This window comes from Butyrivibrio sp. DSM 10294, assembly GCF_028539135.1.
GTDB lineage: Bacteria > Bacillota > Clostridia > Lachnospirales > Lachnospiraceae > Butyrivibrio.
In genome coordinates this window covers 1-57,671 of sequence record NZ_JANSWL010000067.1, presented here as the reverse complement: position 1 = coordinate 57,671, position 57,671 = coordinate 1, and the positions used below count along the sequence as shown (strand labels likewise).

Annotated in this window: 55 protein-coding genes, 2 pseudogenes and 1 riboswitch (1 of these 58 running past the window's edge); of the genes and pseudogenes, 8 read left to right on the top strand and 49 right to left on the bottom strand. The window is 43.5% G+C overall.

What is annotated here, in order from left to right; genetic code table 11:
• A protein-coding gene (locus tag NXH67_RS07015) for a hypothetical protein (protein ID WP_272796879.1) crosses the window boundary here: on the top strand, window positions 1-3,242 show its 3' portion. Its footprint begins 271 nt before the window's first position; only the last 3,242 of its 3,513 coding nucleotides appear in the window; its start codon lies beyond the left edge, outside the window; it ends in the stop codon at window positions 3,240-3,242.
• A gap of 76 nt (window positions 3,243-3,318) precedes the next feature.
• On the opposite strand, the gene NXH67_RS07010 is transcribed toward NXH67_RS07015, so the two are convergent.
• The 9 genes from NXH67_RS07010 to NXH67_RS06970 form a co-directional block, all read right to left on the bottom strand.
• Window positions 3,319-4,665: an MATE family efflux transporter gene (locus tag NXH67_RS07010; protein WP_022777479.1), complete on the bottom strand. Its 1,347-nt coding sequence runs from the start codon at window positions 4,663-4,665 to the stop codon at window positions 3,319-3,321.
• Window positions 4,666-4,765: 100 nt separating this feature from the next.
• Window positions 4,766-7,261 (bottom strand): EAL domain-containing protein, encoded by a 2,496-nt coding sequence (locus tag NXH67_RS07005; protein ID WP_272796878.1) that lies wholly within the window; start codon window positions 7,259-7,261, stop codon window positions 4,766-4,768.
• A 39-nt stretch (window positions 7,262-7,300) separates the two neighbouring features.
• The gene (locus NXH67_RS07000) at window positions 7,301-8,962 is read right to left on the bottom strand and encodes an ABC transporter substrate-binding protein (RefSeq protein ID WP_272796877.1); all 1,662 of its coding nucleotides are present in this window, start codon (window positions 8,960-8,962) and stop codon (window positions 7,301-7,303) included.
• A gap of 266 nt (window positions 8,963-9,228) precedes the next feature.
• A complete protein-coding gene (locus tag NXH67_RS06995; protein WP_272796876.1) occupies window positions 9,229-10,425 on the bottom strand; it encodes a transglutaminase domain-containing protein in 1,197 nt (398 codons plus the stop codon).
• A 180-nt stretch (window positions 10,426-10,605) separates the two neighbouring features.
• Entirely contained in the window at window positions 10,606-11,229 is a 624-nt protein-coding gene (locus NXH67_RS06990) for an alpha/beta hydrolase-fold protein (RefSeq protein ID WP_330676636.1), read from the bottom strand.
• A 34-nt stretch (window positions 11,230-11,263) separates the two neighbouring features.
• Window positions 11,264-12,733 carry a sensor domain-containing diguanylate cyclase gene (locus NXH67_RS06985; protein WP_272796875.1) on the bottom strand — a complete coding sequence of 490 codons (1,470 nt, stop codon included), beginning with the start codon at window positions 12,731-12,733 and terminating at the stop codon, window positions 11,264-11,266.
• Between the two features lie 297 nt (window positions 12,734-13,030).
• Complete coding sequence (locus NXH67_RS06980; protein WP_272796874.1) at window positions 13,031-13,201, bottom strand: chorismate--pyruvate lyase; 171 nt, start codon at window positions 13,199-13,201, stop codon at window positions 13,031-13,033.
• Window positions 13,202-13,299: 98 nt separating this feature from the next.
• Window positions 13,300-13,704, bottom strand: coding sequence for an IS200/IS605 family transposase (tnpA, locus tag NXH67_RS18380; RefSeq protein ID WP_022777472.1), 405 nt, complete (start codon window positions 13,702-13,704; stop codon window positions 13,300-13,302).
• A gap of 8 nt (window positions 13,705-13,712) precedes the next feature.
• Complete coding sequence (locus NXH67_RS06970; protein WP_022777471.1) at window positions 13,713-13,853, bottom strand: hypothetical protein; 141 nt, start codon at window positions 13,851-13,853, stop codon at window positions 13,713-13,715.
• An 80-nt stretch (window positions 13,854-13,933) separates the two neighbouring features.
• Between NXH67_RS06970 and NXH67_RS06965 the strand changes: the two genes are divergently transcribed.
• Window positions 13,934-15,073, top strand: coding sequence for an RNA-guided endonuclease TnpB family protein (locus tag NXH67_RS06965; protein ID WP_022777470.1), 1,140 nt, complete (start codon window positions 13,934-13,936; stop codon window positions 15,071-15,073).
• Between the two features lie 154 nt (window positions 15,074-15,227).
• Here NXH67_RS06965 and NXH67_RS06960 read toward each other — a convergent pair whose 3' ends face one another.
• The 10 genes from NXH67_RS06960 to NXH67_RS06915 all read right to left on the bottom strand — a co-directional run bounded on the left by NXH67_RS06960 (window position 15,228) and on the right by NXH67_RS06915 (window position 22,964).
• Window positions 15,228-15,569, bottom strand: a complete 342-nt coding sequence (locus NXH67_RS06960; protein WP_272796889.1) for a macro domain-containing protein — start codon at window positions 15,567-15,569, stop codon at window positions 15,228-15,230.
• Between the two features lie 7 nt (window positions 15,570-15,576).
• Window positions 15,577-17,694 (bottom strand): tetratricopeptide repeat protein, encoded by a 2,118-nt coding sequence (locus NXH67_RS06955; protein WP_272796873.1) that lies wholly within the window; start codon window positions 17,692-17,694, stop codon window positions 15,577-15,579.
• 320 nt (window positions 17,695-18,014) lie between these two features.
• A complete protein-coding gene (locus tag NXH67_RS06950) occupies window positions 18,015-18,359 on the bottom strand; it encodes a phenylpyruvate tautomerase MIF-related protein (protein ID WP_272796872.1) in 345 nt (114 codons plus the stop codon).
• A 27-nt stretch (window positions 18,360-18,386) separates the two neighbouring features.
• A complete protein-coding gene (locus NXH67_RS06945; protein ID WP_272796871.1) occupies window positions 18,387-18,788 on the bottom strand; it encodes a (deoxy)nucleoside triphosphate pyrophosphohydrolase in 402 nt (133 codons plus the stop codon).
• A gap of 88 nt (window positions 18,789-18,876) precedes the next feature.
• The gene (locus NXH67_RS06940) at window positions 18,877-19,461 is read right to left on the bottom strand and encodes an SOS response-associated peptidase (protein WP_026668571.1); all 585 of its coding nucleotides are present in this window, start codon (window positions 19,459-19,461) and stop codon (window positions 18,877-18,879) included.
• Window positions 19,462-19,584: 123 nt separating this feature from the next.
• The gene (locus tag NXH67_RS06935; RefSeq protein WP_272796870.1) at window positions 19,585-20,268 is read right to left on the bottom strand and encodes a vWA domain-containing protein; all 684 of its coding nucleotides are present in this window, start codon (window positions 20,266-20,268) and stop codon (window positions 19,585-19,587) included.
• Window positions 20,269-20,383: 115 nt separating this feature from the next.
• Window positions 20,384-21,544 (bottom strand): macro domain-containing protein, encoded by a 1,161-nt coding sequence (locus NXH67_RS06930; RefSeq protein WP_022777464.1) that lies wholly within the window; start codon window positions 21,542-21,544, stop codon window positions 20,384-20,386.
• A gap of 50 nt (window positions 21,545-21,594) precedes the next feature.
• Window positions 21,595-21,903: an HNH endonuclease gene (locus NXH67_RS06925; RefSeq protein ID WP_022777463.1), complete on the bottom strand. Its 309-nt coding sequence runs from the start codon at window positions 21,901-21,903 to the stop codon at window positions 21,595-21,597.
• A gap of 27 nt (window positions 21,904-21,930) precedes the next feature.
• Window positions 21,931-22,494, bottom strand: a complete 564-nt coding sequence (locus NXH67_RS06920; protein ID WP_272796869.1) for a rhomboid family intramembrane serine protease — start codon at window positions 22,492-22,494, stop codon at window positions 21,931-21,933.
• Window positions 22,491-22,964, bottom strand: a complete 474-nt coding sequence (locus tag NXH67_RS06915) for a MazG nucleotide pyrophosphohydrolase domain-containing protein (RefSeq protein ID WP_272796868.1) — start codon at window positions 22,962-22,964, stop codon at window positions 22,491-22,493. Before NXH67_RS06915 ends, NXH67_RS06920 begins: the two co-directional genes overlap by 4 nt.
• A gap of 219 nt (window positions 22,965-23,183) precedes the next feature.
• On the opposite strand from NXH67_RS06915, the gene NXH67_RS06910 reads away from it, so the two are divergent.
• The gene (locus tag NXH67_RS06910; protein WP_272796867.1) at window positions 23,184-23,444 is read left to right on the top strand and encodes a type II toxin-antitoxin system prevent-host-death family antitoxin; all 261 of its coding nucleotides are present in this window, start codon (window positions 23,184-23,186) and stop codon (window positions 23,442-23,444) included.
• Window positions 23,441-23,788 (top strand): type II toxin-antitoxin system RelE/ParE family toxin, encoded by a 348-nt coding sequence (locus NXH67_RS06905; RefSeq protein ID WP_272796866.1) that lies wholly within the window; start codon window positions 23,441-23,443, stop codon window positions 23,786-23,788. The genes NXH67_RS06910 and NXH67_RS06905 overlap by 4 nt, the downstream gene beginning before the upstream one ends.
• Before the next feature lie 101 nt (window positions 23,789-23,889).
• Here the strand turns inward: NXH67_RS06905 and NXH67_RS06900 are convergent, their stop codons facing one another.
• The 5 genes and pseudogenes from NXH67_RS06900 to NXH67_RS06880 form a co-directional block, all read right to left on the bottom strand.
• Window positions 23,890-24,402, bottom strand: coding sequence for a pyridoxamine 5'-phosphate oxidase family protein (locus NXH67_RS06900; RefSeq protein WP_272796865.1), 513 nt, complete (start codon window positions 24,400-24,402; stop codon window positions 23,890-23,892).
• A 26-nt stretch (window positions 24,403-24,428) separates the two neighbouring features.
• Entirely contained in the window at window positions 24,429-26,591 is a 2,163-nt protein-coding gene (locus NXH67_RS06895) for a DUF2971 domain-containing protein (protein ID WP_272796864.1), read from the bottom strand.
• Between the two features lie 115 nt (window positions 26,592-26,706).
• Window positions 26,707-27,051: pseudogene (locus tag NXH67_RS06890) on the bottom strand (ATP-binding protein); the annotation flags it as partial.
• Window positions 27,052-27,103: 52 nt separating this feature from the next.
• Window positions 27,104-27,889, bottom strand: coding sequence for an ADP-ribosylglycohydrolase family protein (locus NXH67_RS06885; RefSeq protein WP_272796863.1), 786 nt, complete (start codon window positions 27,887-27,889; stop codon window positions 27,104-27,106).
• A gap of 169 nt (window positions 27,890-28,058) precedes the next feature.
• Window positions 28,059-29,273: a hypothetical protein gene (locus NXH67_RS06880; RefSeq protein WP_272796862.1), complete on the bottom strand. Its 1,215-nt coding sequence runs from the start codon at window positions 29,271-29,273 to the stop codon at window positions 28,059-28,061.
• A 371-nt stretch (window positions 29,274-29,644) separates the two neighbouring features.
• Between NXH67_RS06880 and NXH67_RS06875 the strand changes: the two genes are divergently transcribed.
• On the top strand, window positions 29,645-31,567 hold the full coding sequence (locus NXH67_RS06875; protein WP_272796861.1) for an SIR2 family protein: 1,923 nt from the start codon (window positions 29,645-29,647) through the stop codon (window positions 31,565-31,567).
• Between the two features lie 136 nt (window positions 31,568-31,703).
• Here NXH67_RS06875 and NXH67_RS06870 read toward each other — a convergent pair whose 3' ends face one another.
• The 5 genes from NXH67_RS06870 to NXH67_RS06850 all read right to left on the bottom strand — a co-directional run bounded on the left by NXH67_RS06870 (window position 31,704) and on the right by NXH67_RS06850 (window position 37,264).
• The gene (locus NXH67_RS06870; RefSeq protein WP_022779810.1) at window positions 31,704-32,045 is read right to left on the bottom strand and encodes an arsenate reductase family protein; all 342 of its coding nucleotides are present in this window, start codon (window positions 32,043-32,045) and stop codon (window positions 31,704-31,706) included.
• A 96-nt stretch (window positions 32,046-32,141) separates the two neighbouring features.
• Window positions 32,142-32,972, bottom strand: coding sequence for a deoxyribonuclease IV (locus NXH67_RS06865; RefSeq protein WP_272796860.1), 831 nt, complete (start codon window positions 32,970-32,972; stop codon window positions 32,142-32,144).
• Window positions 32,969-33,814, bottom strand: a complete 846-nt coding sequence (locus NXH67_RS06860; RefSeq protein WP_272796859.1) for a GNAT family N-acetyltransferase — start codon at window positions 33,812-33,814, stop codon at window positions 32,969-32,971. Before NXH67_RS06860 ends, NXH67_RS06865 begins: the two co-directional genes overlap by 4 nt.
• Window positions 33,811-36,735 (bottom strand): hypothetical protein, encoded by a 2,925-nt coding sequence (locus NXH67_RS06855; protein WP_272796858.1) that lies wholly within the window; start codon window positions 36,733-36,735, stop codon window positions 33,811-33,813. Before NXH67_RS06855 ends, NXH67_RS06860 begins: the two co-directional genes overlap by 4 nt.
• Window positions 36,736-36,745: 10 nt before the next feature.
• Window positions 36,746-37,264, bottom strand: coding sequence for a hypothetical protein (locus NXH67_RS06850; RefSeq protein ID WP_022779814.1), 519 nt, complete (start codon window positions 37,262-37,264; stop codon window positions 36,746-36,748).
• Window positions 37,265-37,384: 120 nt separating this feature from the next.
• On the opposite strand from NXH67_RS06850, the gene NXH67_RS06845 reads away from it, so the two are divergent.
• Window positions 37,385-37,585: a GGDEF domain-containing protein gene (locus NXH67_RS06845; protein WP_022779815.1), complete on the top strand. Its 201-nt coding sequence runs from the start codon at window positions 37,385-37,387 to the stop codon at window positions 37,583-37,585.
• A 12-nt stretch (window positions 37,586-37,597) separates the two neighbouring features.
• Here the strand turns inward: NXH67_RS06845 and NXH67_RS06840 are convergent, their stop codons facing one another.
• The 12 genes from NXH67_RS06840 to NXH67_RS06785 all read right to left on the bottom strand — a co-directional run bounded on the left by NXH67_RS06840 (window position 37,598) and on the right by NXH67_RS06785 (window position 47,954).
• A complete protein-coding gene (locus NXH67_RS06840) occupies window positions 37,598-39,022 on the bottom strand; it encodes an AAA family ATPase (protein WP_272796857.1) in 1,425 nt (474 codons plus the stop codon).
• A 98-nt stretch (window positions 39,023-39,120) separates the two neighbouring features.
• A complete protein-coding gene (locus NXH67_RS06835) occupies window positions 39,121-39,252 on the bottom strand; it encodes a hypothetical protein (RefSeq protein WP_272796856.1) in 132 nt (43 codons plus the stop codon).
• 21 nt (window positions 39,253-39,273) lie between these two features.
• Window positions 39,274-39,849 carry a xanthine phosphoribosyltransferase gene (locus tag NXH67_RS06830; RefSeq protein ID WP_022779818.1) on the bottom strand — a complete coding sequence of 192 codons (576 nt, stop codon included), beginning with the start codon at window positions 39,847-39,849 and terminating at the stop codon, window positions 39,274-39,276.
• A 31-nt stretch (window positions 39,850-39,880) separates the two neighbouring features.
• Window positions 39,881-40,873, bottom strand: coding sequence for an ABC transporter permease (locus tag NXH67_RS06825; RefSeq protein WP_272796855.1), 993 nt, complete (start codon window positions 40,871-40,873; stop codon window positions 39,881-39,883).
• Window positions 40,873-41,973, bottom strand: coding sequence for an ABC transporter permease (locus tag NXH67_RS06820; RefSeq protein WP_022779820.1), 1,101 nt, complete (start codon window positions 41,971-41,973; stop codon window positions 40,873-40,875). The genes NXH67_RS06825 and NXH67_RS06820 overlap by 1 nt, the downstream gene beginning before the upstream one ends.
• A gap of 2 nt (window positions 41,974-41,975) precedes the next feature.
• Window positions 41,976-43,508 (bottom strand): ABC transporter ATP-binding protein, encoded by a 1,533-nt coding sequence (locus tag NXH67_RS06815; protein ID WP_272796854.1) that lies wholly within the window; start codon window positions 43,506-43,508, stop codon window positions 41,976-41,978.
• 99 nt (window positions 43,509-43,607) lie between these two features.
• On the bottom strand, window positions 43,608-44,852 hold the full coding sequence (locus NXH67_RS06810) for a BMP family ABC transporter substrate-binding protein (protein ID WP_272796853.1): 1,245 nt from the start codon (window positions 44,850-44,852) through the stop codon (window positions 43,608-43,610).
• Window positions 44,853-44,996: 144 nt separating this feature from the next.
• Window positions 44,997-45,098: riboswitch (purine riboswitch) on the bottom strand.
• A gap of 31 nt (window positions 45,099-45,129) precedes the next feature.
• On the bottom strand, window positions 45,130-45,333 hold the full coding sequence (locus tag NXH67_RS06805) for a hypothetical protein (RefSeq protein WP_022779823.1): 204 nt from the start codon (window positions 45,331-45,333) through the stop codon (window positions 45,130-45,132).
• Between the two features lie 14 nt (window positions 45,334-45,347).
• Window positions 45,348-45,575 carry a hypothetical protein gene (locus NXH67_RS06800; protein WP_022779824.1) on the bottom strand — a complete coding sequence of 76 codons (228 nt, stop codon included), beginning with the start codon at window positions 45,573-45,575 and terminating at the stop codon, window positions 45,348-45,350.
• A 175-nt stretch (window positions 45,576-45,750) separates the two neighbouring features.
• A complete protein-coding gene (locus tag NXH67_RS06795) occupies window positions 45,751-46,182 on the bottom strand; it encodes a helix-turn-helix domain-containing protein (protein WP_272796852.1) in 432 nt (143 codons plus the stop codon).
• Window positions 46,179-47,255: an acyltransferase family protein gene (locus tag NXH67_RS06790; protein WP_272796851.1), complete on the bottom strand. Its 1,077-nt coding sequence runs from the start codon at window positions 47,253-47,255 to the stop codon at window positions 46,179-46,181. Before NXH67_RS06790 ends, NXH67_RS06795 begins: the two co-directional genes overlap by 4 nt.
• Window positions 47,256-47,495: 240 nt before the next feature.
• A complete protein-coding gene (locus NXH67_RS06785) occupies window positions 47,496-47,954 on the bottom strand; it encodes a PaaI family thioesterase (RefSeq protein WP_022779827.1) in 459 nt (152 codons plus the stop codon).
• 261 nt (window positions 47,955-48,215) lie between these two features.
• Here NXH67_RS06785 and NXH67_RS06780 point away from each other — a divergent pair, with 261 nt between their 5' ends.
• Entirely contained in the window at window positions 48,216-48,920 is a 705-nt protein-coding gene (locus NXH67_RS06780; protein WP_022779828.1) for an EAL domain-containing protein, read from the top strand.
• 186 nt (window positions 48,921-49,106) lie between these two features.
• Here the strand turns inward: NXH67_RS06780 and NXH67_RS06775 are convergent, their stop codons facing one another.
• The 3 genes from NXH67_RS06775 to NXH67_RS06765 all read right to left on the bottom strand — a co-directional run bounded on the left by NXH67_RS06775 (window position 49,107) and on the right by NXH67_RS06765 (window position 52,308).
• Window positions 49,107-50,390: a GGDEF domain-containing protein gene (locus NXH67_RS06775; protein ID WP_272796850.1), complete on the bottom strand. Its 1,284-nt coding sequence runs from the start codon at window positions 50,388-50,390 to the stop codon at window positions 49,107-49,109.
• Between the two features lie 997 nt (window positions 50,391-51,387).
• Window positions 51,388-51,861, bottom strand: a complete 474-nt coding sequence (locus tag NXH67_RS06770; RefSeq protein WP_272796849.1) for a flavin reductase — start codon at window positions 51,859-51,861, stop codon at window positions 51,388-51,390.
• A gap of 6 nt (window positions 51,862-51,867) precedes the next feature.
• The gene (locus NXH67_RS06765) at window positions 51,868-52,308 is read right to left on the bottom strand and encodes a DUF1284 domain-containing protein (protein WP_022779831.1); all 441 of its coding nucleotides are present in this window, start codon (window positions 52,306-52,308) and stop codon (window positions 51,868-51,870) included.
• Between the two features lie 297 nt (window positions 52,309-52,605).
• On the opposite strand from NXH67_RS06765, the gene NXH67_RS06760 reads away from it, so the two are divergent.
• Window positions 52,606-54,408 carry a methyl-accepting chemotaxis protein gene (locus NXH67_RS06760; protein WP_272796848.1) on the top strand — a complete coding sequence of 601 codons (1,803 nt, stop codon included), beginning with the start codon at window positions 52,606-52,608 and terminating at the stop codon, window positions 54,406-54,408.
• A gap of 178 nt (window positions 54,409-54,586) precedes the next feature.
• On the opposite strand, the gene NXH67_RS06755 is transcribed toward NXH67_RS06760, so the two are convergent.
• The 5 genes and pseudogenes from NXH67_RS06755 to NXH67_RS06735 all read right to left on the bottom strand — a co-directional run.
• Window positions 54,587-54,892: a type II toxin-antitoxin system PemK/MazF family toxin gene (locus NXH67_RS06755; protein ID WP_272796888.1), complete on the bottom strand. Its 306-nt coding sequence runs from the start codon at window positions 54,890-54,892 to the stop codon at window positions 54,587-54,589.
• Window positions 54,889-55,134, bottom strand: coding sequence for an AbrB/MazE/SpoVT family DNA-binding domain-containing protein (locus NXH67_RS06750; protein ID WP_090008788.1), 246 nt, complete (start codon window positions 55,132-55,134; stop codon window positions 54,889-54,891). Before NXH67_RS06750 ends, NXH67_RS06755 begins: the two co-directional genes overlap by 4 nt.
• A gap of 123 nt (window positions 55,135-55,257) precedes the next feature.
• Window positions 55,258-55,941 (bottom strand): hypothetical protein, encoded by a 684-nt coding sequence (locus tag NXH67_RS06745; RefSeq protein ID WP_272796847.1) that lies wholly within the window; start codon window positions 55,939-55,941, stop codon window positions 55,258-55,260.
• A gap of 141 nt (window positions 55,942-56,082) precedes the next feature.
• Window positions 56,083-57,087, bottom strand: coding sequence for a lysozyme inhibitor LprI family protein (locus NXH67_RS06740; protein ID WP_272796846.1), 1,005 nt, complete (start codon window positions 57,085-57,087; stop codon window positions 56,083-56,085).
• A gap of 94 nt (window positions 57,088-57,181) precedes the next feature.
• Window positions 57,182-57,472, bottom strand: a pseudogene (locus NXH67_RS06735) (MT-A70 family methyltransferase); the annotation flags it as partial.
• Between the last annotated feature and the right edge of the window lie 199 nt (window positions 57,473-57,671).

The following is a 57,671-nucleotide window of genomic DNA, read 5'->3' as shown; positions in this document are numbered from 1 at the left end:
AGGATACCTTAGAAGAGAGCGCCTTGGAAGAGAGCACCTTAGAAGAAGAACCTGTATCTGAAGAGATTCAGGAGGATGCCGAAGAGGTTCTTCTTGAAGATGCGACAGATGAGGCAGTACCCGGCGTAGAGGACAGCAATATCCAGACAGCCTTAAGCCTCCTCAAAGCCAGTGGTTCCTTACCTAATCTTAAGGCAGGGGATGCCAATATCCCTACTGATAAGTTCGCTGTAACCCGTTACACCAACTATGTCAGAGTAGAAAACAAATTTACCGGCAATGATGCTCCCAAGCTGTACGCAACTCTTATATATGCCACTCCTGACCAATATAAGGAAACAGCTTTGCTTGGATTTGAGATCGCTCCCGGCAAATCCATTAAGTTATCCTCAGTATATACTCCGCAGACAGACAAAGATGCTGTGAATGAAGAATCTAACTATACATTATGGATTAGCTATGCCGATACCGATGATGAGGGTACTCCCTACTCCTTCAAGATACTTGGATACATACCAAGATATGATAATGCCGGAAATGAAGTACTCGTCGATGGAAACCCTGTATATGACAGAGCTGTCATGGATGAAGTATCACTTCCTGCAACTAACGTTGTTAATCCCGCATCCGATACAACATGGGCTGATGGCTACGAAGGCATCAAGATGAAGGCTCTTATCCAGAAGAATCTTACATCGGTTAAGATCAGCTGGGCTCCTGACACCAAGAACAAGCCTGAGCAGAAGAGCTACAAGAAATATGCACTGTATCACCTTGAAGAAGATACTACCCAGGAGACAGGTTATAAGGAAGACCTTATCAAAGAGCTTAAGTCCAAATCCATTACAATTAAGAGCGTTGACACTGAGGCAGATTCACTTCTCTATCTTCTTAAATGTATGGACGCAGATGGCAACGTACTTGCTCAGTATGTAACCGCAGCAGCACCTTACATGCTCCAGATGCAGAGTGGCAACGAAACAGGCGAGTTTAGCTACACCATGACCCAGAGACCTGACATCGCTCAGACTTATTATGTGGAGCTTGCTGCCAAGAAAAAAGAAGCCGACGTCAAGACTCCGACAGGATTCCAGGAAGCCTGGAGAACCACCTATAATTCAGATCCCGGTTTCAACCAGGGCAATAGCATCGGCCAGTTCTTCGTTAACAAAAAGACCACTCCGGATGCAATCATGTTAAACTACAAGGCCGATGCCCCTGAAGTTACTATAGGCACCACCTACTATGGCCGCGTAAGGACTGTAACCTATGTCAACACTCTGAAGATTGTATCAGCTCCATCCAACGTTCTGTCCTGCAAGGCCGGCCCCGATAGGTGTCATGTACTTACAAGCGCAGGCGTTTATTATGACACCAGAGATGCCAAGAAAGGCAACAAGTACAATCTTGCAAGAGCTAATGAGCATATCAATTCCTATATTGACGGATACGACGTACCCCTTGCTTCGCAGATGTATGTACATGGTACAAACTATTCTGTTTGTGCCAAGAGCGGACTTATTTATTTCTTAGTCAAAAAAGATCACATCGCTGATATCAAGTCCTTTGACCTGTTAAAGTGCGATCATGAGAACGGTGTATATAAGAAAGTAAAGAATTATACCTTCAAGAATGCTGCACTTATGGAATGTACCATTGAGGAAAATTACCTCTCAGATTATAAGATCTTCGCAATGTACTACAATAAGTTCACTCCTGAGAAGGAAGCTTACTATTCCGTTCGTGCCATCTCTACCACTAAGAACACCCCCGGCGGATGGGGCATAGGAGAACTCATCGTTCCCGAGATGGATGAAGTTCAGGGCCTTATTACCTCAGATGGCGGTTCCGACAGAATTGTTCTCATGTGGCTTGCAGATGACTGTGTAAAACAGTACTGGCTCTACAGAAGCGACAAGCCCTTCAAAGGCGAAACAAGAGAATCTGTTACCCAGAACAACGAAGTACTTGTAGCAAAGATAGGAATAAGTAAAGCAAAGAAACTTGATACATTCCCGACAGAAGAAGAAGATAATCCAAAGTCTATTAAATACATTACCTATACGGATAAGAAAAATATCAAGATCAATACACCTTATTACTACTATGTACGTCCTGTTTACAATACCACAGCTGCAACCAAAGACAGCTCAGCGTACATCACCAAGATCTCTGATGAGATAATGGGTAAGGCATCTGCCCTCTACGCACAGGTTAAGAACTTCAAGGTAACCAATGCAGCCACCAAGAAAGTTAAACTTAGCTTCACTCAGCTTAAGAACATTGACCAGTACAGAGTATTCAGACTTGAAGTTGACAGTGATATCAAGAAGCTCACTGAAGATATGAAGCCTAAGATTGATGACCTGTATGCAGAAGCTGAAGCCGCAGGCAAGACAGAGCTGGCAGATATTGAAGACTACATCTCACAGCTCTCTGCAGACAGATGGAAAGAGTTTATCCAGAAGTTCGGAGTTGGATCCTATCACTGGACTTACATCGATACAATAGGCACCAGCGGAACCAGCACCAAGGCACTTACCTGGACTGACACAAGCGTAAAAGTAGGCAAGTACTACTTCTACCTCGTTCAGCCTGCTACAGCACCGAAGACCAGTCAGGACAAAACAGCTTCCTCAAGTATCTACTTCACTTATTCTTCAAGAATAATGAACAGACCTCTGGCTGTTGACAATGCAAGAATTGCATACGAAAGCTCAGGAATCAAATTAACGTATGCTTATAACTCAAGGGAGACCAATAAGAGTTACCTGAAAGTTGAACTTAGTATGGACGGTGGAAAGAACTACTTTGTAGTACCGAATGGTTCTTATATTCACAAGAATCCTAAGAGAGGCACTGAGCTTAAGTACATGCTGAGAGTAAGATACGACGATGGAACAGACTCAGCTGTCAGTGATGCTGTAGAACTGAAGTACAGCCTGCCATCCTCCATCGAGGTAACAAGAACAGCCGGCTCCGGTGAGTTCAACAACAATACCTTCACTCTCAAGAAGGGCCAGGAAGCTACGATATCCTACAAGGCCATCATGAGCAGCGGAGGAACTCCTACCAAGGGCTCTGTATCAAGAAGCGCAACACCTGACGGAAATGAAGTACTTACAAATATTCAGTCAGGCAACAACAGCTTCTCATTCACAGCTAACAAGAAGGGAACAGTATCCTATACTCTTAGCTGCGAAGGCTTATCGAGAACTATTACCATCCAGGTAACAGAATAATCCTAAATAACAACCAAGGCCGCTCGGGTTTAACCCGGGCGGCCTCTTTCTATCTAATAATCATTACCTATAATCCTTATATCTTGATCTTCGTCCACTTCCCCTGCCTGAACCTCACCGAGCCAAATATGAACCTGGACACCTGATCCGCCAGGATTCCCATCCACACTCCGTTAATTCCAAAGCCCAGCATATATCCGAACATATAGGAAAAAGCTGTTCTGATGACCGTAACGCTGATGATGGATGCCATGGCTGTGTAGCCCGTATCTCCGGCGCCTCTAAGACATCCCATATAGATGACCTGGGATACCTGGAAGATTACGACAACGATTATGATCCTGGTGATATCAACGCCGATCTTCACAATCTCAGGCTCCTTGAAGAATGCAGACATCAGTGCATGACCTCCGAAGAAATAGAGACAGGCAAGAACCATGGATATGCCAAGTCCCAATATTCTGCAGGTGCGGCCGTAGTCTTTGGCAAGCTTCTCATTTCCCTCTCCAAGGCTACGTCCGATCAGAGCCACCGCAGTTGCCTGCAAGCCGTCTCCGAAAGAGAAGGACAGGCCCATGATGTTCATTCCCACCTGATGGGCAGCCATAGCCGCAGTTCCCATCTTGGCGGCCATAATTGAAGTCGCCATGAATCCAACTCTCATAAGGATCTGCTCAAAGAATATGGAATAACCAACTTTGGAGAGCTGCTTGAGAGCGGTAATTCCGGGCAAAATCCTGTTTTTGACAATATATGGAATGCTGACGAAGCAGTCTTTTTTGAATAATGACCTGATACTCATGATGCTGGCAACTATAGTCCCAAGGACAGTTGCAAGGGCAGCTCCCCTTACCCCCAGGGCGGGAAAACCAAGGTGACCGCCGATCAGCAAATAGTTGAAGATCACATTCACGGTATTGGAAGCTAAGTTGGTACGCATCGTGATCCTGGTGTTGCCTGCGCCTCTCTGGGCGGAATTGATGCCCATCTGAATGCAGTTGAAGATCATCCAGCCCATGACGATCCTGAAATATGAAACCGCCAGGTCATGGGTGTCGGAGCCTGAGCCGCAGAATCTGATGATAGGGTCCGCAGCGCCCACCAGTACTGTGCCGATTATAACTGCTGCCAGTATGATAAACATTAAGCCCGATACCAGTATCCTGTTGGCGTCCTCTCTTTTGCCCTCTCCCCTTCTTCTGGCCACCAGCGCCGACAGAGACACGTTAACGGCAAAAAACAGGGACAGCCCCATGAACTTGGGCTGAGTTGTAAGACCCACCGCTGCCACGGCGTCGCTCCCAAGGCCGCTGACCATGTAGGAGTCCACAAGACCCACGAAGGCGGTAAAAAAGGACTCTATTACCGCAGGCCAGGCCATATTTACTGTTTCTTTTATTAGCTCATTAGTTTTCTTTTCCATAAATAGTATTATAACCGCAAAAATAACGATGAGCCATCAGCCCACCGTTATCCTGTTCTCATTTTTTGTCACCAACAGGCTCCTTCATCAAAAGACTCCTTCATCGAGAAGCTTCTTCGGGAGATTCGAAGTGAAGGGACGATCCTTTTTCAAAGATATCAACTATCTCCTCGTAGGATCGAGCCTTGCCGTAGTAGAATCCCTGAATTCTGGTGCAGCCTATCTCCTTAAGGAACTCCGCCTGCTCCTTCTCCTCAACGCCTTCACAGAGGGTATCTATGCCAAGCCCCTTGGCCATATTTACCATCTGAGTCAGGATGATCCTGCTGGCATCACCTTCATTGAAGCGTTCCATGAAACGCATATCAAATTTGAACAGATCAAAGTGAATCTGATGCAGAACGTCAAGAGATGAGTATCCGCTTCCGAAGTCGTCCATCCATACAGGGAAGCCAAGACTTCTGAACCTATCGATCTGCTGCTTCATAAACTCGAAGTTGCCACCGATGACGCTCTCTGTAATCTCGATGCTTATCATTGAGCGCCTGATACCCGCATCGTCCACCCTGCGGCGGATCTCCTCAACCAGATCGCAGCTCTCAAAGTCCATTCGTGACAGATTGACGGACTGGGGAACAGGGTAAAAACCGTCTGCTTCCTGCCTCTTAAGTTTCTTCAGAACTTCTTCCAATACATAGAGATCCAGCTTGTATATCAGCTTGGACTGTTCAAGGGCATGGATAAAATATTCCGGTGACAGGAAACCAAGCTCAGGATCCACCCAGCGAGCCAGGGCTTCTTCATCGCAGACTTTGCCTGTGCTTGCCCGTACAATTGGCTGATAATATACCTTAACCCACCCCTCTTTGAGAGCACGGTCAAGGCTGTTAATGATATGCTGATCGATCTCACTTCTTTTGAGCATATCCTCGTCGTAGTAGGTAATGGTGGAGGCCAGCCCACCTTTTTTCCTGTCACAGGCGTACTTGGCGCGGTCACAGGCAACGTCTGTATCAACATCTTCAAGCTTGTCAGGGTAGATTCCCACACGAATAGGGAGCCTTGAGCCGCTCATAATCGTCTCGCATTCCTTAAGGATATCGCTCAGAATACCTTCTACCTCAGCTGCATCGGCGACTGCCGTAAAACGGTCTCCGCTGAACCTGCAGACTCTGTTCTCTCCAAAATTCTTAGACAGAATCCTTGCAAAATCGATCATCAGCATGTCGCCCTTTTTGAAGCCGTAGCGGCGGTTATAGTTCCTGATGCCGATCATATTGATATATACCATGACAGCTTCTTTGCCCTCAGCCTTTAGGCGGTCTCTCTCCTGCGCCGCAAGGCTAAAGAACTTTCTCATATTGGGCAGGTCAGTAAGTCTGTCATAGTAAATCTGATGATTAAGATCTTCGATATTGTGCCTGATGCGATCTCTCATCTTCCTGAAAGCCTCGGTCAGGGCTCCGATCTCATTTTTACTCTGATAGGTCAGGTCAACGTTGTAGTTGGAATCCGCCAGCTTCTTAGAAGCGTCGGTGAGCTGCTGGAGAGGCTTTGTTATGGCTCCCATGACAAAGAAGATCAGCATAACAAAGATAATAATTATGATTATGGTTATCAGCGAGGTGCCCCACAGAAGCGCTCTCCAGCTGGCATTTATCTCCTCAACGGGTACGATACAGCACAGCTTCATGCCGTTGGAAAGAGTGGAAAAAGAGAGCTGCCTCTTTTGACCGTTTTTGGTATAGCGTATCAGATCATCATTGCTGTTGTTGGTCTGCATGATCTGGAGCTGAACCTCTTTAGGTAGCCAGTCAAAGCTACTTCCCATAGTTGCCTCGGGATGATAGATAATACGTCCGGTCTTATCAAGAAGGCATACAAATCCCGTCTTGTACAACCTGAAATCCTTGACCTGGGCTGCCAGCGCTTCACAGGATATGTCAACACCCATAACTCCGATCAGCACGCCTGCCTTATAGATGGGAACCATATAGGAACAGACCCACTCTCCCTGATAGATGTAGGGTCCGATCCATCCGGGGCTTCCCTTGGCCACTGCGGTGTCATACCAGGAAGCCTCCAGCCCCTCATTAACCTCCAACGCGGAAGCATCAAGAGGATTCTGGCGGATAAGTCCGGTTTTACCCTTCTTCATATAGAAAAAGCCGTGCTCGCTTTTGCTTAGCCCGGGATCAATGCAATAATAGTATGAGATTACGCCCTCGGTATTGTCTGCAACACTGGAAAAAAGAGGCTGAATGCCGTTGCAATAACGTACAATATAATCATCCAGCTCCTTGATCTGCGTGGGGGTCCTGGCTGCTTTTTGGCCTACGGCTCCCTCTTCCACCAAAAGAACACTGTCCAGATCATCGATTGCAATGTTCGAGACAATGTCAACAGACTCCTTGACACTCTCAAAATAGTTCTCAAGAAGTCTCTCCGTTCCGGTGTTGATCAGGTTCATGGTCTCAACTGAATTGTTAATTGTTTCATTCCAGATGATGACATGACTGGCGCCGGAGACGGACACTATACTTACCAGAATTACGAGTACAGTGATAAGCGTAATCGTCGAGCGGATGGAACGCATCTGCCGTTATCTCCTTCTTACAGCCTGCGCTGTATAAGTTTACGGGTTCTCATACAAAATAGTCATCTCGCGGTACTTATTCTTAACGGAACCATTCCAGGAGGCCTGAATTCCTTCAAGTCTCTGGGAGGTTACGTAATATCTCTGTCTTGAAAACAGCGGAATCCAGGCGGCGTCCTCCTGAACAATGATACGCTCAAGCTCATTGTATTCGTGAATACGCTCACTCCTGTCGGATATTGTCCTGGCCTTCTGTATGCGCTCCATGATATCTTCCCTTGGATAGCAGAGGCTCCTGAAGGTGGTGTTGCTCTCATTTCCGTAGAAAGTATATATGAAGTTGTCGGGGTCATTGAAATCCGCCATCCACTGAGCTGTATAGCAGGCCATCTGCCCGCTTTTTCTCAGCTTCATGAACTCGCTCTCATCCATGACATCGATGCCTGCTCTGATTCCGATCTGTTCCCACATGGATGCCGCAAGTCTGAGCACAGCCAGCTCCCACCTGGTGGATGCAGAGTTGACGCTGACAGTTAAGTCAAATCCATCCTCGTAGCCTGCCTCCTTAAGAAGCTTTGCCGCAGCCTCAGGGTCATAGGGGATCTCCGGAAGATCCGGATTATAGCCGTAGAGACCATGGGGGAAAATACCGTTTTCCACATAGCCGTTATCTCCGTAGACCGCCGCCAGAAGGGCGCCTCGATCAAGGGCCAGCTGCATTGCCTTGCGGACCCTCACATCGTTCAGAGGCTCTATGCTCTCATTAAGTGCAATATAGGTTATTCCTATGCGCTGTACCTTGAAGAGTCTGTCCTTATAGATTTCTCCGTGGATATAGTACTCAGCAGTATTGCCGGCTTCGTCCAGGTCAAGAACGTCGATATCTCCGGCGTCAAAGAGCTTGGTGATATAGCCGGCATCAGTCATAAAACGAAGATTCAATCCTTCGCATTTGGGTTCTCCCAACCAGCAGTTTTTGTTGGCGATAAGGAGCATTCCGTCTCCGGGCACCCATTTCCACAGGATAAAAGAGCCTGTTCCTATGGTCCACTCCGGATCTGTTCCAAAGCGCTCTCCTGCCTCTGTCGTCGTCTCCTCATCAAGGATAGAAGCTGCAGGCATGGACAGGCAGGCAAGGAATGCCTCGAAGGGCTCTTCCAAAGTCACAACGAAATTCAGATCATCAATGACCTTGAAGCCTTCAAGGGTATCGGTCTCACCATTTTCCAGTGCCGATGCGCCGGCAATTATATCAACAATATCCTGATTGCAGGAATCAGGGTGAGTAAGAAGCCTTGTAAAAGTATACTGAACATCTGAGGCTGTAAGGGGAGATCCGTTACTGAAGGTGATATTCTTCCTTAAGTGGAAGGTATAATCACGTCCATCCTCGGAAATATCCCAGGACTCTGCCAATGATGGCAAAACTTCCATCTCACCGTTTGCATCATTCTCCATCTCCACCAGGCGGTTGAACACGTTCTGAGCCACAGTGTAGTGAATTGAAGTGCACTGGAAATCAACCGTATCGGGTTCATCCTCAACGGCCACCAGAAAATGCGATACATCCGGCTCTGCAGACGTCTCCTGCTGCAGAATAGGATTCTCAGGGATCTGCGAATCACAGCCATAGCAGGCTGCAGTAAAAACGGATATGGTAAATAAGCAGACCAACGTCCTCTTCCAAAATATACGGTTCATGACGGTCTCCTTTGCATAAGTTTTTTATTTAGCGGGTATACTGCCTCTTATACATCTATCTTACAATGAGACCGGGAGAAAATGTCTTAAATAAAGATAAAGAATAATGCATTATTTCGTAAATTTGTTCTTGAAATTTTTATTTATTTTGCACGATCGAGTAGGCTGAAAGCATCCATTCGCTTGCCGGTCTTGTGCTACAAAAAGAGTCGCCGTCATTGTCTTAACAGCGACTCTTCCAAATTAGTCTGTAGCTTTATATCCTTCTATCTTGCATAGGGGAGCAGGGAGTTCAGGAAAACATCGGTTTCTGTGGCATTTTCCGAGCCTTTTTTGCTCCTTCTGTGGGAAGTATCCTTAACCGGATTGTAAGGATAATATCCTTCGATCACAAAAAGTGTATCGTCTGAGACCTTGAGATTTCTCATCTCGAAGGTGGATCTGTTGAAATAGTGGTGCCTCCAGTTATAGTAGGGTATCGTCTCCTGCTCCATCAGCTCATTGTACTCTTCACCGTTATCGGGATTGTAGGTGATGTCATCCCAGGTGGCGTCGACTTCGTACCACTTATCCTCTATTCTGACAAGGTTCCAGGCGTGGGGCACCCTTGACTCATCCTGCTCCGAATCATTTCTGAATACCTCTCCCGACACATATCCGCAGGGAATGCCGGCCAGATGCAGCAGATGCTCGAAGGCAAGGGCATATCCGCTGCACAGAGCGCAGTTGGGAGTTCCTTCGGAATTGGCAACCAGAGCGCCGTAGGCTGTATATTTGAGATCCGAACAGTCCTCGTCCGGGGCTATATCATTGTATTCATCGTAGCAGGCAAGGTCTATGAGCTTGTCATGGATCTGCTGCTCTATCTCAAGATCCGAAAGACCAAGGTCTATATCTTCCATGAAAGCTGCCGTGGCATCTTCAAAGGCCTGTATCTCCTCAGAGAAATCATTTTCCACCATGTTGAAGAAAAATATGCAATAGTCATCAAGACTTATTTTCATGCAATTGATAATATCCGGCGAAGCTGAAAGGTAGAAATATTCCGGGTGATCGCGTCTCATGGCGGAATAAACATACCATAGATACTTCTCTCCCAGCATCTTCAGCTTGTACTCGGGGATAACAACGGCGCTGACGTAAGTAGGGTCCTGCCTCCCTGCCAGATCCAGAAAAAGATTGTAGACAGCCTTGTCCTCATCCGACAGCGCATTGTACATAACCCAGATATCTTCCCTTGGAATAGCGTCGTCCGCAGTCTCGTAGAGCAGACACCTTCCCGTCAGTCCCTCCAGCTGCTCATTAATCCGCACCGGCAGGATCTTGCCGGCTTCCGCATCCGCTGTTTGGATATTGGTGCCGACAATCAGCGCATTGGCGATAAGGACAGCTGTAAGAATGTAAATTGGTATCCTAAGATACCGGATAAAATTGTATCGGCCGTGATAAGTACTTCTTCCCATATCTCCGGTCTCCTGTTTCAAAAAATAATTTTTCACTCTCGACTTGGGATAGGGATATTATATTCTGTAAAAGTTAACAAACTTGCAACTGCGCCTAAAATCTATAGATATTTCATTAAATTACAAATAAATACATCGGAAAAAATGATGAAAAGCTATAACATTTTTTTGACTTAAACGTTATCTTAAAAGCTGGGAATAGGCCTTGATCATCCTTGAATCCACGTCCCTGAAATGATTGCCCTCATTCCACTCAAGGGTACACTTTATACCACGGCTCTGTAGTAGTTCGTGGGCCTCATTAATCCTGTCGGCAACGGTTGCCATCACAGGATTCCGTGCCTTGGCCTCTTTATCTCCAAGACTTAAGTACACAGCCCCGGCCTTAATCTCATGCTCCGCCATGTATTCCACAAATCCCGGAAACCACATGGAAGGAGAAGCTGCTGCCACTGCACTAAAAACATCGGTCTGATATGCGCTCCACAGAGCAAAAAGTCCCGCCAGTGAATAACCGCCTATATAGTAGGTTCTGCCGTCTCCTTGGCAATTTGCCAAAACTTCTTCAAGGGTATCTTTTGCCCCCTCTCCGAAGTTCTCCTTGCCAAAAACTGCGGGAGCCTTCCAGGGAGACAGCTCATCATTCCAGCGTTTAATCTTAAATACACGCATCAGGAAATCCGCATCTGTCCGCTCCTTAATGCCTGCTATCTCCCTCTCTATGAGTTCCATACTGTGCTCATCGGCCATCTGCACCAGAACTGTCTGCGCTGCAGCATTTCCGTACTCGATCATTTCCAACATAAGACTGTACCTCCGCCCCTGTATGGTAGACGTTTTAATTCTTATGATTCCTTTTTTTGGATGCCTTATCCGCATACATATTTGAATCCGCTCTCTCGAATACGTCTTCGGCAGTTCTGTCTATACCCAGATCATATACGGCGTAGCCAATTGCTGCAGAAACTCTCTGCCAGGGCTCAAGAGCTGTATTCTCCTCGTGCTCTGACAATAGCTTATTAAATTTCGCCACCAGTGCATCAATATTGTTAAGGTCCCCATTAACCAGGACTATAACAAATTCATCTCCGCCAATCCTGAACACCGGTGAATGCTCAAATACTTCACAGGCTATATTGCATACTGTCTTAATGGCGAGATCTCCTTTATCATGTCCATAGGTATCATTGATTTCCTTGAGATAATTAAGATCTATCATGGCGATACCATAGGATTTGAGCTTGCCTTTAGCATAAGCCCTTGTAACCCCTTCGATCTCTTTATTGTAGGAATACTTGTTTCTTACGCCGGTAAGAGCATCACTATTGGCCATTTCGCGGATTACTCGCGACTCTTCACGGACGGCTCCAAGCTCCTGCCTGGTAGCCTCAAGGCCGCTAAAGTATTTGTTGATATCCGATTCCATTTTCTTCATCGATTCTGTGAGTACACCGATCTCATCTGAAGACTTAATGGTAAGTTTGGCAAAGTCATCACGCACGCCTGATTTGCCGTCAGCCCAGTAATTTTGAGCAGTTTCAGACAGCACTTTTATCGGCTTTACTATGGTACTGTTTAGGATCAGCGTACTTATAAGATAGCTAAGTACATGGATTACGATCGCCACCAAAATAAGCGCAACCGTAAAGCTGTTCTGCATCCTCCTTACTTCATTCATGGAGATGTCCGTCGCAGTATAAGCTATTGTCTCATTATTTTCATCTTTTATCGGCCGCATGTTGCTGACCAACCAACCATATTCCTCAGTTTTGGTAATAGTCGGGTCCATTCCGTTTTCCGGATTCTCGGCCAGCATAGCTGCCCATTCATCAGCCCATTCATAGCTGTCAATACATCCTATCGGACATGGATCCGCATTGTCTGCATCCACAAGATAAATGAAATCATTCCTGTCTTCGGAGAGTTCCGGATATAGGATATAGATGCAGCTCACATTGCTGCCATCCTGCACTACCTTCAGATCGTGCAGGACATCCTTGTACTCTTTGGTATCATATAGCGATTTATATAGGGCCTGATACTCCTCAAATGCCTCAGATCCCCATTCAGAGCTTGTGATCTTAGTACTGCCTCTGTAGATCTCAAGCACCTTATCCCTTAAGATCTTCACCTCATCGGGGTCGACATTTGCGGCCGCAACATAGGACGCACTGTCAGCACTCTCCTTAAACATAACATCAGCAACGCTTCTGACAACAACTGTGCTGACAACAATAAGGAATGCGCCAAGAAGCGCTGTAGTCAAAAATATAAGAAGAGCAAATTTTTTTCTTATCGAATGTTTCATGTTCCTATACCCTCAAAGAAACTTGCTTCCCCAAACTATTCCTATGATGTAGGTGTCAAAAGTACCTTTTGACACCATATGATATACGAATTGCTCCATGACTAAAGTCATTTTCGCAATTCTACAAATATTCGGAAACCGCTAATTTACTGCGTAAATTGCTTATTCCTCATATTTGTTCGGGTCATAAAGTCAAAATGCTTAACATGCAAGCATGTACGCATTTTTGACTTTTGACACCCATATCATTCCTATTCTATTTTAATATAAACGCTATTACGTTAACAAATTAAAGGTTTATAAACGAGTGTATTGCATCAGTTCATACTTAAGCTGAGTGCCCTCAGAGATGTCTTCGGGCAAAAGAGCACGCGCCACAAGCTTAAGATCATCAGATTCAATATCGGTTCTTCGAAGGTTCGCATAGTCGCCATCGATGCTCTCAACTACGTAATACCAGGTTTCCATATTGTCGGTCTCCTTTCATAAATAAAATCCTTTCGCTTGTCGTAGGCGGAAACCCACTGCCCTTGGGCGGTGGGAGGAGCCTTGTAAATTCGTAGCCATCAACCTTGGTTCTCGATATATTTTTGTATAGTTGCTGAGGATACTTCGCCTATACTGCAAGCAAAATAACCATCTGACCAAAATATCTTATGCTTCCAGTAACACTTAGATAAAAAGTTTGGATATTTCTGCCATAGATAGTGTGTGGTCTGTTGCTTAATAAGCTTTACTATGTCGCATACTCTATCTGTAGTATCGTAGCTTATCAGGAAGTGTATATGGTCTTTGTCGGCTTCCATAGCTATAATGTCGTAATCTTTAGAATTACAGATATCATATATTTGCTGTTTAGCATCGTCAGCAATAGAGCCTTTAAGTATCTGTTTGCGGTACTTAGTGACGAGAACTATATGCACTTTTAGACTGTACTTGCGTCTGTTATGGCGATTATATCTGCTATCCATAGGCTGTTTTACGATAATGTCTCGATTTTTACGGAAACTCCATTATTGGTATCGTAATCATCCACTATGAGTATTCCATTATCAAGTTCGATTTCATAACCTGCGTCTTTCAGGGCTTGGATTATTATGTCTTTAACTTTGTTTTCCATGATAAAATCTCCTACAAATAATTGACTTTCACTAATATATGTTATATCATTTGTTTAGTGAAGTTACAATGAGGTACACTATGGAACAGATGACAGTCACGGCTAAAATTCAGATATCCGTTAGTGCAGACAATAAGGTTCTACTTGATAAAACCATGTCTGTTTATTCTGATGCCTGTAATTTTGTGTCTGACTATGTGTTCCGTACTCACGACCTAAAACAGTTCTCACTTAACAAGGTTTTGTATTCTACACTCCGAGAAGAGTTTGGACTTAAATCTCAAATGGCTCAGTCTGTATTTAAGACTGTTATCGCAAGATATAAAACCATTCTCGAAAATCAGAAAGAGTGGATTCAGCCATCTTTTAAGAAGCCACAGTATGACCTTGTATGGAACAGAGATTATTCTCTTATGCAAAACTGCTTTTCAGTAAACACGCTGAATGGTCGTGTTAAGTTGCCTTATTTCGCTGAAGGGATGTCTAAATACTTCGACCACGATATATATAAGTTTGGCACTGCCAAGCTCGTAAATAAGCACGGAAAATATTTTTTGCATATCCCTGTTTCTTATGATATCGAGGAAAGTAATATCTCTGATATCTGCAATGTTGTAGGCATTGATAGAGGTATTAACTTTGTTGTTGCCACTTATAACAGTAAGCACAAGTCTGGATTTGTAAGCGGTAAAGCCATCAAGCAGAAACGAGCTCACTATTCTAAGCTTCGTAAAGAACTCCAAATGTGTCAGACACCATCTTCAAGACGTAGATTAAAAGCTATCGGTCAGCGAGAAAACCGTTGGATGCAGGATGTTAACCACCAGGTATCAAAGGCACTCGTTGAATCCAACCCGAAGCATACGCTCTTTGTTCTTGAAGATTTGTCAGGCGTTCGTAATGCTACAGAGCGTGTCAGAACCAAAGACCGCTACGTTTCCGTATCGTGGTCTTTCTATGACCTTGAACAGAAACTTGTCTACAAAGCTAAACAGAATCAGTCTACTGTTATTAAGGTTGACCCTCGTTATACGAGTCAGTGCTGTCCTGTATGTGGACACATTGAAAAAGCCAATCGTGATAAGAAATTGCATCTGTTTACTTGTAAGAACTGTGGCTATAAATCAAACGATGACCGCATTGGAGCTATGAATCTGTACCGCATGGGAATCAACTATCTCGAAGATAGTCAAGTACCTGATACAGTTACGACAGAGTAAATCTTCGTCGTAAGGGGCGGTGTCAACCGTCCCATGATGCGACCCCACGGAAGTTACACCGACAAAATGTAGGAGTTATTGCAACGAACTACAGGGGAGTCGCAAGCCACGTACCTTTAGGTGCGTGGTAGTTGACGTTTCTTGTTTCTCATTTTCAGATATTGTCAAAAACTGCCTCTGCAAGCATCATCTGTTCATGGCCATAGGCACAGAGTTTCACATCGATCTCATAGTCAGGATGAACACTGACGAACTGCCTGTAGGCCTCAAAGCACTGCTTGGTGGACTCAGCTGTTGGGTTATCAAGACGGCCGCCAAATATCCCTGAACTTATAAGGGGAAAAGAAATACTGTGATAGCCATTATCCTTCAGCACAACAAGCGAGTTGTAATAGGCATCATACAGTGCCTTGAACGCAGTAGGTGTTACAGCAAAATTAGGCCCTACCGCATGAATTATCGCCTTGGCATTAGTCAGATTAAAGGCAGGAGTAATTATAACGTTAGGCCTGATTCACTTCATCCAGAAATTTCTTGTACTCTTCATTTGTGGGATCCAAGGTAACAGCTTTGTAAGCGCAATCTGCAGCTGCATCCTTTTCTCCCATGTTGTGATAAGCGTAAGCCATCCAGTAGAAGCAATCTGCTTTCTCTACCGGATCAGTTGTCTGCTTCTCAGACAGTTCATATTCCCTGATTGCGTCATTGTATTCAGCCTTGCTGTAATAAGAATGTCCGATAAGCTTATAGCAGTCTTGCAGCAATGCTGAATCCGATGTATTATTTGTGATTTCTTCAAGACATGACATCACACTATCATATTTTTTCTGATAGAACATAGCGCATGCTCTTTGATAGCCGTATTTTCCCCAATCAAGGCTAGTTTTATCAAGCTTATTCTGAGCAGAAGTATATTCTTTTTCTGCTAGTTCATAATTTTCTATAGCACTATATACATCACCGCAATTACCCAAATAAAAAGCTAATGATTCATCGCCGATATCTTTACTTTTTCCCACATTGTAGGCAGCTCGGTACTTTTCCAATGCCTTATCATACTGGCCTTCATCATAATAAGTGTGGCCATAAATACAGTAGAAACTACTAAGATAAGGATTATCCGGATGTTCAGCGATTTCTTTCTCGGCCAGTTCTCTTACTTTGTCATAATTATCATCTCGTCTGTAATAAGCAGAAATGATCAGTTTGCGGCATAAATCAGCTCTACCATCCAAACTAATAGACTTTTCATAATCTGCTATTGCCTGATCATAGTCTCCTTTATAGTAATACATTCTTCCCCTGGCTTCATAATAAGATGCGTATCCTTTTACACTAATCGCCCTATTGATATAGCTTATTGCCTCATCATAGTCTTTCATATTAGCATGAACATAAGCCATTCCTGCCAGTGAACTATAGTGCTTACTATCTCGTTTTATTACCTCGTTAAAATCTGCCAGAGCTTTTTCGTAATTCGCATCACCGCCGACCTCATAGTATGCCCATCCGCGAAGGTAATAATATTCGAGATTGTCGGGCGTACATTCAATAGCCTTGGTATAGTCATCAACGATAGCCTGAAGATTGTCGTCAGTTGGTTCTCTGAATCCGGCACGTCCTATATAGAGTGTTGCATCATAAGGATTTTCAATTATTGCCTTATCATACAAATCCAGTATCTCTGCTTCACTACTATCTATTTTCTGGCAAATTTCCGCCATATCACTATACCATTCAGCGCCGGCATAGTTGGTAATATCCTTCTTTATATCCTCCTTATCATCACCGTCAACCATTTCATGGAACATGCAATAGCTTGCGTACAAAACATCTTTGTCATCAACAGCATGTTCCTTGCAAGTCCTGATATATCCAAACCTATATTTATTCTCGATTTCCTCATCCTCGCCATTATACTTCTCGATAGCGGTAAGAAAATCCGCCAGTGCCTCATCTGTACGTGATGCTCCGGCCAGTCTGTAAGCAGTGCCTCGCTCATAGTAATACTCCGGATCATCCGCATATGCAGAAGCCACTCTGCGATAATCCTCAATGGCAAAATCAAAGAGTCTGCTTGCCGCCTCATTATCTTCATCCTTAAGCTTCTCTCCATAAATAACCTGGAATCCGGCGCGCTCTCTTATCAGCTTGGTGTTATCCCTGTCATAGGAAATTGTCTCATTAAGAGCATCAAGAGCCCTCTCTTCGTAGCTCTTAAAGTATGAGAGAGCCTTATATGCCAGGTGCGCTTCTTTTGCCTTAATTGAATTCATCCTATCGAATTGATGGAGCGAAGCATACAGAAAGAAAATTCCTACTACACCGACCAAAATGGTCATAGCAAAGTCTTTAAAATTAAACCCTGCTGAAGCCTTCTTCCCATCAAACCCTCCCTCACGGATTTTGAAATAGTACGCATACGCCATAACAGCTACAAAAATCTCGAAAAATACTGTCACAAAGAATGCATAGTTAAACATCCTCAGCTTAGTGCTAAGGCTCAGAAGCCCGAAAGTTCCGACAAAATCAATCAGTATTGCACTCAGGATAGCTACTATGATTTTGTGAAACCTACTTCCGCCTTTTGCCTGCCCGTTAACCCTGATCACATTACTCATACCATTACCTCCTGATTCTATTTTTTTGCATAAAAAGAGCGCAAACTAAATGCCGAACATTCAGTCGCGCTCCTAATAGCCCAATAAATATTGCATATTTCTATGCTGCGCACCGCTATGTCGCATTCATATGAACATCACATAATTCAGTTGAACCTATAACTATTGTTTCCATTTTCTTCCTAATCTGCTGCAATAATAGCAATATATCTGACAACAATCTCCACACATGATTATTGTCCTGTTATTTCCTTCTACATTCTATTCTTTCGAAATAGTCGCGTCAATTGTAAATTGTTCATATAAAACACAACAAAATTTTAGAAATTATTTCCGTTCCATCCCCAGTCATCGGAGCCGAAGTAGCGAATGTACATGTGGTCGGGAGCAACTCCGAGGATGTCCCCGTAGATACCTGTCAGCTCTTTGGTCATCTTGCCGTATACGTCGGAAGATGCGCCGCCGTAGATCTTAACTTCTATGAATGCTGTGGGCTGAGAGTCGTCGCCTCTGAAGTACATGGGGATGTCTCCCTCGATGGCCAGCATGAGCCAGTTCTCGCTCTTACCGGGAATGATTGAGATGGCCTTACCAAGGCGTTCCTTGAGCTGTGTCTCTTTTTCTTTGGATACTGTTACGTTGGTTTTGGTTGAAATAAATGGCATGATCTTCCTCCTTAGTATGTGCCGGATCTATTTAAGATATTCTGTGATCTTACTTATCAGTCCTTCATCTGCGGGGAGCCAGTTGACATCACCGATGTCGTCCCGCGTCACCCACTTCGCTGCCTCATGTTCCAAGAGTGACAAATGGCCCTTTTGTACTGTTGCCCAGAAGCAGTGCATGTGAAGGTGAAAAGCCTCATAATCATAATCGATGACATCTATCAGGTCATGGACTTCGATGTCCGTGGCAAGCTCCTCTTTGATCTCCCTTACAAGAGCCTGCTGCGGCGTCTCTCCTTCTTCGATCTTACCGCCGGGAAACTCCCAACCGTCCTTGAAATCGCCGTAGCCGCGCTGGGTGGCGAATACCTTTGTCTTATGTTCATAGTTGTCGCAAATAACTGCTGCGACTACATTTACTGTTTTCATCAGATTTACCTCAGTTTCTTATGCTTCGTATGAATCTCCCCGCATTTTTCCACAACTGTATTTTCCCATATAGTTATGGAAACATTCCTCAGAACAGGCTTAGCTGCTCGTAGTCACTGCTCCGTGCCAGCTCCGGCATCGGCTCTTTTATCATATCCATTGCTGCGAAAGAGTCATTAAGATACTCCCTGACATTCCTCTTATCTATCATGACAGGCATTCTGTCGTGAACGGGCCGCATCGACGCATTGGCCGCAGTTGTCAGTATCACAAAAGAGTCCTTGTTATCGCTAAGGTCATAGAAACCTGCAAGATACATAGGCTTCTTGTCAGACCTTCTGAACGTGAACTTCGTCTTGCCGGGATCCCACTCGTAGAATCCCGCCGCAGGCAGAATACATCTCCTGTTTCGGATACTGTCAGCGAACATTGATTTATCTGCCGCCGACTCAGCTCTGGCATTAATTATGAGCTTTTTATCCTTGGATGCAATCCCCCAGAACAGCTCTGACAAGGCGATGTTGGCGTCCCCGCTCTTGCTGCGGATGATCCCCGGCGTTACCATTCCGGGAGTGATATCGCCTGCGCGGGTACTAAGCATCCCCTTGGGAAGATGCAGCTCTTCCTCGATTTCATATGCAGTTGCCCCGTCAAAAAAGTATCTTCCGCACATATTTTATAGCATCTCCGCTTAAGTCTTCGCAAACGTCCATATCCATCTTACAGGAAATACGCCGACATAAGAATACCCATATCGGCATATTTTTCATTTTTTGTTACCGACATGGGTACTTAATCATCTCCTTACCTTCTTGCCTCTTCTCATATAGTCCTCATTGATCTCCTCGTTCCAGCCACTACCTGTGAGGCACTCATCTGCTTCATCCACGCTCTCCGCCATCATTACCGAGCAAACCGCCTTGGATACTCCTGCATACACACCGGCGGTGCCGATCGTATCGCTGACATAATTAACGGCCCTGTCCTTGCGGATTCCGTACTTCTGCGCCTCAGCATAGGCATCGATATTGGCGCCGATAAAGATGAACTCCCAGCCGTACTTCTTTTGCTGCTTCTTAACCATCTTCTCGATCTTCTCGCGGGAGTACTTCCTGCTGGCATTCTCCATTCCATCTGTGGTAATGACAACGATGGTCTTCTCAGGTCTGTCCTCCTTGCGGGCGTACTTGTGAACGTTGCCAATGTGATGGATAGCGCCGCCCACTGCGTCAAGAAGCGCAGTGCAGCCTCTTACGTAGTACTGCTTGTCGGTCATCTTCTCGATCTTTTCAATCGGCACTCTGTCGTGAATGACTTCGCACTCATCGTCAAAAAGAACTGTTGACACAACTGCTTTTTCCCCGGTCTTCTTCTGCTTCTCCATCATGGAGTTGAAGCCTCCGATGGTGTCTGACTCAAGGCCGCCCATAGAACCTGACCTGTCCAAAATATAAACGATTTCTGTATATCCTTTACTCATCTTAATTACCTCCATCATCTCATCATCAGCTCCCTACAGTGAGCTGTCCTTGTTTGTAAGGTAATACTACATTTTGGGCAAAAGAAATAGGTCAACCCGAAGGCGACCTATCACATCAGCCGTTGGATAATGGACTCAGCCCGTAATCGAACAGCACGATATCTATTTTCATAACGCTATATTCCCTGTGCCTTATGAAATACTCAACTATCACATCCGTCTGAGATACCGGCGACAGCGCATATCCCGCAAGCCTGAGGAAATCCACCGCCTCATCCATGTTGAGCTGTAGCCCCACCGCAAGGGCGAGAACCTTTTCCTTGGACGGCTTGACCTGGCCTTTTAGCAGCTTGGAAAAATACTGCTTGGAAATATTTGCCGCAGCATAGACTTCAGAATTCTTGAGGCCTTTCTTGTTGATCAGCTGCTGAAGGTGCTTCTCGAAGGAATCAGTGTACATGCTCTTTAAGGCATCATCGAGAGACATCGCTTTGCCGGCAGCAAAGAGCTTAGGTTCCTTAGCTTCATTAGCCTCCTTGGCACCGGGCGAACATAGAGAAGCCAGCATATTGGAGCCATGGATTATACTACCCTTAGGTCTGTTATCCGGCTCATCATAGGCTTCTTCATCATAGATTTCTTCATCTTCAGTTTCTTCATCCTCAAATTCTGCGGCGTCAATTGAGGCTTCAACATATTCTCGATTCCATGGACGTTCTGCTCTGTACTCTTCATCAAGAGTCGCAGCAACATACTCATCGTCAATGAAGCTACGAACCTCTTCTCCCAGTTCCCCGGAGATCCTGACAGACTTCTGCCCGAACACCACCAGAAATATCTCCATCTCATGTTCAGTGAGAAATTCGGTAAAAGAATTTACGGCTATCTCGATTCCAAGCCGCTTCGGAAATCCATAGGTCCCCGTTGCCAATAGAGGAAAAGCAATCGACTTACACCCATGCTCATAGGCCAGAGCCAAAGACTTGTCATAGCAGGCTCTCAAAAGATCCGCCTCGCCATAATCTCCGCCTTCCCACCAGGGCCCGCTGGCATGGATAATATACTTCGCCTTTAAATTAAAAGCAGGTGTTATCCCCACTTTCCCCGGCTCAAGTTGCCCGATCTTAGCCCTCTCCGCAAGAAGCTTCTCCTCGCCTGCTGCCTTGTAAATAGCCGTATCAACACCCGCACCGATCGCTACATTCGGATTCGCAGTATTTACTATGGCATCTGCTTTAACCTTTGTAATATCATTCCTGATAATTTGAAATGGCATAAAACCTCACTTCTCTGGGGAGCCTCCCCTCAGCATTCTCATGTCTTCCGTTATACAGTTCCATCTTTTTCCCTCTCCCATTCTGCTCTGTATTCATCAGCATTTGCGCAGAACATGCCCTTAAGATAAGGATAGTACTCCTTAGCCGCCACTATCCGAGAGCCCTTCTGCTTGTTGCAGTTTTTGCACAGCGGAAGCAGATTCCTCTCATCGTCTGCTCCGCCTCTGTATTTTGGTACGTAGTGTTCTATCGTCGCTTTTTCCAAGGTGATCCCTCTGCCGCAGCGGGCGCACACTCCATCTGTTTTGCCCAGAACAATACGTTTGATATTGGCTTTTCTCTGCTTCTGTCCCCTCATACGCACCCCCATACGCATTTCATCACATCATTTCTTGTTAAGCCTGTACCCCACAACAGATCCCACAATGCCGCCCAGGATATGGGACAGATTGGATATATCGTCCTGCACGAACAGTCCGTCGTAGACCTGCTGCCCGATGAAGATGATTGCCACCAGAATGAAGGTCAGCGGGATTTCCCCATTCTTGAAACTGGTAAAGGAGGTCAAAAGAATGAATGCGAACACCACACCACTTGCTCCGCACAGCGCCACATTCCTGAACAATAGGTAGTTCACAAGTCCCGTAACCACCGCCGTGATAAGGATCACCTCTACTATCCTCTTAGAGCCATATTTTTCTTCCAGCATAGGCCCCAGCAGCAGTATATACGCCGCATTCCCGATATAATGTGCCCATCCGTTGTGGCCCAGCACATGTGTCAGGAACCTTACGTAGGTAAGCGGATCTGTCAACGCCGAATGATACGTCATGAACAATAGCTTGTTGGTGAATCCTCCTGTGATGAATCCAACCACCAGCACTATGAAACTTATGAACATGAATCCCAGCACCACCGGAGAATTGAATGTGATCTTGAATTTTTTCATTTTATGCCCTTCCTCTCTTTCGCCCTTTTTATCAGCTTAAGCGCCTCATCGAATGCCCCCGGAAGGTAGTCACCATGCCACTCCTTGCCGGCCTTTTCCTCCTTCTTGATCTTGGCCCAGGCTTCGTGCATCTCTTCCTCGTTAGCATAGGTCACACCGCTGAACACATGTGGGTGCCTTCGAACCATTTTATCCGATATGCCCCGAACCACGTCATCAAAGGTAAAAAGGCCTTCCTCCTCCGCCATCACCGCATGAAACATTATCTGCAGCAGAAGGTCCCCCAGCTCCTCCTTGAGATTCTCCGAGTCTCTCGTCTCATCCAGGATATTTATCCCGCATACCACCTCCGCAGCTTCCTCAATGACCGAAGCCTTGAGGCTCTCATGAGTCTGGGCCCTGTCCCAGGGGCAGCCGTGCTCGCTTCTAAGGGTTTCTACTATTTCTTTTAATCTGTCTATCTCTGCCATTTGACGACACCACTTTCCTTCTAATGCGTAAATATTTTCGCATTTACCGTAATTCTTTTATATCAATTATCATATCACTATGAACTATTAGCAACGTCAATCTAATAAAGATAATGATTTTAGACATGCTGATATATTCGCATGTTATTATACTTGTTAATTTGCCCTCAAAGACTTATAATAAAATCAAACAATTGTAGTAGTCAAAAGGAGGTTTTTATGCCATCTATAATGCCTATATCAGATTTAAGAAATTACACCGATGTTCTCAAAGAAGTCGATACCAACAGTAGAGTCTACCTTACAAGGAATGGTCGTGGTGCTTATACAATAATGTCCGTAGAGGAAGCAGATGAGTTGGATCGTTTAAGAGCTCTGCATAACGTGATTACTGATCTTAAGAAATCCGAAGAACGTGCTGAACGGGAAGGTTGGATTGACGATGATGAAATGCAGAAAGTGCTGGGGCTTAACGATTGAAGACTATAAAATATTCTCCGGATTACAAAGAAAAACTCATCAGAATGCGCAAATATCTCGACTCACAATTTGGTGATACCAAAAGAAAAGAAGTATTCTCCGCAATCAACAACAGAATACAATCGATAAAAAAGCACGAAGATATCGGCATTTCTGTGCGCGATATGTTTGGCGTAGATACAGATTATCAGTATATATACGCAGCCAAAAATTATGTATTCTACAGAGTAGATGAAACACAGATCTATATTGTTAATATCTACGATGAGCGTGAAGACTTTATGTGGAAGCTATTTGGAATAAAGACTACATCTCAGGAAACTGTAGATTATTGGAATGAATAAGCCAAAATGGACCGTCCAAATAAATTACAACTCTTTACACCTCTATACAACTATTTACACCTTTTGAATTTGAATACAACTATTTACAGGTTTGATTGTATTCAATGAAATTCTACATGCTGCCTACTTGCAAATCCTTCCTTCTTAAGATCCGAATCCAGGTAGTCCATGCTCACGGCCACAACCTTGATAAGGTTCATTGGCTGAGGGAGCTTCTTCATTGCCTCCACAGGAATCTTCTTGTGCTCCATGATCTTAAGATACTCTTCGGAAAAAGGCTCAACCATCTCAGCGACGCCCTGTACCTGAAGGCTCTTGAGACTTACGAACCCGCCGTAGGGCTCATAGATTGCAAGGCCAACATTCTTGTTCTCCTTAAGCCCCTTGAACTTAAGACCGCCTTCGGAAAAGAAGTAGAAATTGCCGTCAACGTAGTTATACTCAATTGGTGTATTCCTCACCATATCTGCAGAAGCTGTGGCCAGAGCACAGGTGTTGTGCCCGGCGATGAAGCTCTCAATTCGTATCTTTAACGCAGCCTCTTCCATATGAACTGAGTCTTTGTCCTTCTCAAGCCAGTGATTTGCTGCTGATTCGTAGTCCATTTCCCACATTTTTATTGCTCCTCTGTATTAAAATTTTAGATGTATGCGATATGTGATTTGATTATCTCAATAGGGTTTAAATGCAGTTTTTTGGCCAAGGCTTCACAACGATACTGCAAATAGGGGAGATTATCTTCCACCTTCTTGAACTTTGGACCAAGGATGATTCTTTTAATTACTGCATCCTGCTCGCTGTATACGAGAAGCCTTGGAGTCGTTCCGGGGGTATGTATTATTCTTTTGTCATCGTATCCGTCAAAAGAATAGATGATTCGCTTCTCATCTTCGTGGCTATAATCTGCGTCTTTGAAGAGGTAGGTTATGCCGTGAATGATATAATCGAAGCAGCTTCTGTAACGCCTTTCAAGCTTAGATAATTCATTTTCGCTTTTGCTTGGATGCTCCTCCTTTGGTTGTGATTTTTCTTCCAGCCAATTCAGAATGGATTCTATATATTCTTTCATTTCAGCAGAGCCTGCAGAATCATATCCTGAAATATTATTAAATACATATCCGTCACTGCCACCTTTTTGCATGTAGCATATGTTGTACAGTTTGTAGTTACCGGAGTCCAATATTCTGTCTGTATCGAGTTCTACGCAAACACCTTCTGCTGAATTACCATAGGTTTCCCACATGGACAGGTCATCAACTCTTGTGGTAAAGCTCTTTAAGAATACATATGGATAAGATAAGCTATCGCTTGACTTCTTATTGTCATAAATGCGGCGTTTTAAGACCTTTCCCTCGTTAGGATCGTTCATATGACCTATATGCATGACGGAGTACTTTCCGGCATATTTGTTTTCAGGCAAAGCGAGGTCTGCTGATTTGGGCAAGATATAGCCCAGAGTATCAAATGTCGTGTAGTACGCAAGATTCTTGGGAAGTTTACGTACCCGCAGGATTTCCTTGATCACTTCAACCCTGCCAATGGTAAGCAGCAATTCCCTTAGGTACGCGATATTGTTTTCATTCTCATTCTTCTCTGCCTCTTCTACCGTTTCTTCACCATTTTCCTTCGGAACAAACCCACTTAAAGCCCTGATATAGTTTGAAAAGAATGGCATTTTGTCATAATAAGTCACAGCATTCTCAAATATCTCGTCAGGTACCTTAGAAACATCCATATTCGATAAAAGATACAGTCCGAAAGGAAGTGCATGGTCAATGATGATATAGGTAATCCAGACAAAGGCTCGCGCTGTTCCACCTATTTTGTCATTTTCTTCCTTATCATCATCCTGCTTATTATCATCTAATGCATCAATCAGGCTCTTCGCGCTCCAAAAACATTTTGTTGCCTGCTCCCAAGCATCATGCATGAGCTTCTCGTCGCAGCAGTCCTTCTTTATCAATTCCCTGTATGGTTTAATGAAAGAATAAACTATGTTATAAACATCCGGGTCTAAATTGTTCTCAATAATAGCTAAATCATCTTCCAGCTTATATGTGGAATTAACGTTGTATAATACCCTTCGTAAAGCATCTACTGTCTTGCAAGGTTTTACCAGATTTTCCTCAAACTCATCTTCATATTGATCCCTGACACTATCCAATCTTAGTTCTTCAAATGCATCAACCCCAATGCGATAGTATTTCTCCGCATTATTCAGATCACCATGATGAAAAAGGTACAAATCCCCCACATCACTGAATATATATGAAATATCTGCAATTGAACCACATAATCCTATATTTTCTTTTATGAACTCTTGCTCTCTATTAACGGTTCTTAGGATAAAATCGTCTACTGAAGTACGTTTGAGTGCTGTCAAATTAGCCAACAGTTTTGACAAATACTCCAAGGATTTATTTATCATAATATAAGCTTTGTCTTGAGCCTGTACATTCCCCAGAAACTCATCAAGAATAAACATATTATCAAAGATACGGTCAACATCGCCTTCTAACGTAGCTATTTCCTTACCGGCATCCTCTTCATGCAAAAGCAACACTTTATGGATAAGCCTGTAATACATCTTGTTCACATGAGAAAGGCAATCTTTAATACGGTTAAAAATATTGTCAAGACTTTCATCAGAAGCATCTTGCTTTTTCGTATAATTCCAGCTTTTCTCATAATCATCGCTGATGCCTGGGCTAACCCCATCTATACCACTTAAGTCATGGTATATACGATCCTTTTCCGGCTCTATCCTAATATCCTCCCTAAAAATATCCAAACTGATATCCATACTCATACCTTTCCTCCAGTCCCCTTTATACTCCGCGTTCTAAATCTGATATGCGTTTATACTCTTTTCCCATATATAGTCCCGCTCCGTGTGAACCGATACACAATTTGTTAATTTAATAGTCTAAGCTATCTTCATTTAACAGAAAATCAAACACACTCACAATCGTTATACCTTGCTCATTTCTCCAAATCTTTGCATTCCCGGATACAATGATTATTTTCTTAAAAGAATCAGATATCTTAACGAGCGAAGCCTGCTCCTGATCCATCTTCTCTTTATCAGGCAAAGCAAATGCAGATTGTATATAGTATCGTTTGCTTCCCTGATTGACCACAAAATCTACTTCCAGTTGTTTTTTAGTCCTTTTTCCATTCTCATCCACTCTGATTTCCACGACACCAACGTCAACATTATAGCCACGATAGATGAGCTCATTGTAGATTATGTTTTCCATTATCAATCCCGATTTTAGATTTTGGGTACATATACCCAAAATCTAAAATGCATTATCACATATTCAGAATCTCCAACAGCTCCGGTGTCAGGTACTTTTTAAGAAGCCCCTCGCCGTCCACACTTCCGAAGCCGCCGTAGAACTCTTCCGCAACGCCCCCTGCAATTGCTCCGAAGGTGTCAGAATCACACTCCAGGGAAAAAACATTTCGGATGAAGCTCTCGTAGTCGTCGCTTTCGTAGAAGCATCTCATGGCCGCAGGGACCGATCCCTGGCAGCTCTCGTTCCACTTGTAGTGAGGCCGCATCTCATCCAGGCTGTAAGCAATGCTGTATTCGTATTCAGCCTTAGGATACTGCTCAAGGACGTAATCATAGATATCCTGCTTGCTCTTACCATGTCGTGCCATCCAGATGCATGTGGCTGTAACCACGGCTCCCTTGATCCCCTCAGGGTGATTGTGGGAAACAGCGGCTGTAGCCTCAGCCATCTTCTGCATTTCTTCGTAGTCCTCGTAGAACTCGCCGACAAAAGCCACCCTCATCGCTGAGCCATTGCCCCAGCTGTTATAAGGCTCATGGTTATCTCCGTTTATCCAGCCATAGAACCTTCCGCCGTATCCTGAATGCGGATACTTACGCCCTATATCAACCATAGTCTCGACAAGATCTGCTCCCGTCTTAAGGGCCTTTTTTATCGCCAGAGTCATCACCGTGTCATCTGTAAATCCGATTGCAGCTCCCTCGGTCAGAGGTACATTTTTCCAATCAAGATTACGAGGTCTGTCGAACTCAAACTGTGCTCCAAGTATATCGCCTATTACTGCTCCTTTTACTGCCATATTATTGTCCTCCATCTGTAATTAGTTTGTTTGTTATTGAGGATATTCTAGCACCCGGGTAGTCAAAAGCGGTCGCCTCACAAGCGACCGCCGGTTAACGTTAGCGTTTTAGATTATATTAAGTTTTCTTTAATGATTTTATTATGTTACCGGACATTATACGATTTCCTTAATTTCTTTTATTTTGACTTAATTCATTACTTATCTGCAGCAGTGCCTCCCTAAACGACTCCTTCGTCACCTTCAGCTCTCCCGACCTGCTCCTGGCATCTATTGCAATCGGCATTCCTTCCGTATTCTTGCATTTCTCAACCAAGCTGCTCCAATCTCCCAGATTCTGAACCTTATGGGGACATGCACCAAGGATTAGCGCTGAGAACTTCTCAAGCTTGCTGCTCCTTCCGGCGAAGCTGACTATCTTTTCATAGTCTACTTCATACTCGAAGTCATCTTTCCTGAAGCCATATAGCTTGGCTATGCCGTTCATTGTTTTAACATCAAGGGCGGTTGCGCCTAATACAAGGATCTTGCCTCTGCGACCGAGGAGATCGTGGCCGTCTTTGATTTCTTTGGGTGCTTCAGTTTCGGTGTTGTGCTCTGCGTTGAAGTGTCTGATGTCAACAAGAGCCTGCTCCAGGTCCTTATTTTTTTGCTCAAGTTCCCGAAGTTTGGCCTTGTCCTCATTGGACTTCTTTAATTCTGCAAGAAGCTCGTTGATGTAATCCTGCATGTCGTCTATGGTATCAAGAAGAAGGCCGATAGTTATCTCTTTTTCCCTAAAAGACATATCTATGGCAGGCTTCTGATCTTCCTTGGGGGCTTCTGTTTCCTTGACTGCATCAGCCGTTTCATCCACCGGATCCTCGAACTGTACCCCAAGGCCGTTAATAAGCCTTTCGAAATCAGAGCTGCCAGCCTCTCCGTTGCATATCATAACAAGATACTCTTGCTCATTATCTATATGGCGATGGTCTCTTTCGGCCACTTTGCTCTGATACTTGTTCTTAAGGTTATTCAGGTTACGGGATATATCTTTGGCATTCTTGGGGAAATAGCTCTTGATACCTCTTGCGAGAATGTCCATTGTTCCGAAATAGTGACCTGAATATCCGCCATAATTATCACTTAGCAGGGATATCATTATAGGATTACCGTACCCGTCTACAAAGCCACTGTCGAGCCAGAGGTACACCGTGTCTCGGTCCGGCTGCATTTTGCCGGTGCCTTTTTTGTCGATGTAGAATTTGGTAGATTTCTCTTTGGTTATGAATTTCCTTATGGTTTCTGCGTCGGTGAGCGTTTGGCCGCTCAATTCCCTGATTCCGTCTATTACGCTGTAAATGTCATCTATGACAATGCCTTTTTCAATAATGAATTCCTTCATAGGCAGATCCCTCCGTGGTTATAGTATGACACAGGGACGGTTCTTTTGTCAGAACCGTCCCCCGTGTAAAACTTTTCCGTTCATTAAATCACCTGCTCTCTTGTGCAGATTGCTCTTTTTAATAGTGAGTTTATAGGCTACTCGATACATCAGTTTTATGATAGCACTGAGGGATAGTGCTGACAAGTTGCCGGCTTCGGGCTACTCATCGAGTCTGTCGTATATGTCCGGATACAGGTTCAAGCTAATTACTGCAACTCAAATCATCGGTATTCATCAATATTTTTTAACATTTTTAACTTTACCCTAATAATACAGCGCTGATTAAGCTATAATAGTGCGTATACCAATTCTAGGGGAGGCTAACGGTAATGGGTGAGATAAACGGGAGAAAAGTTTCTTGGATTCACTTATCTGATTTACATTTTGGGGGAAAGAATGGTTCCATTCCTTCGAATGCTGTGTATGACAAATTACTGAGGGATATTAAAAATATCAAAATCCCTATTGATTTTGTTTTTGTCAGTGGAGATATAGCATTTAGCGCATCGCCTGATCAATATGCTTATGCAGAAAAATTCTTTAATGAAGTGCTTGATTCTCTTTGGGGGAATCACGAAGACGCAAAGAAAAGAATTTTTATCGTACCCGGTAATCATGACATTTTTCGTAGTAATGCATCGAACCTCTGGGGTAAACTCATTCAACCTTCGTCTGAAGATGAAATAGCCAACCTTCTCGAGGATAGCTCTATAAAGAGCTATTGGAAAAGTAAGTTCGATAACTATAATGAATTCTTAAAGAACTTAGTTGGTGATGAAACAGCCGCCAAATGGAGCGATGAGCCATACTTTATAGAAAAACGTGTGAAAGATGGTATAAAAATATCCATTGTTGGTCTCAATTCAGCGTGGTCGTCTTCATCAATGGGAGAAAAAGGAAACATAATTCTGGGACAAAGAAATGTAGTCAACGCCTATTCTTCCGTAGATAATGATGATGGCGAACTGGTTATTTCTTTTTTGCACCATCCGGTTTCCTATTTCAGAGATGATGATGTTGGTATAGTAGAACGGGTAATTAATGCCCATAGTGATTTTGTTCTTCATGGCCATATTCATGATGATAAAGTATATACTTCAACCTCCCTGGAAGGAGAAGTTCATTATATTGTTTCAGGTACTACTTACGAAAAAGATGCAGAAAGCTATTCATATAACTATACCTCTGTTGACCTAGATACAGGAGTATGCCAAACTGTTTTGCGAAAATACGATAGTAACAGTCTTAGTTGGGGACCAAATTACATAAGTTCAAAGCATCCGGACGGAATAATCGAGTATCCGTTTAGAAATCATACAGTTTATGAAACCAAGAACAATCTTACGTCAGAAAGCAAAATCACAAATACTGCTGTTGAGACGGTAGAAACATTCACACCCTCCACCCTTATTGGTTCCCAAGCACAAGAAAGTGTAGAAATCACGGTACCAGGAGTCCCCAAAGGGTTATCTTCTTCACTAAAGGAGCAAAATTGTATTTTATTTTCCGGAGCTGGTGCATCCGCCGACGGAAAGCTTCCCATATGGTATGAATTAGTTCATGCATTTGTGGAGCAGGTAAAAGACAATTATCCGGATCTTGAAGAACGGAAGCTCGCAGAAATACAAGCTCTGATGGATCATAATAAAACAGCACCTGTAGTATATTATTGCCGCAAAAAATTGGGTTCTAGTGATTTTGCAGATGTAATCTCCAAAAAACTATCCACGGCGAATAAAGAGTCCTATTTGCAAAGTCTCCTGAGTAAGATACCATTTAGTGCTGTTATCACGGCTAATTTTGATGATTTCGCAGAGAAGTATTGTTCAAGAGAGAACGGTGCATACAAAGTTATACTTCCGGATAAGATGTCTGCTCGTTCAGGTAGCGATAATAAGTTTCCGATATACAAAATTCACGGATCCTGTGATGAACCCGATAGCATCCGAATAATGGATAATGAGTTCATAGAGCTTATTGATAATGAAGAATATCGGAGAACCTTGAGTGACCTATTTGTAAACAATACGGTTTTCTTTGTTGGATATAGTTTCAAAGATCCGGATGTTGACTATATATTAAGGTCCTTAAGAACAAGGAATATCGGTAAGAAACACTATGCACTCATGCCAGATGTAAATGAGATAGAAAGAGAATTTTTCTTGGATGCATATAACATTCAGGTTATATCCTACCCCAGTATAGGTAAACATAAGGCAGTTCGACTTTTCCTGGAAAAACTATTAAGCTAATTCCACTAATTAAATGACAAGGGGGACGTTTTTATACCAATGGGGACGGTTCTGTTTGGTATAGTTTTGTGCGCAAAACTGTACCAAACAGAACCGTCCCCATTGGTATAAAAACCGTCCCCTTGTCATCTCCAACTCATTCCCACTTCTTCCACACCTCAGGTTGATACCCCAGTGTGGCCTGTCTGCCGTTCCTGACTACAGGTGTCTTGACGATCTGCTGGTTCTCCAGAAGCTTGTCGAACTTGTCTTCATCGGCGATGTACTGAATCAATGCTACGGTGTCTTTGTCCTTAGCATCGGGGTTGACCATGCTCATGACGCCGCCGACTGCGGATGCGACTGATGTGAGTTCGCCCTTGCTCATGCCCTTTTCCTTCAGGTCGATGAACTGGTATTTGATACCGCGTTCCTTGAAGAAACGCTCGGCTTTCTTGGTGTCGTTGCACTTCTTGGTGCCAAAAATCTGGATGTTCATAGCGTCTCCTCTATTTTCCTAAGCCCATTACAGAACTCTTCATCGTTGTGACTCCGGTGAATTGCCCATCTCTTGTAAAAATATCTATGTATTCCATTATTCAAACCAGCCTTTCACTGTTGCAATCTCCTGAATATAGCCGTCATCATCATTTGGAGTCTCCAGGATGAAGGGTAGGCCTTCAAAGGCAGGGTGCATTGCAAACTGCTTCATAGCTTCCATGCCAATGAAGCCCTGCCCAAGTTTCTCATGACGGTCTTTTGCCGCGCCACATGCATTTTTACTGTCGTTAAAATGAACGGCCTTAAGCTTGTTAAGGCCTATGATCTTATCAAACCGGGCAAGGACTCCGTCAAGGTCATTTACTATATCATAACCAGCATCCCATGTATGACAGGTATCAAAACAAACTCCCAGCTTATCCTTCAGATCAACGCGGTCGATGATTGCCTTAAGCTCCTCAAAGTTTCTTCCTACTTCAGAACCTTTTCCTGCCATTGTCTCAAGAAGAACCGTTGTGTGCATATCCGGCCAAAGCGCGTTATTAAGCCCCTCAGCAATCTGCTCGATACCAACATCTGCTCCCTGTCCTGTGTGTGAACCGGGATGGAAATTGTAGTACTGACCGGGTAGTGCCTCCATTTTTTCCAGATCCTTCTGAAGCATATCCAGGCCATTAGCTCTGGTGTCGGGACTAGCTGAGCAGAGATTCATTGTATAGCTGGCATGGGCTACGAGCTTGCCAAATTTCTTTTCCTCAAGAATCTTCTGAAGAGCCTTAACATCTTCCGGCGCCACGTCTTTAGACTTGCCGCCGCGGGGATTCCTGGTAAACCACGCAAAGGTGCTACCACCAAAGTCCACCATCTGATGGCCCATGGCTTCGTATCCGTTGGTGACAGATAAGTGACATCCGATGTATATCATAGTTTTACTCTATCTCCTACATTCCTATACGCCACACTGTATCTGGAAAACTCCTCAACAATTGCGGCCTCGCCAGCAAGATGCCTAAGAAGGCTCTGCTCATATTCGTTGCCTGTTGCAAAGGAAAGCATCAGATCGCTGATGTCTTCACGGTCGGCGGTTATGGCTTTGTCCATGACTTTGAGGCAGTCCACGAGAAGCTCTGGATGATCCTTGTCGGAATGCATGTAGTGGATTATGACGCCGCTAGCGGTGCGCTCACCAAGAAGAAGGCACCTGGCCTCTTCTCCTTCAAAGATGGCTGCGGAGAGTTTTTTGTCAAAAGAATCAGTGGCACTGATTCCGTGCTTATCATAGTACTGCTGAAGAACCTTCTTTTCCTTGTCTGAGCAGCTTTCCAGGGCCTTAGCCTTTTTGGCGGTCTTGCCTGCAATGTTTTTCCTGTAGGCCTCGGAATACCGAAGGGATGCGAAGGGAACGGCATATTCTCTTGGTCCTTCACATAGTTCGTACTCTTTTGCGGTAAAAAAGAGCAGACTCTCGGTGTCATTGGGCACAATGCAGCGCAGGTCAGTTACCCCGACCTGCTGTGCCATATTTTCCATCTCAGCAAGGAGCTGCGTGCCTATACCCTTTCTCCTGTGCTCTTCGGGGACATAGAGAAAAGCTATATCTGCCACTTCTTTTGTAGCCAAAATAGCCCCAAAGCCTATAGGGGTGCCATCGTCATCCATACAGGTCAGGAGGCTGGAATCCTTGGGAATCCGGCAGTGGAGCCTTGCTGCGTAATCAGTTATATAATCAATGTACTCTTTATCAGAGCCTATCCAACAAATGGTCATAGTCCCTCCGTAAGCCTGCTATATATGAGAGTTAATGGTGGATAATTTCTTTCATAAGGATGCTCGGCAATGTGTATCTGATCCTCTTTGAACTTAAGTGACAAAAGGATGTCCTTGCAGGCCGCATTAAGGTCGACGTCCTCGGTGGGAGCCTCAAATACATGGTGATAGATCATCTCAGCCTGGTCCTTGCAAAGGCCTAAGTACATGGCCTTATAATCGGAATAGCCAAGCTCGGCAAGGGCCTCCTGTCTCACCTGATTGCGAAGCTTCTCTTCATCCTTGGAAGAGAGGTTCTGAATGTGATGGGCCTGCTTCACGGCTGTCACCAGATCATCGAGCCTAATTCCGGCATCCACGGCTTGCTTAAGGGATGCCTTCTTGGCTTTTTTGGCATAGATCATACCATAGCCTATGTTCATTATAGAGCCTGCTATGCTCAGAATACCTCCGATAGGCGCCAGCATTCCAGTCATTGTAAGGGCTCCGCCGACCATAGTAAGGATAGAGCCTACAATTCCAACAGTTGCAGAGTTCCTCTGCTTGGTGGCCAGATCAGCCCTGTGATCCATGAGGTTTCTAAGCTGCTGACTCTGGATCTGTCTTCTTTCTTTTGTTGCCTGATCCTGGATATTGTCAGTCTGCTGATTAAACCTAGCCAGTGCGTTATCGGCATCGCTTAACTTATCAAGTGAGCGGTTGGCCTGACGAGCACTCATGGAGTTACTTGTCAGCTGGAAGATTCCTGATAAAACGGTCACTCCGCCTGCACAGAAACTGATTGCACCGGGAATGGTGCTAAAGCTCTCTGAAGCAGTAAGTGGTGCGGTTCTTCCGATCCATGGAAGGTTTTCCGAAGGAATACTGCTAAAAAATTTGATGAAATCGCCGGTAGCTTTGCTAATACCTGAAGCAGCTCCCAGGTAATCGCCTACCTGTCCCATTGCTTTCATGACATAGTCATAACCGGCCATGGTAGCCTTGGCTTTATCCAAGTTGACCGAGGACATGATGGAACTGATAAGTCCCACAATGGCCAGAACTCCGCTGATTCCGCTGGTGGAAAGGCTATAGGCGGTGTTTTTGGTGATAAAATTGACATCATCGCCAATTACCTTAAGCAGAGTGTTGGCCTGCATAACATGGCCTGCAATTGTCTTGCCTTCTCCTATATGCTGCTGGGCATTCTTGGTGCCGACTTTTTTCTTGTTCTTAAGCTTTACTGCCTTGTCTCCTGCATCTCCGGGTTCTTCATCGGGGGCACCAACCTCCTGGTTGAGCCTTTGCTGGAGCTGATCTGACAGTGCGTTATACATAGCTACAAGCCCATTAACCTCCGCTGTGATCTTGTCGCGAAGGGTCTTACTGGGGATTAGCTGTATAGGCATATTTGGCTCAAGGCCCGCTGCGGAATACATCCTCATTATCTTATGGGCCTTGGTAATGATAAGATTAAGTCTGGCCTCATCTTTCTGCTCATCATTAAGCTGGTTGGGGCCATTGTCTTCAAGCGAAGTTCTGATATTCTCCTCTTGTTCATCCAGCTCAAGGAAGCTCCCTATCAGCTGGTTTTTCAGAACAAAACCTGCTACCTGGCTTATCTTGGTCCAGTTGGCTCTGTCGCTGAAGACCTTAAGGTTAGGAATATAGTCACCTGTGGCTTCATAGAAGCTCTCTGCGGTGGGAGCGGTCTCCATCTTGTTCTCGATCAGATACAGCATGTGCAGGACCTGATCAGGCTTGGCATGGGCGATCATGTTGACAATGGGCTCCTGGGACTTATTGCCCTTATCGCAGTTGCGATACATCCAGGCCAGGATGGATCTGATTCCTTCCTTTTTCTCAGGAGTTAAGTCTTTGGTCTCGGCAGGTTTTTTATCCTGCCAGAAGCGCCCGCCATCGTTATACATAACATCGTGCATGGTCTGAACACGCTGAGCCTTGGCTTCTCCGGACAGAGCGAGGTTCCCATGGATCGTCTCCTGGAGCTTTTTAAAGTAAGAGGCGTTGTTCTTACGCTCCTTGGCGGTTATCTCGCGAGGAGGATTGGTGGGGTTGGACCTTACATCTTTTTTCTTGATCTCCGCCTCCATGTTCTGGAGTTCCACGAGGTTCTGATAGAACATGACAAGCTCATGATCGGGGTGTTCTTTTTTCATTTCCTTCGTGAGTCTGTTCATGATGTCCAGTCTCGGAAGGTTCTTAAGCTCTGCCACGGGAAGAAGGGCATAGTACTTGTTCTTCATAAGGCTGAATCTAAGCTCAAGATATAACGTAGCTTCTCCGCCGAATTCTCCGTAGTGGGAAACGATATATTTGTCAGTGTAGCTGACGGCTTTGGCCTTGGTTAGGTTCGATACTCTCGGCGGGTGCTGGCGAACCTGCTGTATTTTGTTCTGAAGTGTGCCCTGGAGAGTGCGCCTTGTGGTGGCCTCTCTTAGCATCTTATCTCTCTTGGCCTGGGCGCTGACATACTCAAAGCCGGTCTTGGTATAGGCAGCAAGGAGCTTGTCTGCAGTGGGGTCGTCCAGGGTAACGTCTTTTTTGCGTTTCTTGAACTGATTGAGCATCATGGCGCTGTGAAGCTGGGCCTGGGCCATGATCATGTTCTGCTGCGCCAGCTGCTGGGCCTGATTCTGAAGTTCCTGGGGAACAGGCTGGTCCTGCTGTTCTTGCTGTTGCTGATTTAGCTGCTGGACGTTGTTGGCCGGCTGCTGCGCAAGCCTTTTTTGCCTCTCTAAATTTTCAATATGCTGTTTGATGGGATCTTGCTGCCTCTGGCCCGGAATCTGAATCTGATTGGGGTTCTGACCCTCTACATTGTTCCCTTGAACCTGCTGATTCTGATGATTCTGCTCCTCATAGCCATATACGTCAAATCCATCAACCTGCTGATTTAAATGTAAATTGATATGATCCATACTTTTCTCCTTAGGCAGTGATCATCTTAACAAAATCGTTCATGAGTAACTTACCGTCTGCGATCTGCTCCAGGGCAAATACGTAGTTCTCGGGAACCAGAAGGCTGGTCTCGGCAGCCAGTTCCATATCCTCATATATTTTGTCATCATCACGGTCGCTGCGAATGGTGGTTGCTGCCTTGTAGGTAAGCATTTTTCCGTCGCCGCTGAGACAGAAAGCGCCATATGGAAGGTAGAAATTGAGCTTGGCTATCGCAATTGCAAGGGAAGGCACCGATTCCTTGGGCACGTCAAGCATGATGGTTAATACGGATGTAAAAAACCACACCTCATCCCCTTCAACGGGAAGGAACGAAAACTCCCCAAGAATGTCCATGAGACCTGCGCCGTAGCTGCCAACCAGGACCCTCAGAACGTCCATGGGAACGCCCAGTTCTTTGCCGGTGAAAACGGATGCCTGGGTTACATCTTCATCTTCCTTGTAGTACTTCTCTAATCTCTCCAGTAATACTCTCTTTCTGTCTGCCATGTTGTATTGTCCTCCTTAAGAAAAGCTATATTTACGCATTATAGTTACTATTTTAAACTTTTTAACGTGCTTTTTCTAGTGACCAGGGGCTGGTTTTTATACCAATGGGGACGGTTCTTTATGGTAGAAAGAATAAGGAATGAGATCGCCAGGGACCCCATTCCTTACAAGAATGACATATTGGTTTCTATTATGGTTACCATCGGCATCGCCGCCTACGAAAAAGGCAAATCCATCGCCGAAATGACAGAGGAAGCCGATCAAAAGCTGTACTACGGCAAGCGAAACGGTAAGAATCAGGTTGTAAGTGTGCTGGAGTGATTGGCATCATCCCTACCCTTGGAACAAATCCTCCCCGGTAATTACATTTTGTACAATTCCCGAGTACTTGTTTTGCTTAAATCCATTTCCGCTGACAAGTGTAATATGAATAGCCTTTTTGGTGGCCGTTTCTTTTTGGAAGAGATTCATTCTTTTCAGAAGCTTGTCGCTCTCCTCCTGATCCAATGCATAATCTTCATTGGTATATTTCATTTCGCAAAGATTGATAACATCATCTTTCCTGTCTATTATCAGATCTATTTGGGCAGCTTGCCCGGGCTTACTACTTTTCCAAGCAAATTCGTTGGTCTCAATACCGCTTATCCCCAGTGACGCCTTAATCTGATCTACATGATTCAGGCACACAAGTTCAAATGAGTTGCCACGCCATGCATTATATGAAGGTGAATTGATATACTCATTCCAGGAGTCAAACTTTTTGCTCTCGATAAATCTGATACTAAACAGAGTAAATGGATCTATCAGCTGATAAATTGCACTGTTTTCTTCTTTTGTAAAATTGCTGTATCTGCGGATAAAACCGCACTCTTCCAATTCCCGAAGGTTCTTGGTAAGAACAGAACCGCCGCCAATCTCTTTTACTTTTGATAACTCGGTTCTGGTAAGGCCTTCCGCATTCGCAGAAAGAGCCTGTATAATGGCCATATGCTTGCCGGGCTTGTCAAAAAGGGAATAGAAGAGGTTGTAATACTCATTATGGAGTTCTCCATATTCCTTAAAACACAGTTCATTAATGTTCTGAGCAAGGCTAAGTCGTGAATCCATGAGGTTAAGATAATGTGGGATACCGCCAAAGACCATATAACTCTCGATCATCTGTTTCCTGGTCATAGCAATATCATTTAATTCATACAGCTCCTCGCATTCTGAGAGTGAAAAGGGATTCAAGTGGATTCTCTTCGTCACTCTGTTGTGGAATCCCTTTTTATTGGTCAGAAGGTTGCTAATGATCCATGATGTAGCTGAGCCGCAGACAATAAGTACCAGATCCTCCTGCGAAGAACCCCAACTATTCCAAAAATAGTCTAACGCACTCTTAAAATCAGACCTTGCAGTATCCATCCACGGCAGTTCATCCAGAAACACAAGTCGTCTGTTATTGATAGGTTCTCGATATACGGTATCACTTTCAAGTAATTGCCTTAGTCTTGAAAAAGCTTCAAACCAGTCCTTAGGCTGCTCCTTTTCCTCAGAACCATAGAATAAAAGGCTCTCATTAAACGCCCTGAGCTGCCCTTTCATCTTGTCATCAGTAAGTCCGGTTGTGTAAAAAGAGAACTGTTTATTAAAAAATTCCTTGATAAGGTATGTTTTTCCTACACGTCTTCTTCCATATACCACCAGAAACTCCGGTCTTTTGGAATACAAGCATTTCATCAAAGATTCTTTTTCTCGTTTTCTCCCGACTATTTTCATCACAAATCCCCATCATAAATCGCCATGATTATATAAAAAAATAATGTTTTGGCGATTTATATCCTTTATACGTATTATAAATCGCCAAAACATTATTTTCAACACTTTATTTCTATCATCTTCCTAATTCCATTAGGTATCACTTCAAATCCGAGTTTCTGATAGACCCCCTCGTTTCCAAAGCGCTGCTGATTAATCCTTTGCATCCTTTGAATTGCCGTATATGCCATAAGCTTCCCCCTATATAGCACTTATCTGAAGGTGATCTCACCCGTCACATGGTCCATTCCATCAACAATTGCAAGAGATTCGAGTTTGTAGCCCAGGTTCCTGATTATCTGACCTCCGGGCTGGAAGCCCTTCTCGATAGCTATTCCGATGCCTGCCACTGTGGCGCCTGCACTATTTATTATGGATATCAGTCCCTGCAAAGCACAGCCGTTTGCAAGAAAATCATCGATGATAAGAACCTTGTCATTCTCGTTAAGGAACTTTTTGGATACGATAACATGGTTCTTATTTTTGTGGGTAAAAGACTCTACTTCTGCAGTGTACATTTCGCCGTCGAGATTGACACTCTGGGATTTCTTGGCAAATACCACCGGTACATTAAAATGTCTTGCTGCCACACAGGCTATACCTATACCTGATGCCTCAATGGTCAGGATCTTATTGATCTCAATACCTTCGAATCTTTTGGCCCATTCTGCACCCATCTCATCAAAGAGCTCAACGTCCAACTGATGATTCAGAAAACTGTCTACCTTTAGTATATTACCTTCTTTGACAACACCGTCTTTTAAAATTCTCTCTTCAAGAAAATTCATCGCTCTACCTCTTTATATAGATTATTGTTCTTTATCTCTCTTCGCGGAAATAATTGGTTCCAAGGCTCTTGGGAGGCTGGTCTTCCTTCTTGTTTCTCATGCTGGTGAAAACAAGAACCACAAGAGTTACGATATAAGGAATCATCTTGTACAGCTCTTTGTATTCAGTGTGTGTTCCTGAAGGAAGGTACAGGTACAAAATGTAGAGTCCTCCAAAAAGTATTGAAGAAAAGATGCCCACATCAGGCTTCCATATCGTAAAGATAACCAGCGCAATAGCAAGCCATCCTCTATCGCCGAAGGCATCATTGGACCATACACCACAGGCATAATCCATTACATAGTATAAACCGCCAAGTCCTGCGATCATGCATCCAAGGCAGGTTGAAACATATTTGTATTTTTTAACGTCTATTCCTGCCGCATCCGCAGCTGCAGGATCTTCGCCGACAGCGCGAAGGTGAAGACCTACTCTTGTCTTTCTAAGCACATATGCGCAGATTACAGCAATGATGATTGCAACATATGCAAGGAATCCGTAGGAAAAGAATACTTTGCCAAACCAACCTGTACTCGATGCAAAAGGCAGAGTCTTACTAAAATATGCAGAGGTGGCTGACAGTGAAATTGACGGAACATCCGCACCTGCAAGCTTAATAAGAGAGCCTCCGAAGAAGTTACCGAAGCCTATACCAAACGTAGTCATAGCAAGACCCGTAACGTTCTGATTCGCCCTAAGGCTAACGGTCAGAATGCAATATAACAATCCCATTAAAAGAGAACCTGTCAGTGCGCAGAGAAGCGGAATCAAAATCGCAAGAAAACCATTCAGATTCCCTGAAGGTACTGACTGTTCGTAGAAAAATGATCCGATAACACCGCTTATCGCACCCACGTACATAACACCGGGGATTCCGAGATTCAGATTTCCTGATTTTTCTGTTATCGTCTCACCTGTACTTCCCAAAAGCAGAGGAACGCCCTGCTGTACAGCTCTTGGTATAAATGCAACCAGACTAAACATTATGCGTTCTCCTTTCCCAGATCTTTACGAGCAATGATCTTGTATCTGATAAAAAACTCACATCCGATAATAAAGAACAGGATGATTCCGGTCAGAATATCCGCAAAGCTCTGATTGAGCTCAAAGGCAGTGGATATCTCGCTGGCACCTCTGTCCATGAAGATGATCAGAAGGCTTGTGAAGATCATGGCGATCGGATTGAACTTAGCGAGCCATGAAACCATAACACCTGTAAAGCCCTGTCCATCAGAGATAGTTGTTGTTATCGTGTGGTTAATACCTCCGACCAAAAGAAGTCCTGCCAGACCGCAGATCGCACCGGACAATAACATGGTTCTGATAATGACCTTCTCAACACTGATTCCGACATATCTGGCTGTGTTCCGGCTCTCTCCGACTACTTCTATCTCATAGCCGTGCTTGGTATATTTCAGATAAATGAACATTCCGATAGTAACAAGGACTGCTGCGATAATGCTTAAAAGATATTTATTTCCAATGTTAGGAAGCCAGCCAATGTTTGAATTCTGGTTGATGATACCGATCTTGCCGGATCCCTTGGGAACCTCCCAGACAATGGTAAAATATGCCACAAGCTGAGTTGCGATATAGTTCATCATCAGTGTGGACAGTGTTTCATTGGTATTCCACAGTGCCTTAAAGAGCGCCGGAATCACTCCCCAGATAGCACCTGTCAGTATTGAAGTAACGATCATAAGAAGGATTATTACTGCATTCGGGAGCTTGCCTGACAATGTGATCATACAAGCTGCCGCTGCAAGGCCGCCCATGAGGACCTGTCCTTCACCACCGATATTCCAGAACTGCATTTTGAATGCAGGTGTAAGTGCCAGTGAAATAATAAGAAGGATGGCAACATACTGCAGTGTTATCCAGGTCTTTCTCTGGGTTCCGAAGGCCCCTTTGAAAATAGTTGCGAATATAGATATCGGATTATCACCTGTGCAAACCATTGTAATTATCGCGCATAACGCCAGCGCAGCCACAATTGCGATTACTCTAATGATCCACGCTTCCTTGCTGCTGATATCTGCTCTTTTTACAATGTGAAAACGAGGCTCTTTTATTTTTTGCTGCATTATTAAGCCTCTCCTTTCTGTGTCATCATTGAACCCAAGGTATATTTATCGGTATTTCTGCCATCTACAATTCCTGTGACCTTGCCACCGCACAGGACAAGGATTCTGTCGCAGAGCTCAACAAGAACATCCAGATCTTCACCGACAAAGAGCACGGCTGCTCCTCTTTCCTTCTGCTTATTGATAAGATCATATATCTGATAGGAAGAACTGATATCAAGACCTCTTACCGCATATGCAGTCAGTAGTACCTTAGGCCTTGAGGATATTTCTCTTCCAACAAGGATCTTCTGTACATTTCCACCTGAAAGAAGACGCACAGGTGTATCGATACTGGGAGTTGCCACCTGAAGTTTGTTAACAACCTTCTCCGCAAGCTTTCTGGGCTCTTTTTTCTCGGTGAAAAATCTTGACTTGCCGCTTCTGTAAGATCTGAGCATCATATTGTCGGCAAGATTCATATTTCCTACAAGTCCCATTCCCAGTCTGTCTTCGGGAACAAAGGACAGCTTGACACCAAGATCGGAGATCTCCCTTGGAGATTTACCAAGAAGTTCCTCGGTTCTTCCATCCTGGTGGATGTAGGTGATCTTTCCATCCTTGATGATCTCAAGGCCTGCAATGGCTCTTAGAAGTTCCTTCTGCCCACAGCCTGATATTCCTGCAATTCCCAGTATTTCTCCGGTATTGGCGGTAAAAGAAACATCATCAAGCTTAACTATTCCCTCTTCATCAACAACAGTGAGGTTCTCAACTACGATACGAGGCTTGGGATCCACAGGCTCGGGTCTTTCGATATTAAGAGAAACCGGGTGGCCTACCATCATATCGGTCATTTCCTGAGCATTGGTCCCACTTGTCGTCATGTCACTTATGAATTCTCCATGGCGCAGAACCGCAACTCGGTCGGATATACTCTGTACCTCGTTTAGCTTGTGAGTAATGATAACTATGGATTTTCCATCTTTTTTCATGTTGCGCATGACATTAAAAAGCTTCTCGGTTTCCTGAGGAGTCAGCACGGCTGTGGGTTCATCCAGGATCAGAATGTCAGCTCCCCTGTATAGAACCTTAACAATCTCAACGGTCTGCTTTTCAGAAACGGACATGTCATATATCTTCTTGCTTGTATTGATCTCGAATCCGTATTTATCACAGATTTCTCTGATCTTTTTCTCAGCCTCTTTTTTATTAAGCTTGCCTTCAAGTCCAAGAATTATATTCTCTGTCGCATCAAAAACATCAATGAGCTTGAAATGCTGATGAACCATGCCTATTCCCAGATCAAAGGCATCCCTGGGAGAGCGGATCACAGCTTCTTTGCCGTTGATGATTATCTGACCGGCATCGGGGTAATAGATTCCCGCAAGCATATTCATGAGAGTTGTTTTGCCACTTCCGTTCTCACCAAGAAGAGACAAGATCTCGCCCTTATGAACATCGAGATTGACATTGCTATTTGCTGTTACATCACCAAAAGTCTTTGTAATGCCACGAAGCGATATGGCTACTTCCTTATTTTCCACAATTATCACCTTTCAAAAATACAAAATAGGATAAAAATGGGAAACCTTTGCAGTAGCACAGTTAAACCTGTGCCCACAAAGATTTCCCAAGATCACATGATGTAATTATCAATATGCTGTATCAAGAAGTGAGATTCCATCAATCTGTAAGTCAAAGTAAGGAGCTGAACGGAATTCAGAACCTGATTCTGCAAAGTAACCATCTGTGATAACTTCTGTGTCAGCGGTGTACTCAGGATCTGTATCTACATCAGCCGTGTAAGATGTAAGTGTCTCACCGTTTACAGTAAATGTAGTTGTATCAAATACATGAAGAGTTCCTGCATTCATAGCCTTCTCAGCCTCTTCGATTGCCTCGGCTGTACCCTCTGCTGCTGCGCTTCCAAGGTCTGTAAGAACAACAGAACCTGTCTCAAGGGTTCCAACCCAGTCAGTAGCGATCTCTTTGCCGTTTGCTACAGCGTCGATGATATATGCAAAATAAGGTGCCCAGTCGATTCTTGAAGAAACGATGAAGGTGTTAGGGCAAGCAGATGCTGTGCTTCCGTTGTAGGAAATGTCAGGTACACCTGCCTTCTCGCAGGCTGTAGGAGCACCCATTGAATCAGCATGCTGTGAAAGAAGAACGCAGCCGTCCTCGATAAGCTTGTTAGCGCCTTCCTTTTCAGCAGTCTCATCGTACCAGGAACCTGTGAAGGTTACTTCCATTGTAGCGGTGGGGCATACAGAACGAGCGCCAAGGAAGAATGATGTGTAACCGGAAATAACTTCTGCATAGGTGTAAGCACCAACATAACCGATCTTAGTCTGGTCTGCTGTGATCTCACCATTTGCGATCATCTCGTTGAGCTTCATTCCTGCAGCAATACCTGCAAGGTAACGTCCCTCAAAAATTGTAGCGAAAGCGTTATGGTAGTTGGAAAGGCCCTCTGTATGTGCCTTAGTACCTGTTGCATGGCAGAACTGAACATTAGGATATTCCTTAGCTGCCTCGATCATGTAATCCTCATGGCCAAAAGAATCAGCAAATACGATATCGCAGCCTGCATCTGCAAGTTCGCAGGCAGCCTCATAGCACTCCTGTCCCTCAGGGATATTTGTCTTGAGCATGTATTCTACACCTGCTGCCTCGCAAGCCTGTGTAGCTCCGTTGATAAAGTTCAGATCGTATGTTGAATTCTCATCGTGTAAAAAGATAAAACCAACCTTTACATCTGATGCAGCTGCCGGTGCGGCCTCTGTGTCAGTAGCCTTAGCTGCTGTTTCTGTCTCAGCCGTGCCCCCGCAGGCACATAATGCCATTACCATTGTGGCAGCAAGAACTGCTGATAATACTTTTTTTATCTTTCTCATCTCTTCCTCCCTTTTTTCATACCGAACGCAGGTCATTAGTAAGGATAGAGCATCTATGCTTTTTAAGCAAAATAAAAAGGCGTAGAACTCATGCTTCTACGCCTATCTGATCTGATAACTATTACAATTAAAATATCACTATTGTATATGCATCAAACACTCGATAGTCCGGTAATTTACGGTAACCGGGTAGAAACATCAAATCCATATCATTTGACCTATATCGATAAAATACCCGCTTATATTAGCAAAGAAATATCAAGATTACAAGCTTTTTTTAATTCAAGATATAATCTGATGATACTTCTGCAAAAGATCTGCTACCACTGATGTAGTCTGCATATGCCGTCTCAGCGTCTTTTCCGTGGAACACTTTACAAAGTCCGCACATATCGCAGTCTGCAATGCATGGAAATCTCTCTTTTATAAATGCTCTTCTCTCTTCGGATGTAGAGTCTTTTATATCAGGTGCATCTAACATAAGCGCATGTCCTCTCAATGAATCTGCCTGTCCTGGCGATACTTTTCCATGTATTCCATGTTTATCTCGCGGATTTCCTTTTTGCCATCAATATAGTCCTGATAAATATCCCAGGGGCTTCCTCCGCCAAGCCAGCAGGATGAGCAATTCTCACAACCACCGCCGCAATCAAGCGAGTTCTTTACTATCTGTTCGCGCTCTTCTTTGGTTGTATCCTTGATCAGAATTGATTTTCTTTCCATTATCGCTACCTCCTTAGGCTACTGATGCCATTTCCTCATTGATAAGGATATGAAATGGATCCTTGTTGTATTTTTTCAGTAATTCATAAGCTTCATCTCTTGTAATCAGACGTATCCTCCTCGTAGCCGCCAAAATTTTCCGATAGCTTACATATTATCATACATTTTTTCATAGTCATTCCATAGTTTCTTTCGCACTGTTGATAAGACCGAGAAGGCCTGTCTCCTTAATAAGAGCTATACCCTGGAATTCATCTCCGAGGACAATCAGATTGTCGCCGGTTTTAATATCGAAGAGCTTTCTTGCCTTGGCAGGAATAACGATCTGACCTTTATCTCCCACTTTGACCAATCCAAAGATATGTTTTCCTTTCGGCGGTATTGCATATCCCAGATTGTCTGAATCATTCTTTTCATATGATATAAGGTCGTCCATGGTTACATCAAAAAGGTCCGCCAGCTTCTTACATCTCTCTATATCCGGCAGTGACTCTCCGGTCTCATATTTTGAAAGCGTCTGCCTGGATACGCCTATTTTCTCGGCGATGTCTTCCTGCGACAGATTGTTAAGCTTTCTTAATTCAATAAGGTTATCAGCAAAGCTCATTCTTTCTTCTCCTTTTTTATCCCCAGAACACACCACCTTATGAGAGGTATGCGGCTCATGATTTCATACAGAAGGTAGGCGCCTACGAATGCTGCTATTGCAACTAAAAGGTATACGATGACGGGGGCAAGAGACGGACATAATGTATGCAGATACCATCCGCTGACCGCTATCATCAGATAATGGAATACGTAGAGGCCCCATGATTTTTGACACATCCACTTTGAGAACGTATTCGTGGAATTGCCCCATTTTTTCATGAGGGCAAGTATACCGAGAGTTCCAAACCATGCGTATACATTGCACATGATTGTATCCAGAACCACGTGCTCCGGATATGGCTGACCGTTATATAAAAGCACAAAGGCTATGCAGGATGCGAGGGCAAGGATGCTTAATAACAGCCAGTTTTGGCCAAGTCGATCCATCACGACCTCATGGGACAGTACAAAGTATCCGATCAAAAAGCCCAGTCCGTAGATACCGAATCTGTATACCACTATTATCGGTGTGTTAAGTATCTGCGCAGCTCCATATACGGGTATGACAAGAAGTATAAGTATCAAAAGATTGGCTTTGCCGCAGATATTATAGAATCTGTCTTTTTCAATCCTTCTGATCAGTACCAGTATCAGGCTGAAGAGCCAGAGCATCTGAATGTACCACAGAGGACCTGAGCCGCTGGCTACCATTATCAGGAAAAGGATGGGCCCCGGTACATTGCCCATGGAATCAAATGCACCGGAAATCAGCATATTGTAGTAGCCAAGAACCCAGCCGAAAACCAGAAGGCCGATTGTTGATGGCACAAGATATTTTCTCGTCCTTACTCTGATGAATTCCTTCTCTGTTCGTTTAACCAGTTCATAGCGAGCTGACATGCCGGATACCACAAACAGAAGTAACATAAACCATGGATAAACTATGTACTGATATATATCCTGTGGCTGATGTTCACTGAAGGGACCGATGATTCCATGCTGTGTAACGCCGTTGAATATGTAGATCACATGATAGATGACAACCAGCACTACTGTTATCCAACGAATATTATCCAAATATACCTTTCTCATATTTATACCACCTTTGCTAAATATTTTAACATTTTTCTTAATCATAAAAAAGTAAGCTCCGCCTGTCTACCAAGCGAAGCTTACATATTTTGCTATTTTTCGTTAAATTTGGTTGCGAACTCACAGTTGTCCAGGGGAAATAACACCTACATTGACTGTATCGAACATATCCTCATTCCTTCTTTGGAATCGTTATTAAAGTTGGTGGAAAATTGCATTATACCGTTAGTATAGATGACTTCACTTCCCAAACTTCAGATTATCCCCCAGCACCGGAACCTTGCTGGCAAAAAAAGAGAATTCTCCGCTATCAAGCAGGTTCCCTTCATCATCGGTAACTCTGATATCAAAAACCAAAATGTGCTTACCGGTCTTGAGCTTCATGCACTCGCAGTAGATATATTCAGTATTTACTGCAGGAAGCAGGAAGTTCAGATTGGCGGACACTGTTGTGGCGTAGTAGCCACTCATACTGGCTGTAGCCCCGGCCATGGCATCTACAAAGGAGAGCAGCGCTCCGCCGTGGATGCTTCCATAGGTGTTGTGAAGCCTTGTATCGGCCTTAATTCTGGACTTGCTGTAGGTGGAGCTCAGTTCCAAAACCTCAAATCCAATGAAATGATTATATTCATTGGCATACAATTCCGGGATCATCTTCTCCCTCATTGCTGCCTCTTTTTCTGAACGTGCTTTTCTCATAAAAATATCCTTTCCCCAAGAAAATATCAGCCCCAAACCCCGCATGTAAACGGGCGTTGGGGCTTAAATAGTCATAAATTATTACTTATTAAGGCTCTTAAGCGTCGCAGTTGCCGGATCAGTCTCTTTTGGAGACTGATCTCTTATTTTCGTTTTATCAATTATTTATCCATATTTCACTTATTTATTGGTCGTTATAATGATACTATATTGTTATAAGATTAGCGAAAAACAGGTCAATTGTAAAGGCAAAGAAGTATTATGATTTATTTTGATGGTCTACCATTATCCAAAGATATCTTAGCTGCTTTAAATGAATTGAAAATAGATTATGTCTTTCAGCCCATATTTTACCCGGATGGAAAGACTGTCTATGCGTGGGAAGCACTTATGAGGCCCCACGATATGGATGTAACTGAACTTATAGCGGAATATGAAAAGCAGGACAAATTACATGTATTAGAGGTTGCTACTTTATTTGGTGCAACTCAAGCATATTTTATCAGGGGATATAAGGAATACTTATCGATTAATACATTTCCCAGTGAATTGTTTAGTAAAGAGGAAGTTGATGCTTTTATTTCGTACTATGGCGGACATAAGAATGCAATGATTTTGGAGTCACTGGAATACCCTTATCTATCAGTAGAAATTGCACAGATAAAAAGAAAATATGCAGATATTAATAATAACCTGGTTGCCATAGATGATTTTGGTACAGGCATTAATAATTTTGATGTGATTGATGCAGCTAAGCCTAATATTGTAAAGATAGATCGGACATTACTGACCGGTATTGATAAAGATACGCACAGACAGGAACAATTGCGCGAAATGATTGATACATTTCATGCAAGAAAAATAAGCGTGGTGGCAGAAGGAATCGAGACCGAAGGCGAGTTTGAAACAATGAAGGAATTAGGAGCAGATTTTTTCCAAGGGTACTATTTGAAAAGACCATCGTAAAGGGGCGAGTATTGGTGAACAGCCTATAATTCGAACCATCAATGACCATATGTTACATTATCATTTGTTTTATGATACGAGTAAGAATCAAGAAAAATAGTATTTTTCGAATCTCAACAACTTTTTCCGTCTACTGAACATGAAGTTCCTACATCACCAGGATAACAGGCCTGCAATATGCTTATTTCAAGATTTCAGGCTCTGTTTGTTCTCATACATTTCTTTGTCAGCTCTCTCGAATATATCTGAAACAAAGCTATCGCTTTCTGGCTTGTACTCTGACATTCCAGACGCCAGAATTACTCCGGCCCCCATTTTCTTATTATCAAGAACCTGGCTACGAAGCTTGTCCATTAGTTCATGTCTTGATGAATAATCACTTCCTTGAAGAAATACTACAAACTCGTCGCCTCCTACTCTGAATACAGGACTATGAACAAAAATATCACACAGAAGGCGGGCAGATGCCTTGATATACTCATCTCCTGCAGCATGTCCCTGAGTATCATTTATTAGTTTCAAATTGTTTGTATCACATACAACCAGAGCAAAGTTCAGATAATCCATGCCATTTTCAATATTTCCCTGAGCAGATTGTTCCAACTCCCTGTAAGCAGTCTTGTTTTTGACTCCAGTTAGTTCATCGCGTCTTGCCAGCTCTCTTTCTGTTTTCAGCTCTTTTAGCTGCTGTTTCTCCCTCTTAACCTCATCATCAATGTCCTCAACACCTATGATAAAATGCCTGTTGTCACTGGTCTTTCGGGCAATCATCCTTGTGTATTTGGGCCTGTTGCCTCTCATTACACGGTAATCAAGTCTGTAGTCCTTGTGTATCTCAAGTGCTGAGATCATATTGTCCTTATCTATAAAATCTCTCACCTGTTCACAATCCTGTCTGCAAACAACAAGAGGTATATTTTCATATGATTCTTTAAAGAAATCCTCTCCTGATCTACTAATTTCTAATTCTCCGTAGATATTATTTGCCACATAGCTTGCGTATGAAGAATTAACTATATCCACATAGTAAATAACGTCATAATTAGAAGCAAGACTCTCAGCAATCTGTCCAAAAGTTATTGTTTTCTTCTGATTTTCTTTCTGTTCTATTTCGGCCTTTAGTTCATCTTGTATATCTTTTTCATAGAAAATCAGATATTGTTTATTTTTCTCAAGCATGGCAGTAAACAAGAAATATCTTGGTTCTCCGCTAATTACAAGTCTGTATTTGAAAGAAAATGATCGTTTTCCTTCAAGATTCTTAAGCATAGTTTCTTTTTCGTAGAAACTCTTTGCATATTCAAGATCATCGGGATAAACGCATCTTTCCAGGCTTTTCAAAGTCTCCCCAAAGAAGTCTTTTCCATCTGTTGTCGTATTCAAAGTCTTATATTTCTGACTCTTGGAAAAAGTAAGATATTCGCCGGATTCAATTTCGATATAGAAAATAGCATCATAATCCTCTGCCATAATTAAAGCAATATGATCATGTATTTCTTTCTCTTTATTGACACTGGATAATACAAAGGAATGGATAAGACATATGCCTATCATAAGTCCTGTGGCATAAAAAGGAAAGAATGCGTAAAGAATCTGAAGTACAAGAAATACTTCCAAGACCAAACTTGTCACTGCCACAGTTTTGTATCTTACTTTTTGGTTTCCTTTGCTTTTATTAGCTACGATCAACATGTAAATGGAAATTACAGTATAGAATAATATCTGAAGCTGAAAAGAGATATTGCTTCCAGATTCTCCCACATACTCATGGGCATCATTATATGAAAACATGAAATGATAAAAACGATTGAGTATAAGACATATTATCCCCAACAAGAGCATTGTCCATGCCCCAAAAATAAGCAGCGCACTGCGTCGACCACTTTTGTCAATGAATGCCACTATATACTGTGCCAATGCCACCATTGTCAAAAGCATGAACAAGAAATAAAAGACGGTCAGAGAATAAATAATAGGAAAAAGTACCGGGTTCTCTTTGTAATCATACAAAATGCCCCATGTCATATCCACAGCAAAGTAGATGCAGGCAGAAAGAATAAAATAGTTGTAGCGCACGCCTACCATTTTATCTTTATCCTGCTTATTTATATGGAATCCATTTTTTCTAAGTGGTTCCCAGTTTATTATTATATTGATTATCAGCATTGTTGCTGGAGCAGCAAAATATATCATAAGATTTATCAGCCTCCGCATATTCATTAAAACGTGTATTTATAGTCTCGTATACATATATTTTACCATGAAAATACGAAGGCATCATATATAAACCGGGAGTTATCTTGACCGATGTAAACTCATTTCCTCCGGCCGGATGTACATATTCAAATCTCTTAATTCTTTTACCTTAGCGTTTATCATCCTGATCACCTCATGTTAAATGATAAACAGAAACATCTCATCTTTCCAATACGTTTTGTTTATTGTCAGCAATAAACATAGCCTATTATCACCTGATGATGTCCACAACCTCTCCAATGTACATGTCGTGTTCTGCGTCGCCTTCATAGAACTGCTTAGCAATATCCGGATTCATGTTCTTAGGAGCAAGCCTCTGGCAAAAGAGCTTCCGACAAACGAAAGTAACTTCCGCTTCCTCAAAAGTCATGGAGCCATTAACTTCTTTAGCTGTGAGCCCTGAAGAATGCATCTTATCGATATCCCTACCGGATTTTGAGCCAAGAACTCCAAGAGTACTCTTGTACTCCTCAGGATAAAAGCTGATTGTGAAATACTCATTATTGTCCATGAACTCGTGAGTATACCTGGATGTCCTTACATACGTTGTCGCTACGGGCTTACCCCACAGTGTTCCAAGTCCGCCCCAGCTGATAGTCATCGTATTGAACTTGTCCTTGTCTCCTGCTGTGAGCAGTGCCCACTTCTTATCAAACTGACTAAAAATATCTGTTGTAAATTCCATCGTTCCTCACTCCTTTTCCTTGCAAATATAGTCCCAACTACAATCGCCACAGATGTCACCACGGATACCCGCAACAATTATCTTTGTCCTTACAAGTTTCATGAACTCAGCAAAAGAGATTTCACTTCCATCACCAAGTCCGCATGCCTTTAGCACTTCTCTGTCATATCTAAGAACCTTGTCCTGAGTGGTACATACATCGTCCTCATTATTGGGGCAGTTTTCGCATACAATATCTGTTTCAGCCTTCAGCACCACCTTCTGCGATGGATCTGCCTCAAGCTCTTTTATCACCCGTCCCATATGGTCAGTGAAATCTGCACTATATCCTTTACCTTCGTAGAACTGAAAGCACATTCCATGGTGGGGTCTTAAACATTTCTCCATATCTTCCATCTTAGTATTTCCATGATGCTGGCTGTAATGAACAATAGCTGTCTTTCCCATAAACAAAGCTCCTCCGAAACAGATACATCCATTATAACCCAAACATCCTGTTTCACCCAAGAAAATGGACTGGTACATTGCCCAGCCCACTTGCAAAAAAGTTCATAAAACCATAGGGAAGCTTAACTTCTGATAAATCCTGTTCGAATTATTATTAATGTCTATCATGCTATTTTATTTTAATAAAATCTTAATATGTTTCTCATAAAAAGCCGTTATTACGGGAATTTATTAGTGTTATAATCAATATCAGATGTCGTCATTCCGATAACACAGCGTAAAAGAAAGGACTTATTTATGGAGAAAAAACACGGTTCTTTGATGTTACCTATCGTCGGTTCTATTTTTCTTGCTGTTGTGATCACAGCAGTTTCCATTGCAGGTTTTAACCTGTATAGCACCATTAAGACCAATGCCTCTCAGGCAGAGGCTTACGAAAGCAGACTAAGGGAAGATATCATGTCTGAGTTAAAAAATGAAACTCAGGAAGCCATGAGCATATGTCAGGTTATGTATGACAGATATCTTGCCGGCGAAATGACTCTTGAAGAAGCTCAATTAGAGTCTGCAAATATCATCAGAGAACTTAAGTATAATGATGGATCTGGCTATTTCTGGGTTGATACATCTAAAGGTATCAACGTAGTTCTTTTAGGCAGGGATACTGAAGGACAGTCAAGATGGGATAGTGTTGACCCTAATGGAACCTACTTTATCCAGGAGATGATAAAGAACGGTATGCAGAGTGGGGGCGGATACACAAGCCTTATGTTTGCTAAGCCTAATGAAACCGAACCTCTGCCCAAGATCAACTATACAGCATATTTTGAGCCTTTTGACTGGGTTATGGGTACCGGCGTATGGGTTGATTATATTGATACACTCAAGAGCGAAAATGAATTACAATCCAGCAAAGCACTTACTTCCACCATCAGAAACAGCATTATTACTATGATAATTCTTTTGCTCATCGGAATAACCATCGCTGTTTATATGGGAAAAAGGATTACCACGCCTATTAAGCTTGCCACAAACCAGATGGTCAGAATGTCCAATAATGATTTCTCTGATAATGCAGAAATGGACAAAGTACGGACACTTCCCTCAAGTGAAAACAATGAGATAGGCCAGATAGCAATAGCACTTGACCTTATGCACACCAACATAAGAAATCTAATGTTGAAAATCACTGACACCACTTCTTATGTGGCATCTGCATCCGAGGAGCTTTCAGCCAGCGCATCCCAGTCCGCTAAAGCCAGTGAAATGGTTGCTAATTCCTGCACTGCAGTAGCTCAGTCCTGCTCGGGACAGATAACCGCTGTGGCTGGTGCAAGTAACGAAACCCAGGCATTTGTTAACAATATGCATGAATTCCAGGATGCTATCAGCAAGACAACTGAAATGATAACTACTACCAATGAAGCTGCTAAAAAGGGCGCGGCTGATATGACTAATGCCACAAATATGATGGGTTCAATCAAGAATTCCGTGGAAAATACTGCTTCTGTAGTAGAAGCCTTAGGAGAACAGCTTAAAAATATTGATACTTTCGTTGATACTATAGCAGAAATAGCAAGCCAGACTAATCTTCTGTCTCTCAACGCCAGCATAGAGGCTGCAAGGGCCGGAGAAATGGGTAAAGGCTTTGCGGTTGTTGCCAGCGAAATCAGCAAGCTTGCAGACCAATCCAATGACGCTGCTTCAAAGATCACAGAACTTATTGAAGAAATAATGAAGAACTCCGACGAAGCAGTTTCTTCCATGCGTCAGGGTGCTCAGGCCGTTGTGTCCGGAACAGAAACCGTTAACAACGCGGGTGAAACATTCAACAGCATAGTAGATATGGTATACTCCATCTCTGAACAATCGGAAAGAATGAGCGAAATCGTCGGTCAGCTTTCTGAAGGCACAGACACTATAGCCAATAACATCAGCAAGATTGAGGATATGAGTGCAAACGTTGCGGATGAAACCCAGAACGTTTCCGCTGCTTCGCAGGAACAGACAGCCTCCTCTCATGAAGTGGCAGAAGCTTCAGACAAGCTGGCCATCAATGCACAGGAACTGCAGGATTTTGTTTCCAAATTCTCACTTTAAACTACAATAGAACTAAGTCGCTGCGCGACGGCCTGCCAAGGCTGTGGCGCAGCGTTTCTTTTACTTAAAAAGCAGTAGATAGCGGAATCCTGATGCTGTGATATCTCCATAATCCGAACCATACACTGCTAATATATTCCTACTAAAGAAATCTCGTTGATTCCATGTTGATTCATTTTCAGATGTAGTCAAAGATTCCTTGAATAGCGTCTGTGATATTTATAATGTCAGGATAATGTATCCTATCAATCTTCGAATAGCCCCTGATATTTAAATCAAGGAGTGCCATTTTTTCGCATTGCACATAACCATCAACCTCTTCGGTTCTGATGTGTATATGTAGCGGACCGGCTTCGCCTTTTTCAAAAATAGGGCAGCCAATTATTTCATAAGTCTGATTAAAGAAATCCTTACTTACAATAAGAACCGGCTTCTTGATATGTTCAATCTTAAGTATATCCCCCTGGTGCAACTCTTCCTTCATTCCCAAATCTCTCTTCCTACCGGTTCACCCCAATCAAATTCGCCATCTAAATGGAGCTGCCCACCATACTCTGCAGCACGTTCTTCCAGTGTTCTATGTCTAAATGGTTTAACCAGCATTATCATGCCATTAGATACCTTGACATCGAGAACATCATCAACCGAAATAGCCGCTTCCTGAAGTACCTCTTTTGGTATTCTAATTCCCTGACTATTTCCCCATGTTTTAACTTGAGCTTGCATAATCAGCACCTCCTTTGTATATACATTGTATATCCTTGAAATAAAAAAAACAACTTATTTGTCATCCAGATTAGTACGTTATGCCAAGCTCCACCACTGGTTGAGTCTGCTTAAGCATTACTATTATTCAAGTTTTATCCATTCAATAAATGTATTTTCCTTTGAATATTCATCCACAAGAGCATTGAACTCCTCTTCTGTAATGACATCGAACTTCTCTATATTCTCAAGGTAGTCCTGTGGCGGATTCTCCTGCATATAAAACTCTGGTGCGCCGGACTCAGCCCAATCATCGTAGTAGTTTACAAACGCCATGACAACCTTAGCTTCTCCTTGATCAGCAATTTCTGATACAACATACATCTTACGGCCTTCATGACCTGTATCTCCACTGACAAACTGGTTCTTATCATTTATGAAAGTAACTCCGGAGGATCCAAGATTCTCCACATTCGCTGACTGGATCTTATTGTCCTTATACTCGATGATGTCATAGATCCAATATCCAAAAGAGCGGACAATCAGCTCATTTACGCCATCTCCGTTCATGTCATAGAGGGCATATTCCATATCAGGCTCTCCTACAGCCCAGAAGGTCTCGCCGTTTGCATCAGCTTCATTCCCCTTCAGATACTCCAAAAAATGTGCATCCACATCACTCTCCTTACCCACTGTTGAAGGAAGCTCAATAGTTGTGGGCTCATCTGCACCACCAATTATTTCTGCATTGTCTGCCTTTTTTGCACCGCAAGCTGTCATCCCAAATGCAATCACCAGTGACATTGCTGCTAATATAGCTCTTTTCATATTCAATCCTCCTCAAATATCGAATAGTCCCTCTCAAAAAGGGCTTCTATCATCTGATTGGCAAGCTCTCTCCGAGTCGAAGATAACACCGTCCATGTCAAAAATAACACAGTAATCTTTTATCATCTCTCACCTTTTCTATCAGAACACAAATGGAAATTCATATACATCGCCAACGCTGACTATTGAATCACCATTGACTTCTGTTACTTCAAATGTCGCTCCATCCCAGCCATAAGTGATTGTCCCTTTGACATTATCATCATATGAAACAAATGAAAGCTTTCCATCACCGGCCTCTTCTACACTACCTTCCAGCTCTCCAATTCTGTAGATGGATACCTTGCAGTCATATCCGGACTCCCATCCTTCAGAAACGTAAAGTGATCCGTAAATCTCTCCTGTTCCCTGATTGTCGATGTACAAGCCGGTAACGCCCTTGGCAGGCATTACAAAACCAAGACCCTTGAAAGCCGCAAACTCTTTTGCAATAAAATAGCATCTTGTCTTGGTGCTGTTCTCCAATAGGTCATAATACAGAACCGGATAAATGCTTCCACCTTCCTCTGCAGGGCCAAGTGCTTCAAGTACAGCACTCTCTTTCATGGAATTCCAATTACGCTGATCAGCGAGAACTTTTTCCTTGGTCTGCTCATCAACGCCATAAGAAAACCTTCCCCATAGGTCGTTCAGCTCATCATCCCAAACCTTAAAGAAATAACTTGCAACCATATTCATTTCAACCTGATTCTCACTATCTTTTCTTCGTGAAGTGATGTGCTCACAGATTGCATCAATCTTTTGGAACTCTTCTTCATAGGAACTTGATTCCACTATAGCATTCTGAACAGCAAACTTGATCTCGCTATCGTAGTCATAGGAATAATCAAGCTCTGATGTTTCATCACAGATACTCACGCCATAAGCTTGTTCTGCAGAAGCTGTATCGGAATTGCCCCCCTGTTCATTTCCATCTGCCACAGCATCACCTGCCCCGGAATTATCTCCGGCATTATCGCCTGCTGCCTCTGGAGCATTTACATCCGACTGTGCTTCAAAAATGGAACTACTTTCTTCGCCACCAGTGCTGCCTGCGCAGCCTGTCAGTACCATTGCCGCGGTTGCAATGGCTAATCCACATGTCATAAATTTTCTCATAATAGTACTACCCCTCATTCTTTTTTATACCAATCAATCGTAGTCCCGTTTTTGTACCCAAGTCAATGTGGATTATTTACAATCATGCTGCCAGCTCCAGATCATTTTCCAGCTCATTGCCCCAAATGTCCCAGCCGGGAGTCTTCTGTCTTGCAAAAAGTTCTATCCTTGGAACATCGCCCATGAGCTCCAGGATCCTGTCCCGGGTCTCGGAAGGTTTCTTACTGTGTTCTTCGATGTGGCTGATGATCACCTGATGGACTGCCCTGCCGACTCTTTTCGGATGGCCCTTGGTTGCAATCAGGCACACCTCGGCGTTGGCTCTCGCCCAGTAGCCCATTCCCCAGAAAAGAGAATCACATTTCTGATTTCTGATGTTAAGCATTTCTCACGCCATCCTTGCCCCCCTAACTCTGGATGCAGCATACGACCCACTCATGAAACTTGCTTCTAATATGCATTTCACAGTCTAAGCCGAATAGATTATGGCTGCTTCGTTGCATAAGTGCATATGAAGAGTGTCAAATGTAAGACGTTTAGTATGCATGAAGTTGTTGCTAATAGTCTTGAGA

What these genes read in the sequence shown, in the direction of transcription:
- NXH67_RS07010 (WP_022777479.1), bottom strand. Translation starts at nt 4,665, where the DNA reads ATGGAAAAGAAAACTAATGAGCTAATAAAAGAAACAGTAAATATGGCC.
- NXH67_RS07005 (WP_272796878.1), bottom strand. Translation starts at nt 7,261, where the DNA reads ATGCGTTCCATCCGCTCGACGATTACGCTTATCACTGTACTCGTAATT.
- NXH67_RS07000 (WP_272796877.1), bottom strand. Translation starts at nt 8,962, where the DNA reads ATGAACCGTATATTTTGGAAGAGGACGTTGGTCTGCTTATTTACCATA.
- NXH67_RS06995 (WP_272796876.1), bottom strand. Translation starts at nt 10,425, where the DNA reads ATGGGAAGAAGTACTTATCACGGCCGATACAATTTTATCCGGTATCTT.
- NXH67_RS06990 (WP_330676636.1), bottom strand. Translation starts at nt 11,229, where the DNA reads ATGTTGGAAATGATCGAGTACGGAAATGCTGCAGCGCAGACAGTTCTG.
- NXH67_RS06985 (WP_272796875.1), bottom strand. Translation starts at nt 12,733, where the DNA reads ATGAAACATTCGATAAGAAAAAAATTTGCTCTTCTTATATTTTTGACT.
- NXH67_RS06980 (WP_272796874.1), bottom strand. Translation starts at nt 13,201, where the DNA reads ATGGAAACCTGGTATTACGTAGTTGAGAGCATCGATGGCGACTATGCG.
- tnpA (WP_022777472.1), bottom strand. Translation starts at nt 13,704, where the DNA reads ATGGATAGCAGATATAATCGCCATAACAGACGCAAGTACAGTCTAAAA.
- NXH67_RS06970 (WP_022777471.1), bottom strand. Translation starts at nt 13,853, where the DNA reads ATGGAAAACAAAGTTAAAGACATAATAATCCAAGCCCTGAAAGACGCA.
- NXH67_RS06965 (WP_022777470.1), top strand. Translation starts at nt 13,934, where the DNA reads ATGGAACAGATGACAGTCACGGCTAAAATTCAGATATCCGTTAGTGCA.
- NXH67_RS06955 (WP_272796873.1), bottom strand. Translation starts at nt 17,694, where the DNA reads ATGAGTAATGTGATCAGGGTTAACGGGCAGGCAAAAGGCGGAAGTAGG.
- NXH67_RS06950 (WP_272796872.1), bottom strand. Translation starts at nt 18,359, where the DNA reads ATGCCATTTATTTCAACCAAAACCAACGTAACAGTATCCAAAGAAAAA.
- NXH67_RS06945 (WP_272796871.1), bottom strand. Translation starts at nt 18,788, where the DNA reads ATGAAAACAGTAAATGTAGTCGCAGCAGTTATTTGCGACAACTATGAA.
- NXH67_RS06940 (WP_026668571.1), bottom strand. Translation starts at nt 19,461, where the DNA reads ATGTGCGGAAGATACTTTTTTGACGGGGCAACTGCATATGAAATCGAG.
- NXH67_RS06935 (WP_272796870.1), bottom strand. Translation starts at nt 20,268, where the DNA reads ATGAGTAAAGGATATACAGAAATCGTTTATATTTTGGACAGGTCAGGT.
- NXH67_RS06930 (WP_022777464.1), bottom strand. Translation starts at nt 21,544, where the DNA reads ATGCCATTTCAAATTATCAGGAATGATATTACAAAGGTTAAAGCAGAT.
- NXH67_RS06925 (WP_022777463.1), bottom strand. Translation starts at nt 21,903, where the DNA reads ATGAGGGGACAGAAGCAGAGAAAAGCCAATATCAAACGTATTGTTCTG.
- NXH67_RS06920 (WP_272796869.1), bottom strand. Translation starts at nt 22,494, where the DNA reads ATGAAAAAATTCAAGATCACATTCAATTCTCCGGTGGTGCTGGGATTC.
- NXH67_RS06915 (WP_272796868.1), bottom strand. Translation starts at nt 22,964, where the DNA reads ATGGCAGAGATAGACAGATTAAAAGAAATAGTAGAAACCCTTAGAAGC.
- NXH67_RS06910 (WP_272796867.1), top strand. Translation starts at nt 23,184, where the DNA reads ATGCCATCTATAATGCCTATATCAGATTTAAGAAATTACACCGATGTT.
- NXH67_RS06900 (WP_272796865.1), bottom strand. Translation starts at nt 24,402, where the DNA reads ATGTGGGAAATGGACTACGAATCAGCAGCAAATCACTGGCTTGAGAAG.
- NXH67_RS06895 (WP_272796864.1), bottom strand. Translation starts at nt 26,591, where the DNA reads ATGGATATCAGTTTGGATATTTTTAGGGAGGATATTAGGATAGAGCCG.
- NXH67_RS06885 (WP_272796863.1), bottom strand. Translation starts at nt 27,889, where the DNA reads ATGGCAGTAAAAGGAGCAGTAATAGGCGATATACTTGGAGCACAGTTT.
- NXH67_RS06880 (WP_272796862.1), bottom strand. Translation starts at nt 29,273, where the DNA reads ATGAAGGAATTCATTATTGAAAAAGGCATTGTCATAGATGACATTTAC.
- NXH67_RS06875 (WP_272796861.1), top strand. Translation starts at nt 29,645, where the DNA reads ATGGGTGAGATAAACGGGAGAAAAGTTTCTTGGATTCACTTATCTGAT.
- NXH67_RS06870 (WP_022779810.1), bottom strand. Translation starts at nt 32,045, where the DNA reads ATGAACATCCAGATTTTTGGCACCAAGAAGTGCAACGACACCAAGAAA.
- NXH67_RS06865 (WP_272796860.1), bottom strand. Translation starts at nt 32,972, where the DNA reads ATGATATACATCGGATGTCACTTATCTGTCACCAACGGATACGAAGCC.
- NXH67_RS06860 (WP_272796859.1), bottom strand. Translation starts at nt 33,814, where the DNA reads ATGACCATTTGTTGGATAGGCTCTGATAAAGAGTACATTGATTATATA.
- NXH67_RS06855 (WP_272796858.1), bottom strand. Translation starts at nt 36,735, where the DNA reads ATGGATCATATCAATTTACATTTAAATCAGCAGGTTGATGGATTTGAC.
- NXH67_RS06850 (WP_022779814.1), bottom strand. Translation starts at nt 37,264, where the DNA reads ATGGCAGACAGAAAGAGAGTATTACTGGAGAGATTAGAGAAGTACTAC.
- NXH67_RS06845 (WP_022779815.1), top strand. Translation starts at nt 37,385, where the DNA reads ATGGTAGAAAGAATAAGGAATGAGATCGCCAGGGACCCCATTCCTTAC.
- NXH67_RS06840 (WP_272796857.1), bottom strand. Translation starts at nt 39,022, where the DNA reads ATGAAAATAGTCGGGAGAAAACGAGAAAAAGAATCTTTGATGAAATGC.
- NXH67_RS06835 (WP_272796856.1), bottom strand. Translation starts at nt 39,252, where the DNA reads ATGGCATATACGGCAATTCAAAGGATGCAAAGGATTAATCAGCAGCGC.
- NXH67_RS06830 (WP_022779818.1), bottom strand. Translation starts at nt 39,849, where the DNA reads ATGAATTTTCTTGAAGAGAGAATTTTAAAAGACGGTGTTGTCAAAGAA.
- NXH67_RS06825 (WP_272796855.1), bottom strand. Translation starts at nt 40,873, where the DNA reads ATGTTTAGTCTGGTTGCATTTATACCAAGAGCTGTACAGCAGGGCGTT.
- NXH67_RS06820 (WP_022779820.1), bottom strand. Translation starts at nt 41,973, where the DNA reads ATGCAGCAAAAAATAAAAGAGCCTCGTTTTCACATTGTAAAAAGAGCA.
- NXH67_RS06810 (WP_272796853.1), bottom strand. Translation starts at nt 44,852, where the DNA reads ATGAGAAAGATAAAAAAAGTATTATCAGCAGTTCTTGCTGCCACAATG.
- NXH67_RS06805 (WP_022779823.1), bottom strand. Translation starts at nt 45,333, where the DNA reads ATGTTAGATGCACCTGATATAAAAGACTCTACATCCGAAGAGAGAAGA.
- NXH67_RS06800 (WP_022779824.1), bottom strand. Translation starts at nt 45,575, where the DNA reads ATGGAAAGAAAATCAATTCTGATCAAGGATACAACCAAAGAAGAGCGC.
- NXH67_RS06795 (WP_272796852.1), bottom strand. Translation starts at nt 46,182, where the DNA reads ATGAGCTTTGCTGATAACCTTATTGAATTAAGAAAGCTTAACAATCTG.
- NXH67_RS06790 (WP_272796851.1), bottom strand. Translation starts at nt 47,255, where the DNA reads ATGAGAAAGGTATATTTGGATAATATTCGTTGGATAACAGTAGTGCTG.
- NXH67_RS06785 (WP_022779827.1), bottom strand. Translation starts at nt 47,954, where the DNA reads ATGAGAAAAGCACGTTCAGAAAAAGAGGCAGCAATGAGGGAGAAGATG.
- NXH67_RS06780 (WP_022779828.1), top strand. Translation starts at nt 48,216, where the DNA reads ATGATTTATTTTGATGGTCTACCATTATCCAAAGATATCTTAGCTGCT.
- NXH67_RS06775 (WP_272796850.1), bottom strand. Translation starts at nt 50,390, where the DNA reads ATGGCAGAGGATTATGATGCTATTTTCTATATCGAAATTGAATCCGGC.
- NXH67_RS06770 (WP_272796849.1), bottom strand. Translation starts at nt 51,861, where the DNA reads ATGGAATTTACAACAGATATTTTTAGTCAGTTTGATAAGAAGTGGGCA.
- NXH67_RS06765 (WP_022779831.1), bottom strand. Translation starts at nt 52,308, where the DNA reads ATGGGAAAGACAGCTATTGTTCATTACAGCCAGCATCATGGAAATACT.
- NXH67_RS06760 (WP_272796848.1), top strand. Translation starts at nt 52,606, where the DNA reads ATGGAGAAAAAACACGGTTCTTTGATGTTACCTATCGTCGGTTCTATT.
- NXH67_RS06755 (WP_272796888.1), bottom strand. Translation starts at nt 54,892, where the DNA reads ATGAAGGAAGAGTTGCACCAGGGGGATATACTTAAGATTGAACATATC.
- NXH67_RS06750 (WP_090008788.1), bottom strand. Translation starts at nt 55,134, where the DNA reads ATGCAAGCTCAAGTTAAAACATGGGGAAATAGTCAGGGAATTAGAATA.
- NXH67_RS06745 (WP_272796847.1), bottom strand. Translation starts at nt 55,941, where the DNA reads ATGAAAAGAGCTATATTAGCAGCAATGTCACTGGTGATTGCATTTGGG.
- NXH67_RS06740 (WP_272796846.1), bottom strand. Translation starts at nt 57,087, where the DNA reads ATGACATGTGGATTAGCCATTGCAACCGCGGCAATGGTACTGACAGGC.